We start from the raw sequence: 57,671 nt of genomic DNA on the forward strand, positions 1-57,671 counted from the left end.
GTTCCCATGCCGAACACGGAAGTTAAGCGTCTCAGCGCCGAAAGTAGTTGGGGGATCTCCCCCTGTGAGGATAGGACGTTGCCAGGCAAACGGTGGTTCTGGAGCATTCGCTCAAGGGCCGCCGTTTTTTCTTATCATCGATTTAGTCTAGTGGAAGAGAGGACGTAAGAAATGGCTAAGAAGATCAAAGTATATGTCGAACCAAATGAAACGGTCAGCGAATGTTTAGATCGGATCAATGAAATGGGTTATCGTCCTATACGCCGCATTGAAAAGCCCGTCTTTGAGCAAACGGGAGCCAAAGATGAACCTGTCCATTCCCATCAATCGATTTTATTTGAATGCGTCTCTAAAGAATCCTAAAGAATCCTAATGCCAAGCCGTCACACTATCTGTGTGACGGCTTTTTTATATCTTAAAATGAATGCTTGCGTTCAAAGCATCGGTCTCCAAGCGCATCCAATAAAGTTTGAGCGCGTTTCTCTATCTTTTTAGGAAGGTTCTCTTTACTAAAGTATTCAAGAGCCAGGCTTTCACCGTCTTCCATCAGAAGCTCTCCATGTACTCCTTTTGCCTGATATAAATGGATGACACCGTATGTTTCATCGCCGTTCGGATATTTAAAGTAACCATCCGGTCCGGAAAAGACTTGAATGAATTCAAATTGCTTAGCGAAAAGTCCAGTTTCTTCTTTTAATTCTCGTGCAGCGACTTCTTCCAACGTTTCTCCGAGCTCCATCGATCCTCCTGGTAAACCCCAGTCAAGTGTATCCGATCGGAATTGCATCAGTACCTCTTGTTTTTGGTTGATGACCAAAATGGTCGCTCCAACGCTGATGATTGGACGGTTGCCAATCACTTCCCGAAGACTCGATATGTAATTCATCTAACTCCCCCTTTTATAATAGAATACAGGATACATAGAGAAGATTCTTCTTATATCCAAAAAGCGAACGATAAATATTCAGAAAATTAAAATGTTCGCAGTTTATTGACATGTTTTCAAAGAACAAGGTACGATAGGCGTGTGAGATAGGAAAAATAAATAGTGCTCCATATAATCGCAAGGAAATGGCTTGCAAGTTTCTACCTGATCACCGATTCTGATCAGACTATGGGGTGTAGCTGACGTGTATTTGTCATGCCTATACCCTAAACTGATTGCTCGGTTTAGGGATTTCTTTTTGTAAGGGGGACATTTGGAATGAACGTAGTAGTTGCAGTAATCATGGGTAGTTCATCTGACTGGGAGACGATGAAACATACATGTGACATGTTAGATGAGTTACAGATTCCATATGAAAAACAAGTCGTATCAGCTCACCGTACACCAGACCTTATGTTCGAATATGCTGAAGAGGCACGAGGCAGAGGCATTCAAGTAATCATTGCGGGTGCTGGTGGAGCAGCCCACCTCCCTGGAATGGTAGCTGCGAAAACGACACTTCCTGTCATCGGTGTCCCAGTTCAGTCTAAAGCTCTCAATGGAATGGATTCGCTACTCTCGATTGTTCAGATGCCTGCAGGAGTTCCAGTAGCAACTGTTGCGATTGGTAAAGCGGGAGCAACGAATGCGGGATTACTTGCTGCTCAAATTCTTAGCATTCACTCCACAGACATTACAAATCGACTTGATGCATTTCGGGAGAAGAAACAAGAGATGGCGATGCGAGGAACGGAGGAGTTGGTCTGATGAGAATCGGAATTTTAGGTGGAGGACAACTTGGACGGATGATGTCTCTTAGTGCGAGTGCAATGGGGTATACGACACTTTGTCTCGATCCAAACCCACATGCACCGACTGCTCAAGTGGCAGATTCAATTGTTGCCTCATTTGATGATGTCGACGCCGCAAAGAAACTCGCCGACCGTTCTGACATCGTGACATACGAATTTGAGAATATCGACACAGAGATGATTGCTGCGATTGAAGAAAAATGTCCACAAGGAATGGATGTATTGAAAGCGACGCAACATCGCATCTTAGAAAAACAAATGATTGAATCTGCGGGACTACGAGTCGCACCTTATGTTTCAGTCCGTACCGTTCGAGATGTTCGGGAGGCGAAAGAGAAGCTTGGATTGCCATTTGTCGTCAAAACGTGTCGCTTCGGCTATGACGGAAAAGGCCAAACAGTCATTCGGACGGAACAGGATGTTCAGGCATTCATTGAACAGTTCACGGAACAAGAATATGTCGCTGAAGCTTGGTTGCCGTTTGAAAAAGAGATCTCGGTCATTGTGACACGTGGAGAAGAAGAAACGTCGACGTTCCCAATCAGTGAAAATATTCATCATAACAACATTCTACATCTATCCATCGTACCGGCTCGTGTCATTGATGAGATTCAAGAAGATGCGAGACATCTCGCACTTCAACTCGCAGACCACATCGGGTTGATGGGAACACTCGCTGTCGAGTTGTTTGTCATGCCAGATGGTCGCCTTTACGTAAACGAACTCGCACCACGTCCACATAATTCTGGACATTACACGATTGATGCATGTGAGACCTCACAATTTGAACAACACATTCGAGCCGTGACGGGGATGCGTCTCGGACGAACGACACTGACCACTCCGGTCGTCATGGTCAATCTTCTCGGCGAACATATGCAACGACTCAATGTCAAAGCATTGCCATCGAATGTTAAACTACATCTGTATGGAAAAGATGAAGCGAAGACGGGCCGCAAGATGGGACACTTGAATGTTCTCGGTGACACAGTCGAGGATGCGCTTCATACCATCGAACAACTGGCAATTTGGAAGGAGACCGTTTTATGATTTCACGCTACACCCGCCCAGAGATGGCGAACATTTGGACTGATCAAAATAAGTTCGAGGCTTGGTTAAAAGTTGAGCTTTACGCGTGTGAGGCTTGGAGTGAACTTGGGATTATCCCGAAAGAAGATGTACAAGTCCTTTGGGACAAAGCATCGTTTGATGTTGATCGTATTTTAGAAATTGAACAAGAGACGCGTCACGATGTGATTGCGTTCACGCGTGCGGTCTCAGAGACACTCGGGGAAGAGAAGAAATGGGTACACTACGGATTGACGTCGACGGATGTCGTCGATACGGCGCTCTCGTACTTAATCAAGCAAGCAAATGACATCTTAGAAGCCGATTTAGATCGCTTCATCGGCATTCTTGCAGAAAAAGCGAAAGCGCATAAATATGACATCATGATGGGACGGACACACGGTGTGCACGCAGAGCCGACAACGTTCGGTTTGAAGCTCGCCCTCTGGTATGAAGAAATGAAGCGAAACAAGAAACGCTTCATGGCAGCACGCGAAACGATTGAGTTTGGGAAAATGAGTGGAGCCGTCGGGACGTTTGCGAATATCGACCCGTTCATCGAGTCATATGTGTGTGACAAGCTCGGCATCCAAGCCGCACCGATCTCGACACAGACGCTCCAACGTGACCGTCATGCCGAGTATATGTCGACGCTCGCATTGATCGCGACATCGATTGAAAAGATGGCTACCGAGATTCGCGGTCTTCAAAAGACAGAGACACGTGAAGTGGAAGAGTTCTTCGCAAAAGGGCAAAAAGGATCGTCGGCGATGCCGCATAAACGAAACCCAATCGGTTCTGAAAACATGACGGGTCTTGCGCGTGTCATTCGCGGTCATATGATGACGGCTTACGAAAACGTTCCGCTTTGGCATGAACGTGACATCTCGCACTCGTCAGCAGAACGCATCATTATTCCGGATGCGACGATTCTTCTCAACTATATGTTGAATCGCTTCGGCAATATCGTGAAGAACTTGACGGTCTTCCCAGATAACATGCGTCGCAACATGGACCGTACGTTTGGGATTATCTTCTCGCAACGTATTCTACTCGGTCTCATCGAGAAAGGCTGGTCGCGTGAAGCTGCATATGACGCGGTTCAACCGAAGGCGATGCAAGCGTGGGAAGAAGAGACGATGTTCCGAACATTGATTGAAGAGGACAAAGAAATGGGCGCACTCTTTACGAGTGAAGAGCTCGATGAATTGTTCGATCCGCGTTATCACGTACGCCGTGTCGATACAATTTTTGAACGCTGTGGTTTGTAATCGTTGAGGGGCGATATGCCCCTCTCACTTTTAAGGGGGACGGTTCAGATGAAAGCAATTTATGAAGGCAAGGCGAAAGCGTTATTTGAGACAGAAGAAGCGGGTGTGCTTCGCGTGTATTACAAAGATGATGCGACAGCATTCAATGGAGAGAAGAAAGAGTCAATAGATGGGAAGGGGATCCTGAACAACGCCATCACGACACAGCTGTTCGAATTGATGCATGACAACAAGATTCCGACGCACTTTATCAAACGAATCTCAGAGCGAGAACAGTTGGTACGCCGTGTCGACATCATTCCGTTAGAAGTGGTAGTCCGAAACGTAGCGGCTGGAAGCCTGGCGAAACGACTCGGTTGGGAAGAAGGGACACCGCTCCTTGCACCGATTGTCGAGTTCTACTATAAGGATGATGCTCTTGGGGATCCACTCCTCACAGAAGACCATATCCGTTTGTTGCAAGTCGCTACACATAAAGAAGTCGAAACATTGCGACAACTTGGCCTTTGGGTAAACGATGTATTACTCGATTTCTTCGGTCAACATGGCATTGACGTGATTGATTTCAAACTAGAATTCGGGAAAGTGGACGGAACCATCATCTTAGCGGATGAGATTTCACCAGACACGTGCCGACTGTGGGACAAAGAGACGAAACAAAAGTTGGATAAGGACGTATTCCGTCGCGATTTAGGTTCTTTGACTGAGACGTATGGACAATTGTTAACACGCATAGGGGGAAATGGACAATGAAAAAAGTAAACGTGTATGTGACATTACGTGAAAGTGTACTCGACCCACAAGGAGTAGCTGTGAAAGGCGGACTTGAGCATCTTGGATTCGCTGGAATTGAATCGGTCCGCATCGGGAAAGTCATCGAGCTTCAGGTCGCTGACGAAACGACAGAAGGCATGGTCAAAGAGATGTGTGAGAAATTACTCGTCAACACGGTTATTGAGAATTATGAAATCGAGATGGGGGTACTTGCATGAAGTTCGCGGTCATCGTCTTTCCAGGATCAAACTGTGACCTCGACATGTATCACGCGGTAAAAGACGTGCTCGGGGAAGAAGCGGAATACGTGTTCCATACAGAAACCTCACTTGAAGGGTTCGATGGGGTGCTCTTACCAGGTGGCTTCTCATATGGAGATTACTTGCGTTGCGGGTCAATCGCCCAATTTTCACCGATTATGGCGGAGGTAAAACGTTTCGCAGAAGAAGGACGTCCGGTGCTTGGGGTATGTAACGGATTCCAAGTACTTGTCGAAGCGGGACTCCTCCCAGGCGTGTTGATGCGAAATCGTGATTTGAAATTCATGTGTAAGACTGTCGAACTCGTCGTTGAAAATAACGAGACGATGTTCACAAGTGACTATGCGGCACAGGAAACGATTCGCGTGCCAATCGCACACGGTGAGGGCAACTACTACTGTGACGAGGCGACACTCGAGACATTGAAGGCAAATGGTCAGATTGCGTTCACCTATAAAGAGAACCCGAACGGATCGGTCGAAAATATCGCCGGCATCACGAACGAAGCAGGAAACGTACTCGGCATGATGCCACACCCAGAGCGTGCGGTCGAAGCATTGCTCGGTGGGGAAGACGGTAAACGGTTATTCACGTCAATTGTAAAATGGGGGGCACGACATGTTACTTACAACTGAACCGACAGCTACGCAAATCCGCGATGAAAAGATTTATGCCACGATGGGATTATCGGACGACGAATACGCACTCGTCGTCTCACTGCTTGGCCGGGAACCAAACTATACAGAAATCGGTCTCTTCTCGGTCATGTGGTCTGAACACTGTTCGTACAAAAACTCGAAACCTGTGCTCCGGAAGTTTCCTACAACCGGAAAGCACGTCTTACAAGGACCAGGAGAAGGGGCGGGAATCGTCGATATCGGAGACGGTCAAGCTGTCGCCTTTAAAATCGAGAGTCATAACCACCCGTCAGCGATTGAACCTTATCAAGGGGCGGCGACTGGGGTGGGCGGAATCATCCGTGACATCTTCTCGATGGGTGCCCGTCCGATTGCATTATTGAACTCACTCCGTTTCGGAGATTTGAACGAATCACGTGTGAAACATTTATTCGGTCATGTCGTGTCAGGCATTGCCGGTTACGGAAACTGTGTCGGTATCCCGACTGTCGGTGGCGAAGTCGCCTTTGACCCGGCTTACTCTGGAAATCCACTCGTCAATGCGATGTGTGTCGGTTTTATCCGTCATGAAGACATTCAAAAAGGAATCGCAGAAGGTGTCGGAAACTCGGTCATGTATGTCGGAGCGACGACAGGACGCGATGGAATCCATGGTGCCACATTTGCCTCTGAAGAACTCGGGGAAGACGCGGACGAAAAGCGTCCAGCCGTACAAGTCGGAGACCCGTTCATGGAGAAGCTATTGATTGAAGCGTGTCTCGAAGTCATCAAACACCCGGCGCTCGTCGGGATTCAAGACATGGGGGCAGCTGGATTGACATCTTCTTCAGCGGAGATGGCCTCAAAAGCCGGCATGGGGATCGAGATGAACTTAGACCTCGTCCCGCAACGTGAGACAGGCATGACGCCTTACGAGATGATGCTATCGGAATCACAAGAGCGGATGCTTCTCGTTGTCAAAGCTGGACATGAAGACGAGATTGAAGCGATCGTGACGAAGTGGGGACTTCACGCGATCAAAGTCGGCGAGGTCATCGAAGAGAAAGTGCTTCGCCTCGTTCACCAAGGAGAAGTTGCAGCCGAAGTACCGGTCGACGCGCTCGCAGAAGACGCTCCTGTCTATCATAAACCTTCAAAAGTACCAGCCTACTACGAAGCTTTCCAAGCCATGAGTCCTGTTACACCAATCGTCGAAGATGTGATGGCAACGTGGAAAGACGTCCTTGCGATGCCAAGTATCGCTTCGAAACGTTGGGTGTATGAGCAATACGACCATATGGTTCAAACATCGACAGTCGTCGCACCGGGCAGTGATGCCGCAGTCATCCGCATTCGTGAGACGGAGAAGTCGCTCGCGATGACGACCGACTGTAACGCGAAATACGTCTATCTCGACCCGCGTGTCGGTGGGGCAATCGCTGTCGCTGAAGCGGCACGTAACATCGTCGCAAGTGGTGCAGAGCCTCTTGCTTTGACGGACTGTCTCAACTTCGGCAGCCCGGATAAACCGGAAGGGTTCTGGCAACTCGACCAAGCCGTTGAAGGAATGGCGGAAGCGTGCCGGACGCTCGATACACCTGTCATTGGTGGAAACGTATCGTTGTACAACGAATCGAACGGACAAGCCATTTATCCGACACCGGTCGTTGGAATGGTCGGTCTCATTGAGAAGCCAGAGCATATTACGACATCGTTTGCGAAACAAGCCGGAGACGTCGTCTTCTTACTCGGAGAGACAAAAGCAGAATTTGGTGGCAGTGCCCTTCAAATGCTCCAAGACGGAAAAGTGAGCGGACATGCGCCGACACTCGACCTTCAGGAAGAGCGTCAGACACAGAAAGCATTACTTCAAGCGATTCGTGAAGGTCTTGTCACGGCGGCACACGATGTGTCAGAAGGTGGTCTTGCGGCAGCGTTACCAGAACTTGTTTTCGGAACAGGGTTTGGTGTCGACGTCACAATCGATACAGAACTCGTCACTGCGTTATTTAGTGAATCCCAGTCACGCTTCCTCGTGACAGTCGACCAAACAAAAGCAGAGGCATTCGCGAGCATGACGAACGGAACGGCAATCGGTACGGTCACAGAAGCGGCAACTGTTGTTGTTCGAGCGAGCGATCGCTTGATTGAAATGGATGTGCAAGAGTTGGAACGTGTATGGGAAGGAGCTATTCCATGTTATATGACATCCGAGGCATGAACGAGGAATGTGGCGTCTTCGGTGTGTTCGGTCACATCGAAGCGTCACACCTTGCCTACTACGGACTTCACAGTTTGCAGCACCGTGGCCAAGAAGGAACGGGAATCGTAACGGCAGACGGAGAGCGTCTCCACGCGAAACGTGGACTTGGACTCGTCACCGAAGTATTTGACGAAACGTCTCTTGACGCACTCACCGGGAATCATGCGATCGGTCACGTACGCTACTCGACAGCGGGCGGCAACACGCTCGAGAACGTTCAACCGCTCCATTTCAAATCGTTGACAGGTGATTTGGCGATGGCGCATAACGGAAACCTTGTGAATGCGACTGAGTTGAAACATATGCTCGAAGCGGAAGGTGCGATTTTCCAGACGACGTCCGACACGGAAGTCGTGGCCCATCTCATTAAGCGGAGTCGCGGTAATTCATTGAAAGAACGCATTGCAGATAGTTTGGCTCGTCTCGTTGGAGCATTCGCCTTCTTATTTTTGACGGAAGATGCCCTGTACGTCGGAGTCGACGTTCATGGGTTACGTCCTTTGTCACTCGGGCAGACGGAAGACGGTGCGTACGTTTTCGCATCAGAGACATGTGCGTTTGACGTCGTAGGAGCGACGTATGTCCGAGATGTTGAACCAGGTGAGTTACTCATGATTACGAATGAAGGCATCACATCTGAACGCTTCAGTGAAGCGGCAGTTCGAGCGATGTGTTCGATGGAATACATCTACTTCTCACGTCCGGACTCGATCATCGATGGAATCAACGTGCATACGGCGCGTAAAGCCATGGGGAAAAAGATGTTCGAAGAAGCACCGGTCGAAGCGGATGTCGTGACGGGGGTGCCGGACTCGAGTATTTCCGCGGCAATCGGTTATGCCGAAGCAAGTGGAATCCCATACGAGATGGGACTTATTAAGAACCGTTATGTCGGACGGACATTCATTCAACCTTCTCAGGAATTACGGGAGCGCGGCGTGAAGATGAAACTGTCGGCGTTACGCGGTGTCGTGAATGGGAAGCGGGTCATCATGGTCGATGATTCCATCGTCCGAGGAACGACGAGCCGTCGAATCGTCACTTTGCTTCGAGAGGCAGGCGCGACGGAAGTGCATGTGCGCATCACGTCACCGCCAATCAAGCATCCATGCTATTACGGAATCGATACATCAACGAAGGAAGAGTTAATTGCGGCAACCAAATCCATTGAAGAAATTAGAGAAGAGATTGGTGCCGATTCACTAGCGTTCCTCACATTAGATGGAACGGTCGAAGCCATCGATCGTCCATTCGAAGGAGCGTTACGCGGGCAGTGTGCTGCATGCTTCACGGGACTTTATCCGACTGAACTTGCAGAACTCGTGACAGAGACAAAGGCTTAAGGGGGAAAACCGATGAGCGTTCGATATGAACAAGCGGGTGTGAATTTAGAAGCAGGGTACGAGGCCGTATCCCGTATGAAACGTCATGTTGCCCGGACGATGCGTCCAGAAGTAATGACAGGACTCGGTAGTTTCGGGGCGATGATTGATCTCGGCTCGATGAACATGAAACATCCCATTCTCGTGAGTGGGACGGATGGGGTCGGGACGAAGCTGAAGTTGGCTTTCGCGCTCGACCAACATGACACGATTGGAATTGATTGCGTCGCGATGTGCGTCAACGATTGCCTCGTTCATGGAGCAGAACCGCTCTATTTTCTCGACTATATCGCGACAGGAAAAGCAGAGCCGGCTAAACTCGAGCGCATCGTCGCCGGGGTCGCTGAAGGATGTGTTCAAGCAGGTTGTGCCCTCGTCGGAGGAGAAACGGCTGAGATGCCTGGAATGTACCCGGATGGGGAGTATGACATTGCCGGGTTTGCGGTCGGGGTCGTTGAGAAAGAGCACTTACTCGACGGTTCGACGATTCAGGATGGAGATGTCGTTCTAGGGCTTGCTTCTTCAGGGGTTCATTCAAATGGTTTTTCTCTTGTACGTCATATCGTCGAAGCGCAAGGTCTTCACTATACGGATGAAATTGCGATGCTCGATACAACACTTGGGAACGCGTTGCTTCTTCCGACACGCATTTACGCTGAAGCGGCGAAAGCGGCGATTTCGACAGGTAAAGTACAAGGAATGGCACACATCACAGGTGGTGGCTTCTATGAGAATGTCCCTCGTATGTTACCGGAAGGACTCGGGATCACGTTCGATGCATCGAGTTGGCCAAGCCTTCCTGTCTTCGACTGGCTCGAACAAGTCGGAAACATCTCGAAACAGGAAATGTTCAACGTCTTCAACATGGGCATTGGTTATATGATTACGGTACGTCCTGAAGATGTGGAACTGGTCGAAGCGGCGCTCGAACGTGTCGGTGAAACAGCGCATCGAATCGGGAAAGTCGAGAGTCGTCCAGGAATCCGAATCTCAGGAGTGGACCAATGAAACGATTTGCCATCTTTGCATCAGGGTCGGGGAGTAACGCAGAAGCCATTTGGCAGGCGATTGCCGATGGACAATTATCAGCGGAATGCGTGCTACTCGTCACGGACAAGCCAGAAGCGACGGTTCTCGACCGTGCGGAGCGTTATGAGATTCCAAGTTTTTCCTTCACACCGAAAACGTATGCGTCTAAAGAGGAGTTCGAGGAAGAAATCCTCGTCCTTCTCGATTCGCTTCGAGTGGACTATATTGTGTTGGCAGGGTATATGCGCTTGATTGGAAATGTGTTACTATCCGCATATCCGAACCGAATCATAAACATTCATCCTTCACTCTTGCCCGCCTTTCCGGGGAAAGACGCGATTGGTCAGGCGCTTGACACAAACGTGTCGACGAGTGGCGTGACGGTTCATTATGTGGATGCGGGGATGGACACGGGTCCGATCATCGCGCAAGCGTCAGTCGAGATTGAAGGATGCGATCGTGCCGAGGCAACACGACGTATTCAAGCGATTGAACATCAACTGTATCCGCGCGTATTACAACAAGTGTTGAATCAACAGGAGGTTTTCAAGTGAGAGCATTATTAAGTGTTTCTGATAAAACAGGAATTGTGGAACTAGCAACTGTCCTACATGAGGCGGGCATCGAACTCATCTCGACAGGAGGGACCGAGTCGGCACTCCAACAAGCCGGTTTACCGGTCAAAAACATCTCTGAGGTGACATCGTTCCCAGAAATGTTAGATGGTCGTGTCAAGACGTTACACCCACTCGTTCACGGCGGATTACTCGGACGTCGCGACCTCGATACACATGTCGCTCAAATGAAAGACCATGATATCGAACCAATCGATTACGTGGTCGTCAATCTTTATCCGTTTAAAGAGACAATCGCAAAAGAAAATACGACGTATGAAGAAGCGATTGAAAATATCGATATCGGTGGACCGAGCATGTTGCGTTCGGCTGCGAAAAACCATGCGAGCGTAACAGTCGTCGTCGACCCAAGTGACTATACACTTGTTGCAGATGAGGTACGTGGAGGCGGTACATCATTTGAGACACGTCAACGTCTCGCAACGAAAGCGTTCCGTCATACGGCTGCTTATGACGCATTGATTGCCGATTATTTAGGGCGTCAAATCGGGGAACCCTTCCCAGAACAGTTGACGGTCACGTATGAAAAAGTTCAAGACCTTCGTTATGGAGAAAACCCGCACCAACAAGCAGCGTTCTATAAGACGCCATTGTATGATGGGATGACACTTGCGAATGCGACACAACTTCACGGGAAAGAGCTTTCGTATAACAACATTCAGGATACGAACGCGGCGCTTGAAGCACTCAGCGAATTGAACGAACCGGCTGCTGTCGTCGTCAAACATATGAACCCATGTGGTGTCGCAGTAGGACGGACGATTTCTCAGGCGTTCGAGCGTGCACATGCGGCTGACCCGGTCTCTATTTTTGGTGGGATCGTTGCCTTGAACCGCGAAGTCGATGTAGAAACGGCAGATGCCCTTCGTAACATCTTTTTAGAGATCATCATTGCTCCATCCTTTAGTGAAGCAGCACTTGAACGATTGAAAGAGAAAAAGAATCTTCGTCTATTAACGTTGGATATGGGTCAAATGACAGGGATGCGCTTAACAGCTGTCGCTGGAGGATTACTCGTACAAGATGGGGACGACATGACACTCGATGATGCAGCTTGCCAAATCGTGACGGACCGTCGCCCGACAGCATCCGAATGGGAAGATTTGAAACTCGCATGGCGCGTCGTCAAACACGTGAAATCAAACGCCATTGTCGTAGCGAAAGATGAGACGACGATTGGAATCGGAGCGGGACAGATGAACCGCGTCGGAGCTGCAAAAATCGCTTTCGAACAAGCAGGTGAACGTGCGACTGGCGCAGCGCTTGGAAGTGACGCGTTCTTCCCAATGGCAGACACGGTCGAAGCGGCAGCAGCGGCAGGCATTACAGCCATCATCCAACCAGGTGGGTCGATCCGCGATGCCGAATCGATTGAAGCGGCAAACCGTCACGGTATTACAATGGTGTTCACATCGGTCAGACATTTCAAACACTGAGAGGGGTTCGCGTCATGAACGTAATGGTCATCGGTCGAGGAGGACGCGAGCATGCGCTCGCATGGAAATTAAAACAAGACGGACATCACGTTTTCGTTGCACCAGGTAACGCCTTCATGGAAGGTATGACATGTGTATCGATCAATGAGACAGACGTCGAGGCACTTGTACAGTTCGCAGAAGAAACGAACATCGAATGGACGATTGTCGGACCGGAGTCTTCTTTGATGGCAGGGGTCGTCGATACGTTCCGTGCTAAAGGACTAAACATCTTTGGACCGACAAAAGCAGCGGCCTTGCTCGAGGGAAGCAAGGCGTTCGCAAAAGAGGTCATGATGGAGGCAGGGATTCCGACAGCAGCGTACGAAGCGTTCACTGACGCAGAATCGGCGCTCTCCTATATTCAGAAACTTAGAGCACCGCTCGTCGTTAAAGCCGACGGTCTTGCTGCTGGTAAAGGTGTCACGGTCGCGTTCACAGTGGAAGAGGCAGAAGCTGCGGTACGTGATATTTTCACTACGGATAAATTCGGTCAACAGTCACAGGTCGTCATCGAAGAGTTCCTTGAGGGGGAGGAGTTTTCACTCATGGCGTTCGTCTCGGGAGAGCGTGTCATTCCGATGATTACGTCTCAAGATCATAAACGTGCCTATGACGGTGACAAGGGACCGAACACAGGTGGTATGGGCGCCTACAGTCCGATGCCACACTTGTCAGAAGACGTGTATGACGAAGCGGTGAAGACGGTTCTCGAACCGCTCGCTCAAACGATGGTCAAACGAGGAACTCCGTTTGAAGGATTCTTATACGCCGGACTGATCTTGACATCGAGCGGACCAAAAGTGATTGAATTTAATGCTCGCTTTGGTGACCCGGAAACAGAAGTTATTTTGCCGAATTTGAAATCACCGCTCCTCGACGTGATTCAAACGGTCATCCGCAAAGAGCCATATTCGATTGAATGGGTCGACGGCTATTCAATGGGTGTCGTCATCGCAGCGAAAGGTTATCCGGACCGACCTGTCACCGGGCAAGTACTGTCTGGTTTTGATGCGCTCCCGCCGGACGTTCTCGTCTTCCATGCTGGAACTGCACAGCAAGACGGTCAAATCGTTGGAAGCGGTGGTCGCTTGCTCGTTGTCACCGCGACGAAACCGACGCTACTTGAAGCGAAGACAGCCGTTTATGAAGCCATCGCACAACTCGATTTGCCGGATACGTTCCACCGGACAGATATCGGGTCGCGAGCGTTCACACAGATTATTTGAAGGATGGGTCAACCCATCCTTTTTTTCATGCGAAAAAAAGGGAATCTCGATATCCTGTTCTACAATAATAAAGTAGCTTGAGGAAAGAGGGTGGTCGACCTGCGTGTTCAAACAAAACTATTCATTGCGATTGCCGTTAACATCGTACTCTTCATTGGCGTCATTCTATTTGTCATCAAACCGTATTTCGTAGAGAAGAGCATTGAACAGGACAAGGCGATGACCCACAATCAAATCGAGAGCGTGACAGAAGTGTTCGCCAATCATCGAAGCATGCTCGAGCGCATCCTTGTCGATTGGTCGGTCTGGACAAACGCCTACGATTTCGTTCAAAACAAAAATGAGTCGTTTATTGAAAACAATATGGGAAAAGAAACGCTCGACAATCTTGGGGTCGGGGCGATGATTTTCCTCAATGACAATCGAGAAGTCGTCTACTCCGAATTCAATCAATTTTATGAGTTGGACAGTAAGAATGAAATGAATGATTTCATAAATGAACTGGTGCGTTACGTCAACTCGTCTGGAGTCACACAAAGTGCGGTATACGGTACAGACTTCGGCCCCGTCGTGTTCATGAGCCATCCGATCGTAAAGAGTGATGGAACTGGGGAACCTGGGGGTACGCTTGTCCTCATTCAAAAAATTGGTCCAGACTTCATGGCGGCGATGAGCGTACAGGCAAAAACGAAACTTTCTATCAGTCCACTCTCGCATCAACGATTGACGATTGAGCAAGACAATCAGTTTGCCCGTGTCTCGTTACCACTGCAGTCGGTCTATCAAGATGCGAACTGGGAAGTCAATTTTTCGGTGAAGCGTACGTATTATTCAAACACACAGACGATGTTAGAAACGGGTATGCTTGGACTTCTCGTTCTCGGTCTCGGACTATTGTTGACCTTGTTTTGGACAGTGAATCAAATCGTCACGAAACGGTTAATGGACATCGTTAAAGAATTGAAGTGGATCACGAAAGAGCGAAACAGTCGCTTACGAATTCGTTTAAATCCACATCAGCAGGATGAAATCGAAGAGATGGCAGTCAGTATAAATGAAGTATTAGATGCGCTTGAACAGACACAGAAAGAATCATTGACGCGTGCCTTTCGAGATTCTCTGACACGTCTTCCGAACCGCTTGGCCGTTGAAGACATGTTCATGAACTTGCCGAACACGTCCTACTCGATCGGTGTGATGGGAATTGACCTCGACAACTTCCGACGAATCAACGACCAGTTCGGTCAACGGACGGGTGATGCGATGTTAACCTTCTTTGCGTCCCGATTGATGTTTTACAAAGAGGATGGTTTTGTTGCCCGAATCGGAGCTGATGAATTCATCATGATTCACCCTGGATGGGCGACCGAAGAGTTAGTGATCGTTGCGAATCAATTGGTGAAAGATTTAAGAGAGTGGGGCTTAAAGCAAGGCATGAATCATCTGACGTTAAGTATCGGAATTGATGAGTTGGAACCTTCCCATCATTCCTATGAGGTCATGATGGCACGTCTCGATGTCGTCTTACACGAAGTTAAAGCATCAGGGAAGGACAAGATCCTCTCTTATCAGGACATCGAAGACGGGAGCCATTACTTGCAGGCGCTCGAGATGGAAAGAGATTTGCGATATGCGCTGCGTCACGACGAATTCGAATTGTATTATCAACCAATCGTCTCACCAAAACCGTTTCAAGTGAGAGGAGTAGAAGCGTTAATTCGTTGGCATCATCCTCAAAAAGGATTCGTCTCCCCAGGTGTCTTCATTCCTGTTGCCGAACAACTTGGGCTCATTTCGGATGTGGGAAGATGGGTACTTGTAAAAGCCATCACGGAGATTCAAGACTATGCGGAACGCTTTGATTTATTTTTGTCTGTCAATGTGTCGAAACGCCAGATTTTAGATGGGTCATTTTTAGAGGCACTAGAAGAAACGCTCACCAAAACGAGCTTCCCACCTCATCGATTGCATGTAGAAATCACAGAAAGCGAGGTCGGTGGGAATGTATATGAACTCCAACAGTTCATTCAAGCGTTGAAGACGATCGGTGTCAAAATATCACTCGATGATTTTGGCGTCGGCACGTCATCGCTATCTTACCTTCAATCGCTACGTCTTGATATCATTAAAATTGACCAGAATTTCGTCAAGGGGATTCCCGAGAACAAATTTGATCGAGCGTTATTAGAAGGATTGTATCAAACGTTCCACACACTCGGCCTCGATATCGTCACGGAAGGGGTCGAACGACCGGAACAACTGGCTTTCGTATTAGAATATAGTGGTTCACTCATCCAGGGATATCATTACAGTAAACCGATTCCGGTGGAACAGCTGCATCACTATTTACGCAAAACGGTCATGACTCAAATTTGATGTAGGCGACTCTTCATGCGGAGAGCCGCCTTTTTTGTGAAAAATATATGTGAAATTTGTTACAATAGGGAACATAACTTGCGACCCTTTCAGAGAAAAGGTAAACTTGAAACAGGGGAAGAAAACGCTTTCAAAACTATTTCTTAATAGCATTGAAAGGGAAAAGGGAGGATTGGGTTCGATGCCAACAAAAAGAACGGCGCGGGCACCGTGGTCGAAAGTGATGATTCGCTCGCAACTTGAAGTCGTAGATCGAGTACGACCACCTTCGCTCGTTTTACAGAACGCGACGTATTTGAACGTATATGTGAAACAATGGAAAACAGCGAACATTTGGATTGAGGGAGACCGAATTGTCTATGTCGGTCCAGATCTACCAGAATCGGCGGTCGAAACGGTTGATGTGTCAGGGAAATATATTGTGCCTGGTTATATCGAACCACACGCTCACCCATTTCAATTGTACAATCCGGCGACGTTGTCTAAGTATGCAGGAGAGCGCGGAACGACGACGCTCGTCAATGACAACATGCTCCTTTTTTTACAAGAAAAAGGGCAAGCGTTTGCGCAGCTTGAAGCGATTCAACAGTTGCCGACGAGCACGTATTGGTGGGCACGACTCGACACGCAGACCGAGCTCGACCGAGAGAGTGTTGCCGTCGATTCAGAACGAATTCATGAATGGTTCAATCATCCGGACGTCGTGATGGCGGGTGAACTGACGGCATGGCCGCGCGCCTTGAAGGGCGATGATGAGATGCTCCAGTGGATGCTTGACGCAGAGACGTGCGGTCTACCGGTCGAAGGGCACTTTCCAGGTGCCTCACCAAAGACATTGACTAAAATGGCGTTGATGGGTGTACACAGCGACCATGAGGCGATGACAGCGGAAGAGGCGCTCAACCGACTCGAATTAGGCTACACGACGACGCTTCGTCATTCCTCGATTCGACCAGACTTACCAGGGATGATTCGTGATCTGCTTGCGAACGGATTAACCGCGTTCGATCATCTCATGGTGACAACGGACGGTTCGACTCCCGGCTTTTATGAAGACGGGATGCAGGACGCTCTCGTTCGCATCTTAATAGAAGAAGGGTTACCGGCAATCGAAGCGTATCGCATTGTGTCGCACAACGTGGCGCGTCATTTCGATCTCGATCATATTCTCGGTTCGATTGCACCAGGACGCATCGCACACTTGAATATTCTTGACTCAATCGAAGAACCTCGCCCGTCGGCTGTCATCGCGAAAGGACAATGGATTTACCGAGATGGTGTGTCCTTGTTCCCGAACGAATTGGTGGAAGCGGTACTCGATAAGATGCCGTCGACTGACGTCTCGATTGAATTGACACCACAAGACTTGTCATTTAGCATGCCCGTCGGTCTCGACATGGTCAACTCGGTCATCATGAAACTGTTTAAAATCAAGCACGATACAGGGCAGGACGAATTGCCACGCGATGAGGACGAGTCGTTTTTGATGTTGCTTGATAAGGAAGGAAAATGGCGACTAAACACGGTGCTGAAAGGATTTGCGAAAGACTTTGGCGGTCTCGTTAGTTCGTATTCGATCAGTGGGGACTATTTGATTTTAGGAAAATGTAAACAGGATATGCTACTGGCATTCGAGCGGATGAATGAACTCGGGGGAGGCATCGTCCTTGTCGACAGAGGAGAAATCGTTGCCGAAATCCCATTACCGCTCTGTGGCATGACGTCGACAGAGCCGCTTGAGACGCTCATCGGTCAAGAGAAACAACTGCGTGATGAGCTTGTGGCACGAGGATATCAGTTCGAGGATCCGATTTACACGTTACTGTTTTTAGCATCCACACACTTGCCGTATGTTCGGGCGACTCCACTCGGCATTTATGAAGTCATGAAAAAACAAGTACTATTTCCTGCGATTTTGCGATGAATAGTTGAGTCCGAGCCGCCCCTGCTTTAGAATGATAAAGAAGTATGAGTAGAGAGGATGCTTGCGGATGCAACTCGATAAATTACGAGGTCGAGAGCTTGATCAATTGTTTGAGGCAATTTTGAAGCTCGATACGCTCGAAGACTGTTATCAATTATTCGAAGATTTAGCGACTGTTAATGAAATTCAAGCACTTGCACAACGACTAGAAGTGGCACGTCAAATACGTGAAGGCAATACGTATCACAAAATTGAGGACGCAACGGGTGCCTCAACGGCTACGATTTCTCGTGTGAAACGTTGCTTGAACTATGGGACAGGCGGATATGATCTCGCTCTTGAACGTCTACAACAAACAAAAGGTGACTCGTAAGAGTCATCTTGTTTTTGATGGAGGGGAGGGGCGAGATGCAACAAAAATTCATGAAGCGGAACTTACAATTGTTCTTTCGAAATTTAACACCAGTCCAAACACTCGTGTTGATTTATAGCGCGGCAGCCGTTTTATCCGTGTTGCTCCTCGCCTTACCGATTGCCCACAAACCAGGTGTGACGATTACATTTACGGACCTCGTCTTCTTTGCGGTGAGCTGTGTCAGTGTTACCGGCCTTACACCGATCGTGGTCACCGATACATTTTCAACGTTTGGTTTGTTTATCATCTTGTTCATCGTTCAGGTGAGCGGTGTCGGGTTGATCAGTTTGCATGTAATCATGTGGATTTTGCTTGGGAAACGGATTGGATTTCGGGAACGACAACTGATTTTACGTGACCAAAACCAGACATCGATGTCGGGTATTGTCAAATACATCACGGAAATCGTCATCACCGTGATCGCCATCGAGGCGGTTGGTGCCGTCTTGCTCGGTGTCCATTACTTAAATTATTTTGATACCGCCGGAGAAGCCTTCTTACAAGGCTTGTTCGGGTCGGTCAGTGCGACGACGAACGCCGGTTTTGATATTACCGGAAGCTCGCTCGCGCCATTCCGAGAAGATCCATTTGTCATCTTCACGCAAATCGCGCTCATGACCGGTGGTGCCATCGGATTCCCGGTTCTTGTGGAGATTCGGACTTACTTGGTGAGTCGTATTACACGGAAACGTCACACGTTCCCAAGTCGATTCTCTTTGTTCACGAAGTTGACAGTCTCGACATTCTTTATTTTGATTGCTGTCGGAACAGTCGGTTTATTCATTTTTGAGTACAACAATGCCTTCAAAGATTTGCCGCTCTGGCTGTCTCTTTCGGACTCGCTATTCCAGTCCGTGACGACACGTAACGGTGGATTATCGACAGTCGATGTCAACTTGTTCTCGGAAGCGAGCATGTTGCTCTTATCGATCCTCATGTTCATCGGGGCCTCTCCATCGTCTGTCGGTGGGGGGATTCGGACGACGACGTTTGCCGTCGCCGTTCTTGGTGTCGTCGCGTTCATCCGCGGAGACTCATCGATCAAGATTTTCGGGCGTGAGATTGTTCTCGAGGATATTTGGAAAGCGTTCGTCATCATTACGGTGTCGCTTGCCGTCTTATTATCTGGGGTCATGGTCATGGCTTACTTCGAAGATGCCTCATTGACACGAATCTTATTTGAGGCTTGTTCCGCGTTCGGGACGACCGGACTATCTGTCGGTCTATCTTCCGAATTCAGTAACGTCGGAAAATGGGTGCTGACGATTCTCATGTTCATCGGTCGAATCGGAGTCATCGCCTTCATTCTCATCTTGCAACGGAGACAACCGAAGCGGATGTATAACTATCCGAAAGAATCAATCATCTTAGGATAAGGAGATTGTCATATGAAAGCCTTTTGGATTAATTTTGGATACGTCTTTATCGTTCCTGTCTTGCCGTTCATCGCGGTCGTCAATGGGACAGCGCTCTGTTCGCCAGACTCGCCATTACTTGATATTCCAGTGCTCGGATTCTTTTTAGCGAATCCGCTCTGGTTTGTCCCAGTATATGCGCTATTCGCATTGCTTGTTGCGAAATGGTTGACGGAACGGGAACGGAATCGTACGGCACGTTCGTGACTTGCTTCGGCAAGTCTTTTTTATTGGAGAGATGCACGTCACGTAAAAAATCGATACACTAGAGAAGGATTCGATGGGAGGGGAAGAATTGAAATTTCAGTCATGGCGGCACGTATTTAAACTAGATCCGAATAAATATCTCGACGAGGATTCGCTCCAGGCGCTTATCCACTCCGGCACTGATGCCTTTCTGATAGGCGGGACGGACGGTGTTGATGCAGAAAATACATTTGCGCTTTTCGCGAGAGTCCGAGATGCCGGGTTACCGGTCGCACTTGAAATCAGTCAACCGAGCCAGGTCATCGATGGATTCGATCACTATTTTGTACCGACCGTGCTGAACGCCGGAACGCCGGAATGGATTGTGGGACATCATGCACGCGCATTCGAGCGTTACGGACACTTCTTTGATTCCCGTCATATCACGGCACAAGGCTACCTCGTCTTAAATCCAGACGCAAAAGTGGCGCACGTGACGGAGTCAACATGCGACTTATCGTTAGAACAAGCCGTGGCGTATGCCGAGGTCGGGCATCATTTGTTCCGTCTCCCTTCCCTCTATATTGAATATAGTGGACGACTTGGCAATGTCGACGTCGTGAAAGAAATTCGATTGGCGCTACCGGACGCACACCTCTTTTATGGTGGTGGCATCGATGGGGCAGAGTCGGCTCGGTTGATGGGAGTGTACGCCGATACGATTGTCGTTGGCAATATCATTTATGAAGACTTAGCAGGGGCACTTGCGACTGTGCAAGCACTCCGATAAAATAAGAACAAACGTTTGGAATAAGGAAGGAAACGATTATGTATAATCTTAGCGAAGAATTAGTCAAAGGTATGAACCCGGAACAAGCAGAAGCGGTCAAACATACGGATGGTCCTTTGTTGATCATGGCGGGTGCGGGGTCTGGTAAAACGCGTGTCTTGACGCACCGCGTTGCCTATTTGATGGCGGCGAAGCAAGTGGCACCGTGGAACATTTTAGCGATCACATTCACGAATAAGGCGGCACGGGAGATGAAAGACCGGATTGCACACCTCGTCGGTGGGGTCGCCGAAGACATTTGGATTTCCACGTTCCACTCGATGTGTGTCCGTATTTTACGACGCGATATCGATCGTATCCGATACGACCGGAGCTTTTCGATTTTAGATGCCTCGGACCAATTGACGGCCATCAAACAAGTGTTGAAAGAGTTGAATCTCGACCCGAAAAAGTATGAACCGCGTACACTTCTCGGGATGATTTCGAACCATAAGAACGAATTGCGAACGGCAAAGGACGCAGCAGCTCTTGTCGGCAACAATCCATATGAACGAATCATCTCTGACGTCTACACGGCATACGAGAAAAAATTGAAACAAAATAACGTGCTCGACTTCGATGATTTGATCATGAAGACGATTCACTTATTCCAAGAAGCGCCGGACGTGTTGGCGTTTTATCAAAAGAAATTCAAATACATTCACGTTGATGAGTATCAAGATACGAACCGTGCCCAGTACACGCTCGTCAAACTTCTGGCGCAGGCGCATGAAAACCTATGTGTCGTCGGGGACTCGGATCAGTCGATTTATCGTTGGCGCGGTGCCGATATCGCCAACATCTTGACGTTCGAGAAAGACTACCCGAGCGCCCATGTCATCTTGCTCGAACAAAACTATCGCTCGACGAAGCGGATTTTAGAAGCGGCGAACGGCGTGATCAAAAACAACGCTTCCCGTAAAGATAAAAACTTATGGACTGAAAATGCTGAAGGAGAGAAGCTGTTGCTTCACGTCGCATCCGATGACCGTGACGAGGCATTCTTCATCATGAACCAGATGAAGGAACTGAAGATGGAAGGGATGGACTACGGTCAAATGGCGGTCCTGTACCGGACGAACGCCCAGTCACGTGGTCTCGAGGAAATGCTCCTCAAATCGAACATCCCGTATAAGATGGTCGGCGGGACAAAGTTCTATGAGCGAAAAGAAATCAAGGACGTCTTGGCATACTTGCGCTTGATCGCGAACCCAGACGAGGACATCTCATTCGTTCGTGTCGTCAATGAGCCGAAGCGAGGCATCGGTGCCGCGACGATTGATAAATTAGGCGACTTTGCGGATATGCAGGGCGTCTCGCTCATGGATGCGATTCGTGACATCGAACTGTCGGGGATTGCTCCACGTACGGCGACGAAACTTGCAGATTTCCGTCAGATGATGATGGACCTGCGACAAATGGCAGACTATCTCTCGATTTCAGAACTCGTCGAAGAAGTATTGAAGAAGACAGGGTATGAGGAAATGCTCAAAATCGAGAAAACACTCGAAGCAGAAAGTCGACTCGAGAACTTGCAAGAATTCCTGTCGGTCGCCCAAAACTTTGAGAAAGAAAGTGATGAACAGACACTCGTCGCTTTCCTTACTGATTTGACGCTCGTATCTGATCTAGATTCGCTTGATGAAGTCGACGAGTCGCATCAAGTCACATTGATGACGTTGCACTCGGCCAAAGGTCTCGAATTCCCGGTCGTCTTCTTGATTGGAATGGAAGAAGGTCTCTTCCCGCATAGCCGAGCGTTGAACGATGAGGAAGAGATGGAAGAAGAACGTCGTCTCGCATACGTCGGGATCACACGTGCCGAGAAGCGTCTGTATTTGACGCGTGCCCAGTCACGGATGTTGTACGGTCGTTTCCAAAACAATCCGGAATCAAGGTTCTTGCACGAATTACCGGAAACATTGTTGGAGCGGTCCGGAAAAGCGAGAAAGCCGATGCCATGGAACCCTGTCGAGTCACCAGGGAAGTTGCCGGTGAACGGCTTCAGTTCAAAACCGAAACCGAAACTTGCGCAATCATCTGGTGCCGAAACAGTCGGCTGGAACGTCGGCGATAAAGCGAATCATAAAAAATGGGGACAAGGCACGGTGGTGCAAACGCGTGGAGAAGGCGACCAACTCGAAGTGGATATCGCATTCCCGGAAGTCGGGATCAAGCGTTTATTGGCCAAGTTTGCCCCAATCGAAAAAGAATGAGGTGAAGAGATGGAGATGGCAGAACGTGTAGAAGAACTACGCAAAACGTTAAATCAATATGGATATGAATATTATGTGCTTGACCGTCCGAGTGTACCGGACTCAGAGTACGACCGTTTGATGAACGAGTTGATTCAAATCGAAACAGAATATCCAGAACTTCGGACTCCGGACTCTCCAACGCAACGTGTTGGAGGAGCCCCACTTGACGCGTTCGTCAAAGTGACCCATGACACACCGATGCTTTCGCTAGGTAATGTCTTCTCGAAAGAAGAACTGGTAGAATGGGTGGAACGGATCGAGAAAGACCTGGGCTACACACCTACATTTGTGGCTGAACTCAAATTTGATGGGCTTGCCGTCTCTTTGAAATATGAGGACGGTCGTCTCGTACGTGGTGCGACACGTGGAGACGGTACGACGGGTGAAGACATCACCCAAAACTTGAAAACGATTCGTGCCATCCCCCTTCGTCTACAGGAGGACGTGACGTTTGAAGTACGGGGCGAGGCATATATGCCGAAGCGTTCATTCGAACAGCTGAATGACGAACGGGAGCGAGTCGGTGAACCATTGTTCGCCAACCCGAGAAACGCAGCGGCCGGGTCACTTCGACAGCTCGACTCCAAAATTGCCGCATCGAGAAACTTGGCATTTTTTGCTTACGGTTTAGTGTCGCAAGACGATCTCGTCGCCTCACACGATGAGTCACTCGATTATTTGAAGCGACTCGGCGTCGCTGTAAGTGGAGACTATACGACGTGCAAGACGGCAGATGAACTATGGGACTACATCGAAACATACGTGACGAAGCGCAGCGAACTCCCGTATGAAATCGATGGGATTGTCATCAAAGTGGCAGGGTACGAAGAACAAGAACAACTCGGCTTTACAGCGAAAAGTCCGCGCTGGGCTGTCGCGTATAAGTTCCCGGCAGAAGAAGTCGTGACGACAATCGAGGACGTCGACTTTAGTGTCGGTCGCACCGGAAAAGTCACACCGCGGGCGCGATTTGCCCCAGTTTCTGTGGCGGGGTCTACGGTGACGTATGCGACGCTTCACAATGAAGATTTTATAAAAGAAAAAGACCTTCATATCGGTGACCGCGTCGTGATCAAAAAAGCAGGGGATGTCATCCCAGCGGTCGTCTCGGCGCTCGCGAGTGAACGCAGCGGGGAAGAACGGGCAATCGAGTTCCCGACCCACTGCCCAGCGTGCGGTTCTGAATTGATTCGATTAGAAGGCGAGGCCGATCATCGCTGTGTCAACCCAGAGTGTCCGGCCCAATTGCTCGAAGGACTGATTCATTTCGTCTCACGGCAAGCGATGAACATTGACGGACTTGGTGAGAAGGTGATCACGCAACTCCATGAAGCGGGACTCGTCCATAACGTGGCCGACTTGTATCGCCTGAACCGAGACGATTTACTTGGACTCGAACGTATGGGCGAGACGTCGGTGACAAACTTGCTTTCGGCGATTGAACAGTCGAAGCAAAATTCGCTCGAACGCGTGCTATTCGCCCTAGGGATCCGCCTTGTCGGGCAAAAGGCCGCCTCCTTGATTGCGGAGCGTTTTGAGACGATGGAAGCCATCATCGAGGCGACGGTGGAAGAGTTGACGTCGATTGATGGCATCGGAACGAAGATGGCCGAGTCGATCGTCCTTTACTTCGAAAAACCGGAAGCACGTGAACTCGTCAAAGAACTTTCGGAATCGGGAGTAAATCTTTCCTTCAAAGGAACGAAACGACCAACGACGGAAGGGGCACCGCTCTCTGGTAAAACGGTCGTATTGACTGGGAAATTACATGAGATGTCCCGCGGTGAGGCCGGGAAACAACTTGAACTCCTTGGTGCAAGTGTGACGGGGAGTGTAAGTAAAAACACAGACTTACTTGTGGCCGGTGAAAAGGCTGGTTCGAAACTGACGAAAGCCGAATCGTTAGGCATCGAAGTATGGGATGAGGCGAAGCTTCTCGATTTTTTAAGTGAACATGCATAAGACGTTTCGCTACGGCGAACGTCTTTTTTTGTCGTGTCGTATTGTAATAAATTATGAGATTGAACAGGTTCGCACAAGCGTTCGAAGGGTATAGAGTAACTAAATCAAAATGCTAATATATTTTTGCGGGAGAACCCTTTGACACCATGACTTTCATACACACATCCCTCTCATTCCTCTACGTGGTGAAATTCGTCATCGGGCCGACATCGATGCGTACGCTTATTGCTCACCTTAGAGGAGGGATCGACATCATGATACACAACATCCAACGCTTCCTTGCGCTATTCACCATCCTCATGCTCCTATCCACACTGATGCCCACCAATCTCGCACATGCAGATACGACCACGTTCCGATATATTCAACTGAACCTGACGGACGAAGAAGTCGAAACACTATATGAAGCAAGTCTCGTTTACGAAGACATCACATATTATGGGGTACGTGAATCTGCTGACATTTGGCGCTTTATGATTGATGCAGAAACGGTCGATGACTCATTAATTGACTTGGTCACCCTTTACAATGCTGAAGGTGTTCCGTACACGTTTATCCCGAATACCATCACGGAAGCGTATCCTGTAGAAGTGGAGGAACCACCTGTTGTGACTGAACCAGATGAACCAGAAGAGGTAACACCCCCAGTGGAAACAGAACCAGAGCCGGTCGTGGAAGAACCGATGACTGAACCGATGTTGCCGGTGCTCGCTTTAGAAGCACAGAACATCGCCGGGGTCGACAAGGCCGTTGTCGGAGGAGAAATATCGTATACGTTCATTGTAGAGAATACAGGAGACACGCCGATGACGGTGACAGAACTTTCTCATAAGTATGTGAGCGGAGACATCGATCATCAATCAATCGAATCGTTCAATCAACGCGTATTTGATCGTTTGCATGAATTAATAGGAGAAGACGGTCTCTTGCCGGGAGAACGGGTGGAAGTGACAGCAATCTTGTCCGTTCCGTCTGATTATTCAATCCACACACACCCTGAGATCGGCAGTCTGTTTCGTGTGACGGGAGTGGACGAATATGACCGTGTCGTCACAGCAGAAAGTCAACAAATCGTGCTCTTGCAACAACCTGATTTTACAGTGTCAGGAATGAGCGAGTTGACGACCGTTCAGCCTGGGGAACCTGTCCGATACACATATACAGTGACGAACACCTCTAACGTCACCTTGTTCTTGTCTGATGTGACACTCACATGGCCGAGCGGCGCCTTGACATATGAGGAACAACAGATGGCAAATGAACGATTCATGAAGCAGGTTCAATCGATTCCTGCATTCATCAACGGATTTGGACCGGAAGAAGTCGTCACGTTTTCATTTGAACTCCCGCTTCTCCCGTCCTATGACGTCCGAGCTGGAGCGGAATTGGTTCAACAGGCAACATTTACGCTCTATGTGAACGAAGGGGTGACCGTCACTCGCTCTGTCGATGTGCCGGTTGCAGTAAAACAACCTGTTCCAATCAAAGAGGACGAACCGAAACAAGTTCCTGAGAAAGAAGCGAAAATCGAAACACCAGTCGTGAAGGTTGTCGTGAAAGAGCGAGAGACTCCCCCGGTGCAACTCGAAGATGAAGTTGACACGTATTCGCAAGATGTGCTCCCGATGACAGGAGAGACGAACGAAACGTGGCATGCGATGCTTGGACTCCTCTTGTTTGCATCTGGACTCCTCTTGATGATTCGTCGGAAGCACCCATCCACCAAATAACGATTGTGTATCCCTCCTTGTCTAATTCAGGAGGGATTTCTTCTGATTCCGCTTCGATACTTTTTTCGTGGAACGATTTTGTTATAATGAACAAAGTGAAATAGGAAACGATGTTCAAAGGAGCTAGACATAGATGAAATGGAAACAACTCGTCATCCCGACAATGGCCTCTGCGCTTTTGTTAAGCGGATGTTCAATGAAAATCCCGATGGGTGAAGAAGAAGCGACACCGACCGGCGAAGAAACAGCGGCAGAAGGTGTCACGCAAACGATCGAAGCACGTGACTCTTATTATCAAATGGTCATTCCGTTCAAAGCGGCAGCGGCGCGAGGACTTGCCCAGCGCCAAGTGAGCTCGTCGTTAGAGCTTGAAGAGGTCGAACTCGGTCTCATGCGCCACTCGACAGACGCGTTTGACCCAGACAAATTCGCCTATCAGGAAGGACAGCTTCTGAATGCGGAAGATGTCTCTACTTTACTTGGACGTAAAGGTGGTAGTGACGAAGGATTAACGCCATTAAACCCGGCGTATGCGGACGGGAAGGCAGAAGTTGAGGACGACAAGTTTGTCGATGCGAACAAGAAGTCACCTCTTTATTTGGCGTCAATCGTAGAACAGAACTATATGACGAAAGCGGATAGCGGATATCAGCTTGGCGGTGTGTCGTTCGCACTCATTTTGAATCGTGAGTATGTCTTCCAGGCACCGAACTACGGACCGACCTACACGGTGAAACTCGACCAGAAGAAAGTAATCGCAGAAGGTGAACGAATGGCGAACGAACTTGTCGCCCAGTTACGGAAGCGAGAAGATTTTAAGGATTTGGATATAAACGTCGCACTCTATATGAAGTCGACCCAAGGTTCACCGACTCCGGGGAACTATATCAAATCAGCCTTTGTCGGAACGGATGATCAGGTCGCAACCGGTGACTGGAAAGCCATCGATGAGAAGTACTACTACTTCCCATCTGCGACAGCAACGAACGATGTCCGTGAGGACGCTCAGAAATTCACGCTGTTCAGTGACCGAATTGCCGACCTCTTCCCAGACTATAGCGGGATGATCGGAAAAGGCTTTTATCAAAACGGTGACTTGTCACGACTGGAAATCGATATCCCGATCCAATTCTATAGTCGCGCCGAGCTCGTCGGATTCACACAACACGTCGTCGGCTTGCTCGAAAACCGCTGGGAATATAGCCGGAACGTGCCGGTTCGTATCAACGTGACGTCACTTGGCGGAGACCCTGAAGTGACGATTGTGTTTGAGGACGGCATGGATAGCCCGAAAGTATACTTCTAATCGAGAAGAGGTTCGTTTTTTGAAACGAATCTCTTCTTTTTTTCGTATGAAAAGTAAAAGGATTATCTTTGACCTTATTTGACCAATTGAGTAGAATAGAGTTAACAGAAACGGGAAAGGGATAGGTGAGGTGAATCCATATGGCTAAAAACTATTACGACGAGCTCGGTGTCTCAAAAGGAGCAACCGAACAAGAGATTAAACGTGCATACCGGAAATTGGCGAAACAGTACCATCCGGACGTCAATAAAGACCCTGGCGCACAAGAACGATTCAAGTCGGTCCAGGAAGCGTTCGACGTATTGAGCGACCCAGAGAAAAAGGCGAATTATGATCGATACGGTAGCCCGGATGGACCGTCGTTCGGACAAGGATTCGGTGGCGGTGGAGAGACTTACGGGGAAGGCTCGTCACAATTCGAAGATCTATTCCGACAATTCGGAGGCGGGTCGCGTACGACCTCGCGGACTTTCGGATTTGAAGATATGTTCGGAAGTTTCTTTGACCAAGCAGTTGAAGAAGACTTGGATGAGACCGTACGTGTCAACATCCCGCTCAGTCAATTGACGAAAGAGTCAAAAGTGAGCCTTCGACTTCAGACTGGCACGGTGAACGTCAAGATTCCACAAGGTGCCTATGAAGGTCAAAAGTTGCGGTTAAAAGGAAAAGGAAGTCGCGTCGGACAATCGGGGAACCGAGGAGATGTATACGTCGAGCTTCACTTTGCGGATGACGATACGTATCGTCGTGAAGGAGAGCATATCGTGACAGTGAAACGATTGCGTCCGCTCGACTTTTTGGACGGAGCGAGCGTCATCATTGCCACGCTCGACGGAGGACGCGTGAAGTTGAAAGTGAAACCGGGAAGCCGTCCGGGACAACGGATGCGGATTCCGGGTCGCGGTGTCATGACCGGCTCGAAGGTGCGGTCGGACTTATTCGTCCAACTCGAGGTCGACCTGCCACTTGATGAGACGTACCGTTCTGTTTATGAGCAAATCGAACGTTAATGGATAAGGAGGAATCGTGATGGACTTTAATCGTTTTACAGATAAAGCACATGAATGCATTGTCAGTTCACAGGCGTTAGCGAAACAATATCATCATAGTGAAATCAATGAGTGGCACGTCTTGGCGTCCATGATTTCACAGACGGATGGGATCGCACCGTTGCTGTTTCAAAAAATGGAAATCAACGTGTCTGAGATTGAAGGCGAAGTCGCGCTTTCTTTAAGAAATGCACCAAAACTTCAAAACCCGACGACACCGATGATTTCGGCTTCTTTGCTGAACGTTCTAACGACTGCGGAGCGGGAAGCGACAGGGATGAATGATGAATACGTATCGGTCGAACATATTTTACTCGGCATCTTGTTGAACAGTAGTCAAGCACAGGTGATGCTTGAGCGAAAAGGGGTAACAGAAGACCGACTCCGTGAGGCGCTCGTCGCCGTACGAGGTAATCGTCGGATCACGTCGAAGTCGCCTGAAGCGACGTATGACGTCTTGACGAAATACGGACGAGACCTCATTCAAGAAGTGAAGACTGGGAAAATCGATCCGGTCATCGGACGCGATAGCGAGATTCGTCGTGTCATTCGGATTTTGAGTCGGAAAACGAAAAACAACCCGGTCCTCATCGGGGAACCGGGTGTCGGGAAGACGGCAATCGTCGAGGGACTCGCTCAGCGAATCGTCCGCGGTGACGTACCGGAGAGCTTGAAAGACAAAACGATTTTCAGTCTCGATATGAGCTCGCTTGTCGCCGGTGCGAAATACCGTGGTGAGTTTGAAGAACGTCTTCAAGCTGTCTTATCTGAAGTGAAAGAGGCGGAAGGTACAATCATCCTCTTCATCGATGAATTGCATACAATTGTCGGGGCAGGAAAATCGGAAGGTTCGATGGATGCCGGGAACATGTTAAAGCCGATGCTCGCCCGAGGCGAACTGCACTGTATTGGTGCGACAACGCTGGATGAGTATCGCCAATATATCGAAAAAGATCCTGCTCTTGAGCGACGTTTCCAACAAGTGCTCGTCGCTGAACCGGACGTTGAGGATACGGTCTCAATCTTGCGTGGCTTAAAAGAACGCTTCGAGATTCACCACGGGGTACGCATCCACGATAACGCCCTCGTCGCAGCGGCTGTCTTGTCAAATCGTTATATCACAGACCGCTTCATGCCGGACAAGGCGATTGACCTCGTCGACGAGTCGTGTGCGATGATTCGGACAGAGATGGAATCGATGCCGGCTGAACTCGATGAGTTGGTTCGTCGGGTCATGCAACTTGAAATCGAAGAGGCGGCGCTTAAAAAAGAGAGCGATGCAGCTTCCATGAAACGACTCGAAGCACTCCAACAAGAATTGGCATCGCTCCGTGAACAGTCTGACTCGTTACGTCTCCGCTGGGAGAATGAGAAAGAGTCGACGCACCGCGTTCAGCAAATCCGTGGAGACCTCGAAAAGGTACGCCTCGAGTTACAAGAAGCAGAAAGTCGTTATGACCTGAACCGGGCCTCAGAGTTGAAATATGGACGAATCCCAGAGCTCGAGCGCGAACTAGAAGAAGCGGAACAGTTGGCGAGTTCAGTGACACGCGAACTCGTGCGGGAAGAAGTGACGGAAGAAGAAATCGCTGAGGTCGTCTCAAAATGGACCGGCATCCCGGTGACGAAACTGACAGAAGGAGAACGGGATAAACTGCTCAACTTAGAAGCGGTTTTACACAAGCGTGTCTTCGGTCAAGATGACGCGATTCGTTTAGTCAGTGACGCGGTCATTCGTGCTCGCGCCGGAATCAAAGATCCGAACCGTCCAATCGGTTCCTTCCTCTTCCTTGGGCCGACTGGGGTCGGGAAGACGGAACTCGGGAAGGCGCTCGCAGAAGCGATGTTTGATTCGGAAGACCATATCGTTCGACTCGATATGAGTGAATATATGGAGAAGCATGCCGTATCACGACTGGTCGGTGCACCTCCTGGCTATATCGGGTATGAGGAAGGCGGACAGTTGACGGAAGCGGTTCGCCGTAACCCGTACTCGGTTCTTTTACTCGATGAGGTCGAGAAGGCACATCCGGACGTCTTCAACATCTTGTTGCAACTGCTCGATGATGGTCGATTGACCGATTCGCACGGTCGCATCGTCGATTTTAAAAATACAATCGTCATCATGACGTCGAACATTGGGGCAGACATTTTGCTCGAGGCAGCGAGAGACGGTGTGATTGATGAAGACGAGGAGCGCCAAGTACTTGAGAAGCTCCGCCGCCATTTCCGTCCTGAATTCTTGAACCGGGTCGATGAAACGATTCTGTTCCATCCGCTCACGAAGGATCAAATCGGTCAAATCGTCGAGAAGGCGGTCGGACGAATGAGTGAACGACTCACGACGCGCTCGATTCATATCGAGATCACAGACGCAGCGAAAACGTTCGTCGCCGACGAGGCGTACGAACCTCAATTCGGTGCCCGGCCAATCAACCGTTACGTGCAACGAACGATCGAGACGAAACTTGCCCGAAGCATCTTAGCTGGGGATGTCGAAGATGGTCAAACGGTCGTCATCGATGTCGAGAACGGGGAATTGACGTTACGTCCATCGACGGTCAATGCATAAGGAAAGAGGAATCCAAAATCGGATTCCTCTTTTATGTACGTTGATGTTTTCGTCGCAAAAGCAGAAAACTGACACCTATAAAAATGAGATAGAGTACCGTTCCGAAAAATAAGTTGAGTACCCACGGGATTGTTCCCATAAATGTGGCGCGGGTTGCTTCCTGAAACCAGAGCAGTAGCCAAAAAAATAGGCCAAGACTCGTTGCGAGTAGCGTATAAAACCCCAACAAGCCTTGTTTCGTCCATCGCTTCATCCCAAATCCGAATAACGCCGTAACGATAAAAATCGTACCAAGCCCGATATAAAACAATCCATCAATCGGTAATGACTGCACCTACATGACTCCCTTCTCACAATCAGATTCATTTAGTCTCATCTTACACTGTGAGGAAATAAATGGGAATCTTTATTGTGAAACGAGAGGACGTTCCGGCTGATAGATGCAGTACGGTTCTGCCTCCTTATAATCACCAGTAACCGCATAAGCCCTTGCCCGCGAACCACCACATAGATAACGATATTCGCAATACCCGCATTTTCCGTGATGACTATCCGGATCACGCAACGCTTTGAAGATCGGATGATGACGATAAATGTCGGCGAGTGGTGTCGTTCTGACGTTCCCACAAAGAATCGGTAAAAATCCAGAAGGTTGGACGTCACCTGTGTGCGAGATAAAGACAAATCCGTTCCCGTCATTCGTTCCGCGAGGGGCCTTCGCCAAATCATCATGGGGATGTCCGATGGGAGGAAGTCCTTCTGCTTTTCGCCGCTGATTTTCTTGTCGTGCCACCCGTCGATAAAACTGGGCTTCCGTCGTCGAGATGATAAACGGCGCCGTCTCTTGTAACGAGAACGCCCACTTCAGCACCTCTTCATGTCGCTCGGGAGAGATGGGTTGTAACAGGGATCCTCGTCCGGTCGGTACAAGGAAAAAGAGCGTCCAGACCGATACGCCGAGGGACTCTACGAGTTTTGCCATCTCAGGTAAGCGATCGACGTTATATTCGGTCACCGTCGTGTTGATTTGGAACGACATGCCTTCTTCTCGGAAGTAAGAGATTCCTCGGATGGTACGGTCGAAACTGCCGCGTGTTCCTCTAAAGTAATCGTGTGTCTGTGCATCCGGACCATCGATCGAAAACGCCCAACGTGACAACCCGGCAGCTTTTGCCCGTTTCACAGCGTCACGGGTAACGCGGGGTGTGGCAGAGGGTGTCATCGAGACACGCATCCCGAGAGATGAGGCGTACGCGGTCAATTCAAACAAATCTTCGCGCATGAGGGGGTCCCCGCCTGTGAAGACGAGAATTGGATTGTCCATCGCGTGAATATCGCGAATGAGTGCCTTCCCTTCTTCTGTATCGAGTTCATTTTCGTATCGGTGAAACTGAGCCTCGGCCCGGCAATGGACACAGGAGAGGGCGCAAGCACGTGTCACTTCCCAAATGACGATAAACGGGTTCTCGTTATAGTCGATGTGCTTCATACTGTCACCAACTGCTTCAATTTCAGGTTGTCGACCGCTTGTTTTGCAGAATCAACACAGTCTGGTAAACCAACCCCATGGAGAATGGCGCCACACGCCTCGACTCCGTCCCACTTCGCGAGCGCTTTTTCAAAGGCGTGGACATCTTGTTTATGTCCGACCTCATATTGGGGCATCGTCTGAACATGGCGTTCGACTTTCGTGAAGAGTGGTGTCCCGACTTTTTGAATGCGACGGAGCTCGTGCAAAGCGAATGTCGCGATCGTATCATCCTCTTCGTGCAACAAGGACGAGACATAATCAGAACCGATGTACATCCGAATCAACGCTTTCCCTTCAGGTGCCATATGTGGCCACTTCTTATGCATCCAACTGCAAGCGGTCAAAGCGTTACCTTCCGACTTGGCGATGACGTAACCTGTCCCGTCTAGCGCCTCGACCTCTGATTCGTCGAATGCGGCAAGAACGGTCATCGAGGACGTTCGCTTACGAGTCGACAAACGCTCGGCTTCCGGAAAACCGAGCAGCGGCCCGAGCATGTTTGGGGAAGTCGCAAGAATGATCCCGTCAAACTGCTCGACCGTTCCATCCGCCAATGTGATTTCATGCGGTCTTACGGACTTGACGATGGTATTCAATACGAGACGGTCAATGGAAGGACGGAGTGCTTCGACGAGTACACCGAGTCCTTGATCGAGTGATAAAAACTTTCCGGTCTCTGACGGCTTCACCCCAGCCTGAGAAGGCGGTGTGAGTGCTTTCATCCCGAGAATCAGACTGCGAGTTTTTTGTTCAATCGTGATAAACTGAGGGAAAGTAGACTCGATACTCATATCGTCGAGCGTTCCGTTATAAATCCCGGACAGAAGGGGCTCGATCATCGTGTCGACGACTTCTGATCCGAGTCTCGTCCGAAAGAAGCGGTCGAGCGAGATGTCCTCTCCTTCATACACGCGCGGAATGACAAGGTCGAGTCCGGCACGAAATTTCCCTCTCCACGTAAAGAGATCCGTTTTTACCATCGGCCAAAACTTGGTCGGAATACCCATGACCGATCCAGCTGGCATCTGTCTCAGTTGTTGACGTACGTAAATATAAGAGGTCCCGGTTTTAGAACGAACGAGTTGGTCCTCAAGGCCGAGATCGGTAATGAGAGACGTCAAGGTCGGCTTACGCGCCATATAACCGTCCGGACCGGTCTCTAACGTAAATCCATCTCGATAGATGGTTTTGATTTTTCCACCGAGACGGTCTTGTGCCTCGAACAGTGTGACGTGTGCACCGGCTTCTTTAGCATAATGCGCTGCGGCCAGCCCGGCGATGCCACCTCCGATAATTGCGATCTGATTCAATCGATTCACCCATTTCTATAAAGTTCTTGTCGTATTAACGGTACCGAGAATATAGACGCAGACATAGGATAAGTGTCACGGAGTTCTAGACAAATTTGTCACGAATTCGAAAGGGGAAGATGAAATGATGGCTTTCATCATTGTCGCGACGGTCATCGTGTCAGGTGTGGTTGGTTTTATTGTGACGATGAATCGGCATGGAGAAAAGTTGGTCGGGGACGAAGAAAGTCCACCGATGATTTGGGCGGACGAAGAGTGGTATAAAGAAGATGGACCGCCAGACGGGTAATATGATAAGATGACCCGGTTGAAATTTGATGGAACATGAGGTGATCGAATGAATGTACTCGAACAACAATTGAACCACTTGATTGATGAGTGTCGTCCGTATACGGCTCAGGGAAAAGTGGCGGACTACATCCCAGAACTGGCGCATGTGAAAAACGATTTACTCGGGGTGGCGATTTGTTTGCCGGACGGTACGTATATTCACGCTGGGGACGTTCATCACAAGTTTACGATTCAAAGTGTATCGAAGGCGCTGACGCTTTGTTATGTGCTGATGGAATTTGGGGAAGACTATGTGTTTTCAAAAGTGGGGATGGAACCGACGGGTGATGCGTTCAACTCGATTGCGAAACTCGAGGAAACGGTCCCGTCAAAACCACTGAATCCGATGATCAATGCAGGGGCGTTAGCGGTGACGAGTATGATTTTAGGGGAGACGGCGGACTTAAAGATTTATCAGTTCCGCCAATTTTTAGCGACTCTATTAAATCGACCGGTGGAGGAGATTACGTACGATGAAAAAGTCGCTCGCTCTGAATACGAGACGACCGACTTGAATCGCGCACTCCTCTATTTCATGCGTCATCATGGAATTGTAGAAGGAGACGTCGATGAGATTATCGACGTATATACGAAACAGTGTGCCATTGAAATCGATTGTTTTGACTTGGCGCGAATCGGACGTGTCTTCGCAGGGAACGGGGAAGACCCGGAGACAGGTGAAGAATTGATTCCACGTCGAGTCGTCCGGATCGTCAAAGCCATCATGACGACATGTGGCATGTACGATGCATCAGGCGAGTTCGCCGTCCGTGTCGGTCTTCCCGGAAAGAGTGGAGTGTCGGGTGCGATTTTAGCAGTCGGGAACCACGAACTGGATTTGAATAACGTTGGGTTTGGCATCTTCGGTCCGGCGCTTGATTCAAAAGGGAATTCGATCGCGGGGATGAAGTTGCTTGAACTATTGATTGAACGGTATACATCGCGTTAAATTGATAGGTGCTCCACGGATTCATCAAGTTCCTGCTGTAAGACATCAACTTTTTTGTCATATGGGGATTGCAGGTCGGTAGGAGGGGTGAAGGCCAGCCAACGCTTCAACAGTTGATCATGGTCATTCATCTCACCGAGTTCGGTTTGCATCTTTTTTAACGTACGGACGGTGTCGATTGACGCGTCCGACTCGTAGTTTAACAAATATTCATGCAAGTATCGTTCACGTTTCACGGCTAAGCGAACCTTATGGAGCGCTTCGATTTGTTCTTTTCCACTCGATTGTTCATGATAGATGCGAATTCGTTGTTTGCGTTCGCTTTTCGCCTTTTCTAACATCGGAGAGGCGTTCGTTTTTTTAAACGCACGAAACAACGGTCCGCCGATGAAACGACGAATTTGTTGGTCGAGTGAGGGGGTCATCTTTTCACTGACTCGTGTCGAGAGAATGGTTCGTTCGATGGCCCGTTGCTTTTCCATGGTTTGTAGAAATGCTTCATCAAGCTCAGTTTTTACATCAAACTGTTCGATGAGGACATCGAGGTCACGCACATGACCGAGTGCTTCCATCAATTGTTTGAGTTGCCGGAACGTCGCCGGCTTTGTCTCAAAGATCTGCATGAACGTGATCAGCTTTCGTAAATGAACGCGGGCGCGATGAATGTCCTCGGAATTGTTGAACGAGAGGGCCTCGGTCACGTAGTGGTTAAATGTATTCCACGTTTCTAACAGCTCAAATTTAAGTTTTTCTGCATGCCGTTGATTCATGATATTGTTTCCTTTCTGAATAAGAGATGAGGGTTGTCCATGTACCAAACACATTCATTAAACGAAAAAATCAAACTGTTCTTTACGATTTTTTTTCCAATCCTAGTCACGCAAGTGTCTTTTTATTTGATTAGCTTTTTTGATACCGTCATGTCCGGACGCGCAGGCGCCGTCGATTTGGCCGGTGTCGGTGTCGGTTCGAGTCTTTGGATGCCCGTTTACACCGGGCTTAGCGGAATCTTGTTGGCAGTTGCCCCGATTGTGTCGCAAGCGCTCGGCGCGCGGGACCGTCAACAAATTCAACGTACGTTATTTCAAGGCATCTACTTAGCCATCATGCTCAGTGTGATCACGCTGACATTAGGGTCTTTCCTCGTGCCACTCGCAATCGAAGGGATGGGGCTTAGTACGGAAGGGAAGCGAATCGCGACCCAATACTTACTTGCGCTTGGTTTCGGTGTCTTACCGATGTTCTTGTTCAACGTGCTTCGCACGCTCATGGATGCGCTTGGCAAGACGAGGGTCTCGATGATCCTCATACTATTAGGGTTACCCATTAATGTCGGATTAAATTACATCTTCATCTTTGGAAAACTCGGGATTCCGGCGTACGGTGGCGTCGGAGCAGGAATCGCCTCGAGCATCACCTATTGGTTGCTCTTTTTCATGGCATTCTTCTTCGTCCGAAACGGAAAACCGTTCCGCGAGTACAAGTTCTTACGGACATCGGAGCGAATCGTCTGGCTCAGACAAAAAGAGTTGTTACAACTCGGGACACCAATCGGGTTAGCGATCTTCGCCGAGGTCAGCATCTTTGCGGCAGTCACACTACTGCTCAGCTCATACGGTGACCAAATCGTCGCGGCACACCAAGCGGCCATTAACTTTGCGTCGTTCGTGTACATGCTCCCGTTGTCGGCATCGAGCGCGTTGACGATTGTCGTCGGGTATGAACTTGGTGCGAAACGACTACAGGACGCCGTTCGATATGCGAAGATTGGGATTTCGCTTTGTCTAGGTGTCTCCATCTTCTCGGGTGCTTTCTTGTTTTGGCAAAATGAACGGGTCGCAGCCATTTATACGAATGACCCGACAGTCGTGGACCTTGCGGCACACTTCATGATTTTCGCCGTGTTCTTCCAGTTGTCAGATGCTGTCGCTGCACCGATTCAAGGAATTTTACGAGGGTTCAAAGACGTCAACATTACGTTGGTCCTCTCTCTCGTCGCCTATTGGGTCATCGGCTTACCACTCGGTTATGTGTTGGCGGAGCATGCTGGATTTGGACCGGATGGCTACTGGATTGGATTGATTGCCGGACTGGCTGCCGGAGCGGTCTTATTATTCCTTCGACTAGTGTGGATTGTCCGTCGCTTCGGGACGCTTCAATCGACGTCATAACCCAAAGATTGTTCACAAGTGTGAACAATCTTTTATTTATCCAAAATTGGTCTATACAACTATACTTTTATTCGGTATGATAACATGGAAGAAAACAAAAGAAGGAGTGGTGAAGCGATGGGGACATTGATCAATGCTCATATCGTGTCAGCGGAACAAACGTGGGAGCGTGGGTACATCAGATGGAGTGACCAATCGATTGAAGAGATCGGATCGATGGAACAGTTTAAGCAACGAGATAAGAGCGTGATTGATGTTTCGGGTGCGCTCGTCACGCCTGGCCTTATCGATGTCCATATACACGGGGGATATGAAGTCGACACGATGGACGCGGACGAGTCACGGCTTCGTCAATTAAGTGAAGACATGCTTCAAGAGGGCGTCACGTCATTCTTTGCGACCACGATCACCCAGTCGAAAGAAGCGATTGAACGTGCGTTGACAGCAGTTCGGAACGTCATTGAAGCAGAGAATACGACCATCGTCGGGATTCATTTGGAAGGACCATTCGTCAATGTGGAGATGGCGGGTGCGCAACCAGCAGAACATATCATTGACCCAGATGCGGAACAATTCCGAAAGTGGCAACAGCTTGCCGGGGGTCATATCCGACTCGTCACGTATGCACCGGAACGACCGGGAGCCCGAGCATTTGAAGCAGCCCTTCGTGAATCGGGTGCGATCGGTTCAGCGGGACACACGAGTGCGACGTTTGAAGAGAACAAGCAGGCGGGCGTCAAACATGGAACACACCTATATAACCAAATGCGTGGCTTGCATCATCGGGAACCGGGAACGGTCGGATATTGTCTCTTAGAGAAAGGTGTCATGGCCGAAATCATTCCAGACGGGATTCACAGTCGTCCGGAGATGGTCGATTTTGCTTACCGCTTAAAAGGAGCGGATGAACTCGTTGTCATCACGGATGCGATGCGGGCGAAGGGGCTGCCTGACGGACAGTATGAACTTGGGGGACAACCCGTCATCGTAGAAGGAGGCGCTGCCCGTCTTGAAGCAGGGAATCTCGCCGGGAGTGTCTTGACGATGGATACGGCATTCCGAAATATTCAAGCGTATACGGGATGTACGCTGGAAGAAGCGGTCAAGATGACTTCGACGAATGCGGCAAAAGAGTTCGGATTGACGACAAAAGGAGACATCAAAACGGGGTTTGATGCGGACCTTGTCGTTTGGGATGACAGTGCACATGTTCAAATGACAATCGTCAAAGGAAACATTGCATATGAACGGGAGGAACAACGATGAACGTATTAGTCGCAAAGACAGCGAATGACGCGGAACGTATCGCCTATTCGCTCATTAAAGAACGGATTTCAGGGAAACATGACTTCGTACTCGGTCTCGCGACAGGCAGCACGCCGGTCGGGATGTATCAAATGTTTAAACAAGACGCGCTCGATTGTAGCCATGTGACAAGCGTCAATTTAGATGAATACATCGGTCTATCACCAGAGCATCCACAAAGTTACAACCGCTTTATGAAAGATCGCTTGTTTGACGAAGTGCCGTTCAAACAAAGCCATCTTCCTCAAGGCGATGCGCCAGACCCTGAAGCGGAGGCGGCACGCTACGAAGGTCTCGTTCGGAAACTTGGTGTCGACTTACAACTTCTTGGTATCGGGGAAAATGGACACATCGCATTTAATGAACCAGGTACAGCGCTTGATGCGAAGACACATGTGACTGAACTCACCGAATCCACACGAGAAGCAAACCGTCGCTTTTTTGACCGATTGGAAGACGTCCCGACGCATGCGATCACAATGGGACTCGATACAATCATGAATGCGCGTGAGATTGTCCTTGTGGCAACAGGCGAGCGAAAGGCAGAGGCCGTACAACATATGATTGAAAGTGTACCGACGGTCGACTGGCCAGCGACGATCCTTCAAGCGCATCCAGGTGTGACGATCGTACTCGACGAAGCGGCCGCATCGCGCTGTGCGGAAGCCCTTCAAGCACGAGGACAAGAAGCAGCAACTCGATTCTTCACTATTCGGGCTTAATCAACCTGCGGAGACATCTCCGTGGGTTTTTCTGTTTTCAACTATGGGAAAATGTAAAGAAATGAATTTGTCATCAAAACGTTTTCGACAAATTTCACACTTTCCTCTATAATGAGTGAAGCTTATTACTTTGACTCGAAGGAGACCATTATGAATTCTAGAACACATACTCGTAGACAGCGCAAAGGTCCGTCTGCGTTTTATAAAGTCTTTAGTGCCCTTGTGCTGATTGCGATTATTGCTGGGTCTAGCATTTACGGTACCGCATTTTATAAAGCCCACAACATGTTGTCCGGCACTCAAGTCACGCTAGAGGACGACCCGACGGTTGAACCGACTCGCTTTGACAAAGAAGATACGGAGTCATTTTTGATTTTAGGGACAGACCTTTCTCCACAAAAGAAAGCACGTGGAGAGTATGGACGCTCGGATGTCATGATCGTCGTCATTCTGAACAAGAAAGAAAAGCAGACGACGATGCTCAGTATCCCGCGTGACTCGTACGTCAATATCGATTACACAGGATACAATATCCCTTATGGAAAGACGGGTCTTGATCAAGATAAGATCACACATGCCTACTATTTCGGTTCCATGGATGAATCGAACCCGAACAACGGGATGCGTATGGCAACAAACACGATTGAGGACTTGGTCGGTGTTGAAATCGACCATGTCGTCTCGCTCAACTTCCAAGGATTTGTGGATTTCATTGATGCAGTCGGTGGTGTTGAGATCGACGTTCCATTCTCATCACAACAAAACAGCTATGACGCCTCACGTGAGACCGTACAAATCGAAGAAGGACTTCAGCAACTTTCTGGTGAAGAGGCACTCGCCTATGTCCGTAACCGATATGATGACCCACGTGGAGACATCGGGCGTGGACAACGCCAGATGGAAGTCATTAATGCCGTGCTCGAACAGTCACTTGGCACGTCACTCATCAATAACTATGATAAGGTCTTGAAAGCCGTGGGCGACAACATGCAGACGACGCTCGGACCGAATGACTATATGCGTTTGATTGAAGATGTCGGTGCACTACACAATACGGTGCAATATCAATTGACAGGTGAAGGCGCCCGTGCAGATGACGGCCACTTCTACTATTTCTTGAATGAACCGCTTCTTGAAGAAGTGCGCTACCGTGTGCAACAAGCGGACGCAGGCAATCCTGTGGAGCCGATGACGGATACGGAATTAGAGTCTTACACGTTAGACCCGAGTGGGGTAACGTACGAAGCGCAATAAAAAAAGTTTGCCCCAGGGCAAACTTTTTTTATATGCGCTCCATCGCAACGGTCAAGGAATACGAGTCTCCACGAAAGAGCGAGCGACTATATTCAAACATGTCTCCGTTCTCGAGATAGGTACGTTGATCGATCAGCAATACCGGTGCGTTTGGAGAGATAGTCAGCAGTTTCGCTTCCTCGGGACCGGCGCTGCGGGCTTCGAGTGTCTGTGTTGCATTTTTCAAACGTAAACCGTGCTGTTCGGCGTATGCATAAATGGAACCGGTCGCGTCTTCTTTCGTCAGGTCAGGCAATAAACGGACAGGAATGTAGGCGGTCTCGAGCGCGAGCGGATGGTCGTCTGCGAGTCGGAGCCGCTTCATTTCGTATACCGGTGTTTGATTCGGGATGCTCAGTTGTTGGGCGATTCGATCCGTTGCCGGGATGATCTCATAGGACAAAAGACGACTGAGTGGTCGCATGCCACGATGTTTGATTTCTTCAGAAAAACTGGTCAGTCCGGACAACGTCATGGCAATCTTTTGGCTCGCGACGAATGTCCCTCGTCCTTTTTGACGGCTCAAATAACCGGCGTTGACGAGGTTCATGATTGCTTGACGAATCGTCATGCGACTGACATGAAACTGTTCGGAGAATTCACGTTCTGAAGGTAGCGTGTCTCCTGGCTTTAACAATCCGTCATCAATTTGTTGCTTTAAGTACGCTTCAATTTGATAATAAATAGGTAACGGAGATTGTTTATCGATTTCTAACATATCATTTCGCTCCTGACTGAGAAGATGTATGTTTCATTATAGACGAAATTAGACTAGTTGTCTGAACAGATTTATAGAGAGAAGGTGGAGGACAAGATGAATCAACATACAGTCAATACAATCGTGACCTCAGTAAGCGAGGATGGAAAAGGTCATTGGCACACGCTCGAGAACAGTCCTTTCTATCCCGAAGGTGGTGGGCAACCGGCAGACCGAGGATGGATTGATTCGCATGACGTATTAGACGTGCAAATCAAGGACGGTGAAGTGTGGCATCTCTTGTCAGAAGCATTGCCTACCGGAACACCTATAGCGGCTCGAATCGATGAAGAGGTGAGACGAGACCATTCCATCCAGCATACCGCCCAACACTTGTTAACGGCGATTTTGGAAGATCGTCATGGCATTCGTACGCTCAGTTTTGGAATTGGCGAAGAAGATTCGTCCATTGAGATTGAGACGGCAGGGATGGACTGGGCTCAAGTTGAAGCTCTTGAGCAAGAGATGCAGCAACTCATCTTTGAGAATTATCCGATTCATGTGTATGAAATCGCAGAAGAAAAAGTGGACCGGACGCGCTTACGGAAAGCGACCGATCGAACAGGGATGATTCGAATCGTCGAAATCGAAGGGCTTGATTATAACGCGTGCGGTGGGACACACGTGGAAACGACAGGGCAACTTGGTACGATTCACGTGACGACGCTCAAAAAAGTGAGAGGAAACATCCGCTTGACGTATGTAGCCGGTAATCGGGCGTTGAAAGCGACACAACGAGCACGGGAAGCGTTACGGACAATCCACCACACGTTCTCGACAACGAATGAATCGGTGGCAGCACGTGTGATTGAAGAGCACACGATTCGTCTTGAACGTGAAAAAGAAATCAAGACGCTCGAAGAACGGATTGCGAAAGCGAAAGTGGAGGCAGTCTTACAAGAGGACAATTATGTGGCGTTACACGTGGGACGGACCGAAGCGGAAACATTGACGACCGCAATTATTGAACGAATCGCAGCGACCGGACGAATCGCTGTCGGAGCCAACTATAGTACGCAAAAATTATTTGTCATGCATGATGGGACTCATGATATCGCGGTCGGAACATTCCTCCGAGCAACGCTTCAAGAGATGAAGATTGGTCGCGGTGGTGGGAATCATAAGCAGGCACAAGCACGATTCACTTCGGTCACGGAACTTGAACGAGGGATGGAAGAAATCGTGAGACGATTACAAGAGGGGGTCTTACCATGTTGACGATTCAATCGGGAAAAGAAGCTGAGTTAATCGAGCAGGCCAAGCAAGTACGGGAAATCGTATTCGTTCAGGAACAAGGAATCGATGCGAGTCTCGAATACGATAATTTAGATGATGTTTGTACGCACGTGGTCGGTCTCCTTGATGCGCAACCGGTGACGACAGCACGTCTTCGCCCGGTAGACTCGACTGTCGGGAAAGTGGAGCGGGTGGCGACGATTCAGACGGCCCGAGGTCATGGATATGGAAAAGAAATCATGGACGAAGTCGAACGTGTCGCAAAACAGCAAGGATTAAGTGAACTGCGCCTAGGTGCACAGTTAACGGCGCTTCCGTTCTATGAAAAACTCGGGTACGAGGCGTTCGGAGATGAATTTTTAGATGCCAATATCCCACACCGTATGATGCGGAAAACGTGGTAACTCTTTTTTGAAATATCCCATTTTTCTAAAAAAAGGTTGGCAAGAAGATTTCGTTTTGTTATAACTAATACTAACAACTGACAGATAGAGGTTGCGAATGACATGAGTAAGCTTGGTTGAAACGGACGCACTCCGGACCGAGCCGAAAGGGGAAATTCGCCGAAGTCGACGTTCACGTGCGTGTGAACGAAGGCTGGGGTAGTCGTGAATAACGCCTACACTGCCATGGTCAACTACCATGGAGCGCTATCTACGGAACGATTCTTTAATCGTTTTTCAACTGCGCGTACAAGCGGCAGGCCGTAGGGAAAGTGCTTCCTACCGGTCTGCCGCTTTTTCTGTTGGTGGACATCTTGAAAGTGGGGAACTTGATGACAACCGTACTGAAATTTGGAGGCAGCTCTGTTGCTACAATCGAACAAATACAAGCCATTTCAGACTATTTACAAACACGTGTGGCGACCGGTGAAAAATTGGTCGTCGTCGTATCAGCAATGGGCAAGACGACGGACTCGCTCCTGTCGCTCGCTAAACAAATCACGGAGCGCCCGATGATTCGTGAACTCGATCGGCTACTCGCCGTCGGGGAAGAACAGACGATTAGTCTACTCAGTATCGCCTTGAACTCGCGAGGCGTACCTGCCATTTCACTCACCGGACAACAAGCCGGAATTGATACGATGGGCATCCATACGAAGAGCAAAATCAAAGCGATTCGTAAAGAAGTATTGCATGAGAAGTTGCGTCAATATGACGTCTTGATTGTCGCTGGTTTCCAAGGTGTGAATGAAGTGGGAGACGTTACGACACTCGGGCGTGGCGGTTCGGATACGACAGCAGTCGCACTTGCGGCCGTCCTCAGTCAACGTTGTGAAATTTATACGGATGTGGCTGGGGTGTATACGACGGACCCGCGGATTCATCCGACGGCGAAGCGCCTCGACACCGTCTCTTACGATGAAATGATGGAGATGAGTGCACTCGGCTCTAAAGTCATGGAAATGCGAAGCGTCGAGCTCGCGAAAAAGTATGACGTGAATATTTTTGTTGGAAAGACGCTCTCGAGCGAAGGAGGAACATGGATCATGGATACGACGCAAGCAATGGAACAGAAAGCAGTCACGAGTGTGAGTGTCGTCAAAAACGTACTCAGTGTCTCAATTAAACACATCCCGCACACGGCAGCCGGAGTCGCGGACATCTTTGAACGATTGTCTGAACGTCACGTCAATATCGATATGATTTCACAGACGGCGTTCGATGGCGAAGTGTTCCTTTCGTTCACATGTCCACTCGACGAAGAGGCGTTCTTAGAAGAGGCACTCGCAGAATTAACAGCGACCTTGCCACAAATCAAAATCGATCGTCATACGGAACACGCAAAAATTTCGGTCGTCGGAATTGGCATGCGAGACGCGACCGGCGTCGCATCAGAACTCTTCGCAACATTCCGCGAGATGGGGATTCCGTTCTATCAAGTCACGACATCTGAGATTAGCATTTCCTACACGATTCAAGAACAAGACGTGGAAGCGGCAGTCGCAGCCATTGCGGCTCGCTTCAACTTATAAGGGGGTAGCACGATGTATAACGTAGCTGTCGTCGGCGCAACGGGCGCCGTCGGACAAAAAATGATTGACGTCTTAATCGAATACGAATTTCCAATCAGTGAACTGAGACTATACGCTTCGGCACGGTCGGCAGGGAAGACAGTCGAAGTGAACGGACAATCGATTGTGATTCGTGAATTGAACGATTCGATTTATGCGGACCCAATCGATATCGCCTTGTTCTCTGCCGGTGGAAGTATCAGCGAACAGTATGCGCCATGCTTAAGTGAACAAGGGGTCATCGTCATCGACAACTCAAGCGCATTCCGAATGCAAGAAGGAATTCCGCTCATCGTACCGGAAGTGAATCGAGTCGAACTCAGCCCGGAGAAGACACTCATTGCGAACCCGAACTGTTCAACGATTCAATCAGTCGTCGCGCTCGCGCCGCTATCGGAAGTATATGGATTGACGCGAGTCGCCTATACGTCTTATCAAGCCGTATCCGGTTCGGGTCAAAAAGGGATTGATGACCTCGAACGCGGTGCTCGCGGTGAGGATCCGACGAATTATCCGTATCCGATTTATGATAATGTATTGCCGCAAATCGATGTCTTCTTAGAAAATGGCTATACGAAAGAAGAACAAAAAATGATTGAAGAGACGCGTAAAATTTTGAACGCGCCGAACCTTGGCGTAACGGCCACTTGTGTCCGAGTGCCAGTACGAAACAGTCATGCGGTATCCATCACGGTGACGCTCGAACGGGATGCGACAGTCGCAGAAGTCAAAGCTGTACTCGCAGATGCGCCAGGTGTCGTGGTTATGGACAACCCAGCCGAACTTTCATATCCGACACCACTCGATGCAAACGGAACCGATGAGGTGTATGTCGGTCGGATTCGCCGGGATGACTCACAGCCGAATACATTCCATTTGTGGTGCGTCGCGGATAATGTTCGAAAAGGGGCAGCGGCAAATGCGGTTCAAATCGCACAATGCATGATCAGTCAAACAGCGACAAAATAAGGAGGAGATGACATGTTCACAGGAGTTGCGACAGCACTAGCGACACCGTTTCAAGAAGATGGACAGTTAAACTTAGAGGCATGGACAGCATTAATTGAAGACCAAATTCAAGAGGGAGTAAGTGGACTCGTCATCGGTGGAACGACCGGCGAAGGAATGACACTGACGAATGAGGAGTTCGAGACTTTGCTTGTTCGAGCAGTAGAGGTCGCAAACGGTCGAGCGGTGATCATCGCGGGAACGGGATCAAACAACACGGCTGTCAGTATCGAAAAAACGAAGCGCGCCGCAGAACTTGGAGCGGAAATGGCGATGGTCGTTACCCCATACTATAACAAGTCGACACAAGCAGGACTCCTTGCTCACTTTACAGCGATTGCGGATGCGTCACCGATTCCGCTCATGCTCTACAACGTCCCGTCACGGACTGGCGTCGCGTTGGCGCCTGAAACGGTCGGTGAGCTCGCAGAACATCCGCGCATCACGGCCTTAAAAGAAGCGAGTGGAGATATCTCGGTCATGGCACAGATGATGGCTCACCTTCCAGAAGGATTTACCGTTTATTGCGGGAATGACGATCAAATCTTGCCATATATGGCGTGGGGTGCTCAAGGTGTCGTTTCAGTCTTATCAAACGTTTACCCGGGTGCGACCGTCGCATTGGCAGAAGCACTTTTAGCAGGTGATCTTCAGACGGCGCGTGCATGGCAATTACGCCTCCTCCCCGTGATCGACGAACTTTTCGCAGAAGTGAATCCGATTCCTGTGAAGGCTGCTCTTCAAGCGAGAGGATTTGAATTTGGTGCACCACGTCTTCCGCTCGTCCCGATGAGCGCGACAGCTGAAGCGAAATTGCTATCGGCGATGGAGCAGTTTAACGAGGTGAGACAATGAATGTACTCATCCATGGATTCGGTGCGATGGGACGAATCGTCGAAGAAGTCGCCAACACGCAAGGCGTGAACGTCTCGGCTATTGTTTCACCTGGGAGTGACGAGCATCTGGCATCATTAGACGAGGTGGATGCACAAGTCGATGTCGTCATTGATTTTTCAAATCCGGCATTACTTCCTGACTTGCTTGCATTCGGACGGTCACGCAACATTCCGCTCGTCATCGCGACGACAGGATTCACACCTGAGGAACTTGCAGCGATTGAAGAAGCATCATCAGACATCCCGATTTTTCAGTCGTATAACACATCGTATGGGATTGCTCTGTTGAAGCAGTTACTCGATCAACTCGTTCCGCTCACGCTCGGCTATGATATCGAGGTCATCGAGGCGCACCACCGAAAGAAAGTGGACGCACCAAGTGGCACTGCGGAGCTGTTGGCCCGCGCCATCGAAGCGAAGCGAGATGTGACACCGATTTACGAACGAACATCACGCCGGGAAGCGCGTGGCGCCGAAGAGTTAGGGATGCACTCGATTCGTGGGGGCACAATCTTCGGGGAGCATACGGTGCTTTTCGCTGGAGATGATGAAATGATTGAATTGAAACATACCGCGTTATCCAAACGCGTGTTTGCAAACGGGGCCCTCGCTGCAGCAGCAACGATTATCGATCGCCCAGCAGGACTTTATAATCTATCGAACTTATACGAGGAGGCTACTCATGTTACTCACAAACGCTTATGAAATCGCACAATATATTAAAGATGCTAAAAAGGAAACACCGGTAAAACTTTACGTCAACGGCCAATTGGCAGGTCTTGAAATCGAAGAAGCGAAAGCATTCGGTACAGACGAGTCGAAACTGTTCTTGACGACGGCGGAGCGCGCGGCAGCTTTCTTAGAAGCGAATGCGTCAGTCATCACCGATTCACACCTTGAATATGATCGTCGCAACAGTGCCGTTCCGATGCTCGATACGACACAACTCAACGCACGAATTGAACCAGGTTCGTTTATCCGTGACCACGTTCAAATCGGAAACAACGCTGTCGTCATGATGGGGGCTGTCGTCAACATCGGGGCAGTCATCGGAGACGGTTCGATGGTCGACATGAACGCCGTCATCGGAGCACGCGGAACGCTCGGGAAAAACGTTCACCTCGGAGCAGGTGCCGTGGTCGCCGGTGTCCTTGAGCCACCTTCAAAAGATCCAGTCATCATTGAAGATGGTGTCATGATTGGAGCGAACGCTGTCATCTTGGAAGGGGTTCGCGTCGGCGAAAATGCGGTAGTCGCAGCTGGAAGTGTCGTCACGCAAGATGTGCCTCCAGGTGTGGTCGTCGCAGGTACACCGGCACGAGTCATCAAGCAGAAAGATGAAAAAACTTCTGAAAAAACGCAACTTGTTGATGACTTACGCTCTCTCTAACGTATAATAGACAGAAAATATAAACAATGAGGAATGGGAGAGTTGCATTATGGAACAGTATGGACAATGGATGTGGAAAGACGGGGCTTGGATTGAGCCGACTGACGCAAACACGAGTATCATGACACACGCGATTCACTACGGAAGCGGGTTCTTTGAAGGGATTCGCGCGTATCACACGGAAGAAGGCCCAGCCATCTTCCGCTTACGTGAACACTTGGAGCGACTCGTTCGCTCGTGTGCATACTACCACGTCACGCTACCTTACACGGTGGACGAACTCGAACAAGCGACGATGGAATTGATTGAACGAAATGGATTTGAAGCATGTTATATCCGCCCGTTCGTCTTCCTCGGGACACCTTGGCAAGCACTTATGCCGACAGCGGAGACGAAGGTACATGTTGCCATCTCGTGTTGGCCGCTCGGCGAATATTTCAGCAAAACAGTCGGGATTCGGGCGAAAGTAGCCTCGTATCGTCGCGTATCTTCTACGATGATGCCGATGCAAGCGAAAGCCGCATCGAACTATATGAACTCTCAGTTGTTAAAAGGAGAAGCGCTTCGTGACGGATTTGATGAAGCGATCGCCCTCGATATGAACGGAAACGTCAGTGAGGCGAGCGTCGCGAACATCTTCCTCGTTAAAGGGAAGACAATCACGACACCGTCGCTCGATTGCTCCGTACTCGATGGCATCACGCGTCAGACGGTCATGCAACTTGCGCGTGATGCAGGTTACGAAGTCGTGGAACGTCACATCGGGCGCGATGAGTTATATGTAGCCGATGAGATCTTCTTGACGGGAACGGCAGCCGAGGTGACGAGCGTCATCGAGGTTGATCACATCTCAATCGGTGGCGGCGTCCAGTCGGTCGCAACAGAAATGTTGACACGCTATCGTGAAGCCGTGACAGGACAACTTCCGGAACACCGTGATTGGGTTACGTTTGTAAAATCAGCAGTTAAAGAGTAAAGGAGTTTTGAACGATGGGAGTCACAATTGACTTGAATGCGATTCGCGAGAACAAACGTCGGATTGAAGCGCTCGGGCGCCCCGTGTTTGCGGTCGTGAAAAACAACGCCTATAACCTAGGGATGGAGCCAGTTGTGACGACTTTGTATGATGAAGGGGTCCGTCACTTCATGGTGACAACAATCGAAGAAGCAATCGAAGTTCGAACGCATGCAGAAGCGGCTCGTGTCCTCGTCATGAATCCGGTCTATAAGTGGCAACACGTGCATGCCCATGACTTTGATGTCGCCATCGGGTCATATGAATGGCTCGTCTCACAGCGAGAACATCTCGATGGAGTTCGCCTACACTTGAAACTAGATGTCGGGATGAACCGATTCGGTGCCAAAACGTTTGAAGAAGCGCTACAAATCGTCGCCTTCTGTCAAAATGAAGGACTGGACCTCGTCGGATTATGTACGCACTTCCCGCTCGCGGATGCAGATAACGCGGAAGTCGAGCATAGCGTGCAAGTCGAACGTTTTGCCGACTGGTCGACGCGTTTGATGGAACGTCATACGTTTGAATTGATCCATGCGGCAAATAGTGCAGCCACGCTTCAAGATGACGCGCGCTTGCATCATTGCACACATGTGCGTGTCGGAATTTTCTTATATGGCTATTCATCGGTCGAACCCGTTGAATGGTTGGTTCCCGCTTTCTATTGGGAGACAGAAGTGGTCGCGGTCCATGACATTGAAGCAGGCGCTCACGTCGGATATGGGACGGGATACACGGCCGAAACGAAGGAACGCATCGCCGTTCTTCCTGTCGGATACGGAGATGGGTTAATGCGAGCGAGACGTCACTTGCCTGTTCATATTGAAGGGAAAGCCTATCCGTTCGTCAGCAATATCTTTATGAGTCATAGCTTCATCAAAGTGGACGACGACGTACAAATCGGCGATCGGGTCACACTGTATGGGGTAGAAACGAAAATCGATGACGTGACACGTGTTGGTTACGCCAACAATTCAGAACAGCTCTGTGCTCGTTCATGGCGTGTCCCCCATCGCTTTGAAGGAGGAATTGTATGTACACCACCAATCAATCAGAATGTTTGATCGAAGGTGTGTCCGTCCGTGAACTTCAAGCGACGTACGGGACACCTTTATACATCATGAGTGAGCCAGAACTAGAGCGTCGCCTTGGGATTGTCCAGGATGCGTTCCTAGACAAGTATCCGAATACGTATGCGTTGTACGCGTCAAAAGCGTTATCGATTGCGGCCGTGTATGAAAAAGTAATGGCGGCAGGTTTAAGTGTCGACGTCGTCTCGAGGGGTGAGATGTACGTGGCACTGCATGCCGGTGTACCGGCAGAGCGCATTCACGTCCACGGGTCGAACAAAACGATTTTGGATATCACGTTCGCACTCGAACAGGGGATTACACACTTTACCATTGACAACATGCGTGAAATCAGCCTCTTGTCAGGACTTGCGGCTGAATATAATCGTGAAGTCGATGTTCTTCTCCGCATCGTGCCTCAAGTCGTTGGAGGTGCCCATGCGGCGATTCAAACGGGTGGGGTTGATACAAAATTCGGTTTTCCGACGCATGACGATACGTATTTGGATGCTGTTCGTGCGACGTTGGAAGCGGAACATTTACAGTTGAAGGGCATTCACTGTCACGTCGGTTCTCAAATTCAAGATCCGACCCTCTTCATCAACACGGTGAAGACGATGGTGCGCTTCATGGATACGATTCGTCAAGAGACCGGCTATACGACGGATGTGTTAAACATTGGTGGTGGCTTCGGTGTCGCTTACTTGGATGAAGACGAGCGTCTCGACTTCGCACAAACGATGGAGCGTGTGATGGAGACGTTGGTCGAGGAAGTCGAGGCACGTGAATTGCCACTTCCGAAAATCGGGATTGAACCTGGTCGTTGGCTCGTCGCCAATGCAGGCGCCACGCTTTATGAGGTGGGAACCGTCAAAGAAGTGAGTGGCGTACGCACGTTTGTGTCCGTCGATGGTGGGATGACAGATAACATTCGTCCGGCGCTATATGACGCAGAATATGAAGTCGTGGCAGCGACTCGGATGAATGAAGAGAAGACGCTCGAGGCAAAAATTGTCGGAGCGTGTTGCGAGTCGGGAGATATCATCTCGAACCGCTCCTTGATCCCTCCTGTCACACCGGGTGATTTGCTACTCGTCAAAGCAACGGGAGCGTATAACTTCTCGATGGCGAGCAACTATAACCAAATGCTTCGTCCTGCCGTTGTGTTCGTCAAGGATGGGCGTCATCGCCTCGTCGTACGTCGCCAAACGTTTGAAGACTTGGTGGCATGCGAGGTCATTGGCCAATCGATTTAAGGCTACAGAGCAATCTGTAGTCTTTTTTTGATTTTGAAATGAGAACGTTTTTCAATTATGATAGAGAAGAGAAAAAAAGGGGAAGTGATGGTCATGACAAAGACAGCAGCACAACAGTTAATTGAAGACAGACGTACGGTTCGGATTTTCAAGGAAGAGCCGATTGATACGAAGGTGCTCTATGAGGTGTTGCAATCGGCACACCACGCACCGTTTCATAATAAAGTCGAGCCATGGAACGTGTATGTGTTCAATGGGGATGGGAAACAAGTACTACTCGATGCGCTCGAGCCCGCCTTCTCGGAGGCATCAGAAGGACAGCGTGAAAAAGTGACAGGACGCATCTTGAATGCAGCGACGTGTATGTATGTGACGGCAAAGCGATTTGAGACGGAAAAAGGGAATCGTGATGCGTTGCTCGCGACGGCGACATTTATTCAAAATGTTCAACTCTTGTTCAGTGAACGTGAAATCGGAATGGTCTGGCGTACGGGTGGACTATTTGACGATGCGCGTTTGAAAGAAATGATTGGAGCGGAAGGCGAGACGTTTATCGGTCTTCTGCAAATCGGGAAATATGACACAGCAGATATTCCTGCACCGAAAGCACGACAGCCAATTGATGCACACCTGACCATTTTTGAATAAAAAAGCGAGCGAAGGATTCTTCCTTCGCTCGCTGTCTATATAAATCCGTTATCGTTTTAATTTAGTTGCGAGCCAATCTTGAATCACAGGTGTTGGAATCATCCAGCCGTTCCTCCATTTTTAGAATCTTCTTCTCTACTATTATCCAAATGCATACGTTCCCAAACCTCACGATGTGCACCATGGAGCGTGTCATCGAAAGAATCATCGATATGAAGGCCATAACTTGGGTTGATCGATGAGGCGTACAAATCTAACATGAGTTGATCGTGGTTCGGATACATAGAGTGGGCTCCTTTCAATACGTCAGCTTGGCTACATCTTTAGTATACAAAGGAACTGTTTAGAAAATTCGAGAGAAACGTTAACATTTTATGAATCTTGTAAACGCTTTCACAAACTATGCGTTTCGCTTATGGGTACGCACGACTGTTGGTACTGCTCAGCACGTTTCGCATACTTCTTAACCGTTCTCTCCATGATGAAGCGGTCTTCGTCGTTCAGAGGACGGACGACTTTTGCTGGTACGCCCATCACCATCACCCCTTCAGGGACTTGCATATTCGGTGTCACAAGCGCACCCGCAGCCACGAATGACCCTTTCCCGATTTTTGCACCATCGAGCACGGTAGCGTGCATCCCGATCAAGCAATCCTCTTCAATCTCGCACCCGTGAATCATCGCCATATGACCAATCGAGACACGGTCATGGATAATGGTCGGTGAACCCTCATATTGATGGATCATCGAACCATCCTGAATATTGACATAAGAACCGATTCGAATCGGACCCTCGTCTCCACGGATGACGGTGTTGAACCATACTCCTGAGTGTGCCCCGATTGTCACATCGCCAATGACATGTGATCCTGGTGCAAGATAAGTCGTCGAATCGACGTGTGGTGTCAGTTCTCCTAGTTTGTATTGCATCGTTGTAACCCCTTTCAGATCGATATGCTATCATTGTCGCACAACTTGAAAAAGAAATTGCAACGAAAAGAATATTCTTGGTAAGATAGTTAAAATACGTTGAATAAGGAGATCAAAAGATGGAGAAACAACATTTGATTGACATCGCCGCAAAGAAAAAGAAAGCGGCCGTCGTCTTTAAAGACGTCGCTGTGATTGACGTGTACAGTCGTGAGACGATTCGTACGGACGTCGCCATCGATGCCGGGTATATCGTGGCAATTGGGGAAGGATACGATGGAGAGGTCGAATATCATGACCCGACTTGGACGCTTGCCCCGTCCTTTATCGATTCGCACGTCCATATCGAGTCGTCGATGGTCCCACCTCATGAGTTTGCGAAAGCGGTCTTGCCACTCGGGGTCACGACGGTTATTGCGGACCCGCATGAGATTGCGAACGTGAACGGGGCGCTTGGGATTGAATATATGTTAGCGGATGCAAAAGGGCTACCGCTTGACGTCCGCATGATGTTACCGAGCTGTGTGCCGGCGACACCATTCGAACATGCAGGTGCAAAGTTGTACGCAGAGGACTTGGCACCGTTTTTAGGAGACCCTGGTGTACATGGATTAGGTGAAGTCATGGACTATCCATCGGTTGAAGCAGGAAGCGAGGATATGCTTCAAAAGATTGCGCAGACGGAACAAGTGGGCAAAGTCGTGGATGGCCATGCTTCAGGTCTCAACCCCAATCAATTGAATGTATATCGTTCAGCAGGAATCATGACGGACCACGAATGTACGACGGCCGAAGAGGCGATTGAACGGGTACGACGTGGATTCTACGTTCAAATTCGGGAAGGTTCCGTTGCACGAAATGTAGAGAAGGTCAGTTTGGCCGTGACAGAAAGCAATGCCCATCGTTTCCTTTTCTGTACAGACGATAAACATTTGGATGACTTGGTCGCAGAAGGTGGAATTGACTACAACATTCGTACAGCGATCAAGCAAGGCGTCAAGCTAGAGACGGCCTATGCGATGGCGAGCTTACATGCGGCAGAAGCCTACGGGTTAAAAGAAATCGGGGCCATCGCACCTGGGAAGAAAGCAAACTTCGTTATCTTGTCAGACGTCGAATCGGTAAAAATCGAGCAAGTGTACGTCAATGGTACGCTCGTCGCCGAAGCAGGGAATGCGACATTTAACGCTGAGGGGATTGAAGTGCCAAAACCGATGAAAGGTGAACTAGCATTACCTGAATTGACTGCTGACTCGTTCCGACTTGCCCCGAGCGAGGAAGAAGTGGATGTCATTCAAGTGCTTCCGAACAGCTTGTTGACAAAACGACAACGTCTCACGTTCCAACCAGATGCGTCAGGGGCAGATTTATCACAGGATATCGCCACGCTCGCCGTCATCGAACGTCATTATGGGACAGGTCACATGGCGCTAGCTCCCGTCACAGGATTCGGATTAAAACGAGGTGCACTTGCAGCTACTGTTGCCCATGACAGCCACAATTTGGTCATCGCTGGAGTCAGCCCGGAAGATATGTTACTCGCAGCGAGAACACTCGAAAAAGTAGGCGGAGGGGTCGTTGCCGTATCGGAAGGGGAAGTGCTCGCCGTGCTCCCGCTTGAAATCGGTGGTCTCATGACAAAACGTCCTTACCGTGAAGTCGCAGATATTCTCGAACAGTTAAATGATGCGCTCGACGTTGTCGGTGCACACCGTCACTTTAATCCATACTTGACGATGTCATTCCTTGCCTTACCGGTTATTCCAGATTTGAAATTGACCGACATGGGATTGTTCGACGTGACCACTTTCTCATTCATCAACGATTGACTCGGTCTAACGTATGATTTTTGTTAAGAACGGTCGATAACGATTGAATGACTGACAGGAAGTTGGTATAGTTACGACAAGTTTCATCGGGTCAAATTTGAAAGGGGGGATATTACAGATGGAACAAGTTGCTTACAATCGGTCGTATGATGAACATGAGGAATTGATCAATTCTGTATATCGTGCTTTCAAGGACCGATGCGAAGAACTGCCAGAAGAAACACAGACGAAACGCCGTTTACGGCGACTCATCTTTTCTACGATTAAAGAACAGACGAAGTCTCACGCTGACCGATTCGTGTTATACCACTTCTTCAACGATTTCTTTAAAGCAGTAGAGACGAATGACCAAGAAGCGCTTGCTGTTTTGAAGAGAATCATTCGTGATGAAAAAAACTATTGATATGTGACGTCAACTTGTGATAATTTAGACGTAACTTTAAATGAATATTCGTGCTATCGATGAGGTAGAGGTGCGATGCTGATGAGTAAGTAGTCGGAGGATGACAACGATGAGGACTACAAAAAGGCAGGATCGCCGAAGTGCAACACCATGTCCGTGGGGTTGTGCTGGGCTGACGGGAAATACCCGTCGGACTGCCATACATATTTACGTATGGAGCGCTCCAAGTCGGCTAAGAAAGACGGAACATCCAGCGAGGGTGTCGGCTTTGTTGCCGATGCCCTCGCTTTGCGTTTTTTTAAGCATAGGGGGGCCTCATCCTAATAAAAAAGGAGGAATTCAGCATGGTAGATTATTCAACTTCGGTACTTTCACTTGTACCGGCATTACTCGCAATTATTATGGCAATCACAACAAGAAAGGTCATCCCATCACTCGGTGTCGGGATTATCGCAGGGGTGCTTCTCTTGCATAGTTTCAATCCGCTCGATTCGATTCAATACTTGTGGTCGAACATCATTGCCCTATTCTGGTCGGATGGAGCCATTAACGAATGGAACGTATTGTTGATTGCGTTCTTGCTCCTTCTCGGAATTTTATCGTCAATCATTCAAACGTCAGGTGGCGCACGCGCATTCGGTGAATGGGCTGCTGCAAACGTCAAGACGGCACGCGGAGCGCGTCTCGTATCGTTTGGTCTTGGTATTTTGATCTTTATCGATGACTACTTTAACAGTTTGGCGGTCGGGAACATCAGTCGTCCACTCACAGACCGTAAAAACATCTCACGCGCGAAACTTGCGTACACGATTGACTCAACAGCAGCACCTGTCTGTGTCATCAGCCCGCTTTCAAGTTGGGGTGCGTACATCATCGCCATCATCGCTGGAATTTTGACAAAATATTCGATTGATAGCTACTCATCATTCTCTGCGTTCATTCAAATCATTCCGATGAACTTCTATGCCGTCTTCGCACTCTTGTTGACAGCGTATGTGGCCTTTACTGGACTTGCCATCGGACCGATGCGTACGCATGAACTTCGTGCCCTTCAAGGTGAATTGTATGATTCAGCAAAAGGAAAGCCAATGGGAATGAGCGAAGATTTGCATGAACACGAAGGTGGGAAAGTTCGCGACTTGATCGTTCCGATCATCACACTTATCATTGCGACTGTTTCGGCAATGCTCTATACAGGTGGACAAGCACTTGCAGCAGATGGTCAGAACTTCTCATTGATCGGGGCGTTCGAATCGACAGACGTGACACGTTCGCTCGTCGCAGGTGTCGTCATCAGTTTGATTGTCGCACTCCTTCTTCTTGTCGGCCGTAAAATCCCGGCGCGTGACTATGGAAAAGCGGCATGGGAAGGCGTCCGTGCGATGTGGCCAGCCGTCCTCATCCTCTTGTTTGCTTGGACAATCATTGCAGTTATCAGTGACATGAAGACAGGGGAATACTTGGCGAGCTTCGTCACGGATACAATTGCTGCTTCGTACTTGCCACTTCTTCTCTTCTTGATTGCCGGAATTATGGCATTCTCGACAGGGACGAGCTGGGGAACGTTTGGTTTGATGCTTCCGATCGGGGCGGACTTGATCATGGCAGTCGAACCAGAGCTTCTTCTCGCATCACTCGCTGCTGTATTGGCAGGTGCGGTGTTCGGTGACCACTGTTCACCAATTTCGGATACAACGATTCTCAGTTCAACAGGAGCTGGCTCACACCATATCGATCACGTGTTGACGCAATTACCATATGCGATCCTTGCAGCAATCGTATCAGCGATTGGATACTTGGTACTCGGAATCACAGCATCGATTTGGATCGGGTTCTTTGCGGCATT

Annotated in this window: 53 protein-coding genes, 1 rRNA gene and 3 riboswitches (1 of these 57 running past the window's edge); of the genes, 46 read left to right on the forward strand and 8 right to left on the reverse strand. The window is 49.2% G+C overall.

All coding sequences use genetic code 11. The features are described 5' to 3' along the window. Together rrf and KNO86_RS12450 are read left to right on the forward strand one after the other, a co-directional pair. Window positions 1-87, forward strand: a 5S ribosomal RNA gene (gene rrf, locus KNO86_RS12445); the annotation flags it as partial. An 84-nt stretch (window positions 88-171) separates the two neighbouring features. Then, window positions 172-363 carry an NETI motif-containing protein gene (locus tag KNO86_RS12450; protein WP_015880702.1) on the forward strand — a complete coding sequence of 64 codons (192 nt, stop codon included), beginning with the start codon at window positions 172-174 and terminating at the stop codon, window positions 361-363. Window positions 364-415: 52 nt separating this feature from the next. Here the strand turns inward: KNO86_RS12450 and KNO86_RS12455 are convergent, their stop codons facing one another. Next, on the reverse strand, window positions 416-886 hold the full coding sequence (locus KNO86_RS12455; protein ID WP_214696694.1) for an NUDIX hydrolase: 471 nt from the start codon (window positions 884-886) through the stop codon (window positions 416-418). A 147-nt stretch (window positions 887-1,033) separates the two neighbouring features. Further along, window positions 1,034-1,135, forward strand: a riboswitch (purine riboswitch). A gap of 69 nt (window positions 1,136-1,204) precedes the next feature. Between KNO86_RS12455 and purE the strand changes: the two genes are divergently transcribed. The 24 genes from purE (at window position 1,205) to clpB (ending at window position 31,762) form a co-directional block, all read left to right on the forward strand. Then, window positions 1,205-1,693, forward strand: coding sequence for a 5-(carboxyamino)imidazole ribonucleotide mutase (gene purE, locus KNO86_RS12460; protein WP_214696696.1), 489 nt, complete (start codon window positions 1,205-1,207; stop codon window positions 1,691-1,693). Further along, window positions 1,693-2,787 carry a 5-(carboxyamino)imidazole ribonucleotide synthase gene (gene purK, locus KNO86_RS12465; protein ID WP_214696698.1) on the forward strand — a complete coding sequence of 365 codons (1,095 nt, stop codon included), beginning with the start codon at window positions 1,693-1,695 and terminating at the stop codon, window positions 2,785-2,787. Before purE ends, purK begins: the two co-directional genes overlap by 1 nt. After that, complete coding sequence (gene purB, locus KNO86_RS12470; protein ID WP_214696700.1) at window positions 2,784-4,076, forward strand: adenylosuccinate lyase; 1,293 nt, start codon at window positions 2,784-2,786, stop codon at window positions 4,074-4,076. The genes purK and purB overlap by 4 nt, the downstream gene beginning before the upstream one ends. A gap of 48 nt (window positions 4,077-4,124) precedes the next feature. Continuing rightward, window positions 4,125-4,829 carry a phosphoribosylaminoimidazolesuccinocarboxamide synthase gene (purC, locus tag KNO86_RS12475; RefSeq protein WP_147536348.1) on the forward strand — a complete coding sequence of 235 codons (705 nt, stop codon included), beginning with the start codon at window positions 4,125-4,127 and terminating at the stop codon, window positions 4,827-4,829. Further along, window positions 4,826-5,068 (forward strand): phosphoribosylformylglycinamidine synthase subunit PurS, encoded by a 243-nt coding sequence (gene purS / locus KNO86_RS12480; RefSeq protein ID WP_214696714.1) that lies wholly within the window; start codon window positions 4,826-4,828, stop codon window positions 5,066-5,068. Before purC ends, purS begins: the two co-directional genes overlap by 4 nt. After that, window positions 5,065-5,745: a phosphoribosylformylglycinamidine synthase subunit PurQ gene (gene purQ / locus KNO86_RS12485; protein WP_214696716.1), complete on the forward strand. Its 681-nt coding sequence runs from the start codon at window positions 5,065-5,067 to the stop codon at window positions 5,743-5,745. Before purS ends, purQ begins: the two co-directional genes overlap by 4 nt. After that, window positions 5,729-7,948, forward strand: coding sequence for a phosphoribosylformylglycinamidine synthase subunit PurL (gene purL / locus KNO86_RS12490; RefSeq protein ID WP_214696718.1), 2,220 nt, complete (start codon window positions 5,729-5,731; stop codon window positions 7,946-7,948). The genes purQ and purL overlap by 17 nt, the downstream gene beginning before the upstream one ends. Further along, window positions 7,924-9,333 carry an amidophosphoribosyltransferase gene (purF, locus tag KNO86_RS12495; RefSeq protein ID WP_214685454.1) on the forward strand — a complete coding sequence of 470 codons (1,410 nt, stop codon included), beginning with the start codon at window positions 7,924-7,926 and terminating at the stop codon, window positions 9,331-9,333. The genes purL and purF overlap by 25 nt, the downstream gene beginning before the upstream one ends. Window positions 9,334-9,345: 12 nt before the next feature. After that, window positions 9,346-10,380, forward strand: a complete 1,035-nt coding sequence (gene purM, locus KNO86_RS12500; RefSeq protein ID WP_214696720.1) for a phosphoribosylformylglycinamidine cyclo-ligase — start codon at window positions 9,346-9,348, stop codon at window positions 10,378-10,380. After that, a complete protein-coding gene (purN, locus tag KNO86_RS12505; protein ID WP_214696722.1) occupies window positions 10,377-10,955 on the forward strand; it encodes a phosphoribosylglycinamide formyltransferase in 579 nt (192 codons plus the stop codon). The genes purM and purN overlap by 4 nt, the downstream gene beginning before the upstream one ends. Further along, entirely contained in the window at window positions 10,952-12,472 is a 1,521-nt protein-coding gene (gene purH / locus KNO86_RS12510; protein WP_214696724.1) for a bifunctional phosphoribosylaminoimidazolecarboxamide formyltransferase/IMP cyclohydrolase, read from the forward strand. The genes purN and purH overlap by 4 nt, the downstream gene beginning before the upstream one ends. 14 nt (window positions 12,473-12,486) lie before the next feature. Further along, on the forward strand, window positions 12,487-13,740 hold the full coding sequence (purD, locus tag KNO86_RS12515) for a phosphoribosylamine--glycine ligase (protein ID WP_214696726.1): 1,254 nt from the start codon (window positions 12,487-12,489) through the stop codon (window positions 13,738-13,740). Window positions 13,741-13,830: 90 nt separating this feature from the next. Then, complete coding sequence (locus tag KNO86_RS12520; protein WP_214696728.1) at window positions 13,831-16,116, forward strand: bifunctional diguanylate cyclase/phosphodiesterase; 2,286 nt, start codon at window positions 13,831-13,833, stop codon at window positions 16,114-16,116. 181 nt (window positions 16,117-16,297) lie between these two features. Continuing rightward, complete coding sequence (locus KNO86_RS12525) at window positions 16,298-18,040, forward strand: adenine deaminase C-terminal domain-containing protein (RefSeq protein ID WP_214696730.1); 1,743 nt, start codon at window positions 16,298-16,300, stop codon at window positions 18,038-18,040. Window positions 18,041-18,107: 67 nt separating this feature from the next. After that, window positions 18,108-18,413: a YerC/YecD family TrpR-related protein gene (locus KNO86_RS12530; RefSeq protein WP_026826878.1), complete on the forward strand. Its 306-nt coding sequence runs from the start codon at window positions 18,108-18,110 to the stop codon at window positions 18,411-18,413. Window positions 18,414-18,448: 35 nt separating this feature from the next. After that, the gene (locus tag KNO86_RS12535) at window positions 18,449-19,831 is read left to right on the forward strand and encodes a TrkH family potassium uptake protein (RefSeq protein WP_214696732.1); all 1,383 of its coding nucleotides are present in this window, start codon (window positions 18,449-18,451) and stop codon (window positions 19,829-19,831) included. 12 nt (window positions 19,832-19,843) lie between these two features. Then, on the forward strand, window positions 19,844-20,077 hold the full coding sequence (locus KNO86_RS12540; protein ID WP_214696733.1) for a hypothetical protein: 234 nt from the start codon (window positions 19,844-19,846) through the stop codon (window positions 20,075-20,077). An 88-nt stretch (window positions 20,078-20,165) separates the two neighbouring features. Beyond that, window positions 20,166-20,846 carry a heptaprenylglyceryl phosphate synthase gene (pcrB, locus tag KNO86_RS12545; RefSeq protein WP_214696735.1) on the forward strand — a complete coding sequence of 227 codons (681 nt, stop codon included), beginning with the start codon at window positions 20,166-20,168 and terminating at the stop codon, window positions 20,844-20,846. Between the two features lie 38 nt (window positions 20,847-20,884). Then, window positions 20,885-23,101, forward strand: a complete 2,217-nt coding sequence (gene pcrA, locus KNO86_RS12550; protein WP_214696737.1) for a DNA helicase PcrA — start codon at window positions 20,885-20,887, stop codon at window positions 23,099-23,101. Between the two features lie 9 nt (window positions 23,102-23,110). Beyond that, window positions 23,111-25,105, forward strand: coding sequence for an NAD-dependent DNA ligase LigA (ligA, locus tag KNO86_RS12555; RefSeq protein WP_214696739.1), 1,995 nt, complete (start codon window positions 23,111-23,113; stop codon window positions 25,103-25,105). Between the two features lie 254 nt (window positions 25,106-25,359). Next, window positions 25,360-26,835: an LPXTG cell wall anchor domain-containing protein gene (locus tag KNO86_RS12560; RefSeq protein WP_214696741.1), complete on the forward strand. Its 1,476-nt coding sequence runs from the start codon at window positions 25,360-25,362 to the stop codon at window positions 26,833-26,835. A 133-nt stretch (window positions 26,836-26,968) separates the two neighbouring features. Next, window positions 26,969-28,141, forward strand: a complete 1,173-nt coding sequence (locus KNO86_RS12565; protein ID WP_214696743.1) for a CamS family sex pheromone protein — start codon at window positions 26,969-26,971, stop codon at window positions 28,139-28,141. A gap of 140 nt (window positions 28,142-28,281) precedes the next feature. After that, a complete protein-coding gene (locus KNO86_RS12570; protein ID WP_214696751.1) occupies window positions 28,282-29,151 on the forward strand; it encodes a DnaJ C-terminal domain-containing protein in 870 nt (289 codons plus the stop codon). Window positions 29,152-29,170: 19 nt separating this feature from the next. Beyond that, complete coding sequence (clpB, locus tag KNO86_RS12575) at window positions 29,171-31,762, forward strand: ATP-dependent chaperone ClpB (protein ID WP_214696753.1); 2,592 nt, start codon at window positions 29,171-29,173, stop codon at window positions 31,760-31,762. A 31-nt stretch (window positions 31,763-31,793) separates the two neighbouring features. Here clpB and KNO86_RS12580 read toward each other — a convergent pair whose 3' ends face one another. From KNO86_RS12580 to hemG, 3 genes are all read right to left on the reverse strand, one after another. Further along, a complete protein-coding gene (locus KNO86_RS12580) occupies window positions 31,794-32,096 on the reverse strand; it encodes a hypothetical protein (protein WP_214696755.1) in 303 nt (100 codons plus the stop codon). Between the two features lie 72 nt (window positions 32,097-32,168). Next, the gene (locus KNO86_RS12585) at window positions 32,169-33,251 is read right to left on the reverse strand and encodes a TIGR04053 family radical SAM/SPASM domain-containing protein (protein ID WP_214696757.1); all 1,083 of its coding nucleotides are present in this window, start codon (window positions 33,249-33,251) and stop codon (window positions 32,169-32,171) included. Continuing rightward, the gene (gene hemG / locus KNO86_RS12590) at window positions 33,248-34,612 is read right to left on the reverse strand and encodes a protoporphyrinogen oxidase (RefSeq protein WP_214696759.1); all 1,365 of its coding nucleotides are present in this window, start codon (window positions 34,610-34,612) and stop codon (window positions 33,248-33,250) included. Before hemG ends, KNO86_RS12585 begins: the two co-directional genes overlap by 4 nt. Before the next feature lie 115 nt (window positions 34,613-34,727). Here hemG and KNO86_RS12595 point away from each other — a divergent pair, with 115 nt between their 5' ends. After that, complete coding sequence (locus KNO86_RS12595; RefSeq protein WP_214696761.1) at window positions 34,728-34,892, forward strand: hypothetical protein; 165 nt, start codon at window positions 34,728-34,730, stop codon at window positions 34,890-34,892. 48 nt (window positions 34,893-34,940) lie between these two features. After that, window positions 34,941-35,882 carry a glutaminase A gene (gene glsA / locus KNO86_RS12600; protein ID WP_074032972.1) on the forward strand — a complete coding sequence of 314 codons (942 nt, stop codon included), beginning with the start codon at window positions 34,941-34,943 and terminating at the stop codon, window positions 35,880-35,882. Here the strand turns inward: glsA and KNO86_RS12605 are convergent. Next, window positions 35,879-36,652, reverse strand: coding sequence for a CHAD domain-containing protein (locus tag KNO86_RS12605; RefSeq protein WP_214696763.1), 774 nt, complete (start codon window positions 36,650-36,652; stop codon window positions 35,879-35,881). The genes glsA and KNO86_RS12605 overlap by 4 nt on opposite strands. 39 nt (window positions 36,653-36,691) lie before the next feature. Between KNO86_RS12605 and KNO86_RS12610 the strand changes: the two genes are divergently transcribed. The 4 genes from KNO86_RS12610 (at window position 36,692) to KNO86_RS12625 (ending at window position 41,334) form a co-directional block, all read left to right on the forward strand. After that, a complete protein-coding gene (locus KNO86_RS12610) occupies window positions 36,692-38,053 on the forward strand; it encodes an MATE family efflux transporter (protein WP_214696765.1) in 1,362 nt (453 codons plus the stop codon). Between the two features lie 117 nt (window positions 38,054-38,170). Then, a complete protein-coding gene (nagA, locus tag KNO86_RS12615) occupies window positions 38,171-39,319 on the forward strand; it encodes an N-acetylglucosamine-6-phosphate deacetylase (RefSeq protein ID WP_214696767.1) in 1,149 nt (382 codons plus the stop codon). Further along, window positions 39,316-40,080, forward strand: coding sequence for a glucosamine-6-phosphate deaminase (gene nagB / locus KNO86_RS12620; protein ID WP_214696769.1), 765 nt, complete (start codon window positions 39,316-39,318; stop codon window positions 40,078-40,080). Before nagA ends, nagB begins: the two co-directional genes overlap by 4 nt. Window positions 40,081-40,230: 150 nt before the next feature. Next, window positions 40,231-41,334 (forward strand): LCP family protein, encoded by a 1,104-nt coding sequence (locus KNO86_RS12625; RefSeq protein ID WP_214696771.1) that lies wholly within the window; start codon window positions 40,231-40,233, stop codon window positions 41,332-41,334. A gap of 28 nt (window positions 41,335-41,362) precedes the next feature. On the opposite strand, the gene KNO86_RS12630 is transcribed toward KNO86_RS12625, so the two are convergent. Continuing rightward, the gene (locus KNO86_RS12630; RefSeq protein WP_214696773.1) at window positions 41,363-42,091 is read right to left on the reverse strand and encodes a GntR family transcriptional regulator; all 729 of its coding nucleotides are present in this window, start codon (window positions 42,089-42,091) and stop codon (window positions 41,363-41,365) included. Window positions 42,092-42,187: 96 nt separating this feature from the next. Between KNO86_RS12630 and KNO86_RS12635 the strand changes: the two genes are divergently transcribed. The 11 genes from KNO86_RS12635 (at window position 42,188) to KNO86_RS12685 (ending at window position 52,663) form a co-directional block, all read left to right on the forward strand. After that, window positions 42,188-43,348, forward strand: a complete 1,161-nt coding sequence (locus KNO86_RS12635) for an alanyl-tRNA editing protein (RefSeq protein WP_214696775.1) — start codon at window positions 42,188-42,190, stop codon at window positions 43,346-43,348. Then, window positions 43,342-43,770, forward strand: coding sequence for a GNAT family N-acetyltransferase (locus KNO86_RS12640; protein ID WP_214696777.1), 429 nt, complete (start codon window positions 43,342-43,344; stop codon window positions 43,768-43,770). Before KNO86_RS12635 ends, KNO86_RS12640 begins: the two co-directional genes overlap by 7 nt. A 77-nt stretch (window positions 43,771-43,847) precedes the next feature. Continuing rightward, window positions 43,848-44,027, forward strand: a riboswitch (Lysine riboswitch). A gap of 114 nt (window positions 44,028-44,141) precedes the next feature. Further along, on the forward strand, window positions 44,142-45,341 hold the full coding sequence (locus KNO86_RS12645) for an aspartate kinase (RefSeq protein ID WP_483297457.1): 1,200 nt from the start codon (window positions 44,142-44,144) through the stop codon (window positions 45,339-45,341). 12 nt (window positions 45,342-45,353) lie between these two features. Further along, the gene (locus KNO86_RS12650; RefSeq protein ID WP_214696786.1) at window positions 45,354-46,349 is read left to right on the forward strand and encodes an aspartate-semialdehyde dehydrogenase; all 996 of its coding nucleotides are present in this window, start codon (window positions 45,354-45,356) and stop codon (window positions 46,347-46,349) included. 12 nt (window positions 46,350-46,361) lie between these two features. Next, window positions 46,362-47,243 carry a 4-hydroxy-tetrahydrodipicolinate synthase gene (gene dapA / locus KNO86_RS12655; RefSeq protein ID WP_214696788.1) on the forward strand — a complete coding sequence of 294 codons (882 nt, stop codon included), beginning with the start codon at window positions 46,362-46,364 and terminating at the stop codon, window positions 47,241-47,243. Then, window positions 47,240-47,989: a 4-hydroxy-tetrahydrodipicolinate reductase gene (gene dapB / locus KNO86_RS12660; RefSeq protein ID WP_214696790.1), complete on the forward strand. Its 750-nt coding sequence runs from the start codon at window positions 47,240-47,242 to the stop codon at window positions 47,987-47,989. The genes dapA and dapB overlap by 4 nt, the downstream gene beginning before the upstream one ends. After that, the gene (gene dapD / locus KNO86_RS12665; RefSeq protein WP_074032983.1) at window positions 47,967-48,674 is read left to right on the forward strand and encodes a 2,3,4,5-tetrahydropyridine-2,6-dicarboxylate N-acetyltransferase; all 708 of its coding nucleotides are present in this window, start codon (window positions 47,967-47,969) and stop codon (window positions 48,672-48,674) included. The genes dapB and dapD overlap by 23 nt, the downstream gene beginning before the upstream one ends. A 49-nt stretch (window positions 48,675-48,723) precedes the next feature. Continuing rightward, complete coding sequence (locus tag KNO86_RS12670; protein ID WP_214696792.1) at window positions 48,724-49,650, forward strand: branched-chain amino acid transaminase; 927 nt, start codon at window positions 48,724-48,726, stop codon at window positions 49,648-49,650. A 14-nt stretch (window positions 49,651-49,664) separates the two neighbouring features. Continuing rightward, complete coding sequence (alr, locus tag KNO86_RS12675; RefSeq protein ID WP_214696794.1) at window positions 49,665-50,753, forward strand: alanine racemase; 1,089 nt, start codon at window positions 49,665-49,667, stop codon at window positions 50,751-50,753. Further along, complete coding sequence (lysA, locus tag KNO86_RS12680) at window positions 50,723-52,015, forward strand: diaminopimelate decarboxylase (protein WP_214696796.1); 1,293 nt, start codon at window positions 50,723-50,725, stop codon at window positions 52,013-52,015. The genes alr and lysA overlap by 31 nt, the downstream gene beginning before the upstream one ends. Before the next feature lie 93 nt (window positions 52,016-52,108). Then, on the forward strand, window positions 52,109-52,663 hold the full coding sequence (locus tag KNO86_RS12685) for a nitroreductase family protein (RefSeq protein ID WP_251127014.1): 555 nt from the start codon (window positions 52,109-52,111) through the stop codon (window positions 52,661-52,663). Between the two features lie 98 nt (window positions 52,664-52,761). On the opposite strand, the gene KNO86_RS12690 is transcribed toward KNO86_RS12685, so the two are convergent. After that, entirely contained in the window at window positions 52,762-52,947 is a 186-nt protein-coding gene (locus tag KNO86_RS12690; protein ID WP_214696806.1) for a hypothetical protein, read from the reverse strand. Window positions 52,948-53,056: 109 nt separating this feature from the next. Continuing rightward, entirely contained in the window at window positions 53,057-53,593 is a 537-nt protein-coding gene (locus KNO86_RS12695) for a gamma carbonic anhydrase family protein (protein WP_214696808.1), read from the reverse strand. Between the two features lie 119 nt (window positions 53,594-53,712). Between KNO86_RS12695 and ade the strand changes: the two genes are divergently transcribed. The 3 genes from ade to KNO86_RS12710 all read left to right on the forward strand — a co-directional run. Continuing rightward, a complete protein-coding gene (gene ade, locus KNO86_RS12700) occupies window positions 53,713-55,422 on the forward strand; it encodes an adenine deaminase (protein WP_214696810.1) in 1,710 nt (569 codons plus the stop codon). A 118-nt stretch (window positions 55,423-55,540) separates the two neighbouring features. Further along, window positions 55,541-55,825, forward strand: a complete 285-nt coding sequence (locus tag KNO86_RS12705) for a hypothetical protein (RefSeq protein WP_015880753.1) — start codon at window positions 55,541-55,543, stop codon at window positions 55,823-55,825. A 57-nt stretch (window positions 55,826-55,882) separates the two neighbouring features. Next, window positions 55,883-56,057: riboswitch (Lysine riboswitch) on the forward strand. 112 nt (window positions 56,058-56,169) lie between these two features. Further along, window positions 56,170-57,671, forward strand: partial view of a Na+/H+ antiporter NhaC family protein gene (locus tag KNO86_RS12710; protein ID WP_214696812.1) — the 5' portion only. Its footprint extends 91 nt past the window's final position; only the first 1,502 of its 1,593 coding nucleotides appear in the window; the start codon lies at window positions 56,170-56,172; the stop codon falls past the right edge of the window.

The sequence above is a fragment of the Exiguobacterium sp. s160 genome (genome assembly GCF_018617575.1).
Lineage (GTDB): Bacteria > Bacillota > Bacilli > Exiguobacteriales > Exiguobacteriaceae > Exiguobacterium > Exiguobacterium aestuarii_A.

Bases quoted from the DNA above. Each gene is read 5' to 3' on its own strand.
- KNO86_RS12455 (WP_214696694.1), bottom strand. From the start codon at position 886: ATGAATTACATATCGAGTCTTCGGGAAGTGATTGGCAACCGTCCAATC.
- purC (WP_147536348.1), top strand. From the start codon at position 4,125: ATGAAAGCAATTTATGAAGGCAAGGCGAAAGCGTTATTTGAGACAGAA.
- dapD (WP_074032983.1), top strand. From the start codon at position 47,967: ATGTTACTCACAAACGCTTATGAAATCGCACAATATATTAAAGATGCT.
- lysA (WP_214696796.1), top strand. From the start codon at position 50,723: ATGTACACCACCAATCAATCAGAATGTTTGATCGAAGGTGTGTCCGTC.
- clpB (WP_214696753.1), top strand. From the start codon at position 29,171: ATGGACTTTAATCGTTTTACAGATAAAGCACATGAATGCATTGTCAGT.
- KNO86_RS12635 (WP_214696775.1), top strand. From the start codon at position 42,188: ATGAATCAACATACAGTCAATACAATCGTGACCTCAGTAAGCGAGGAT.
- purL (WP_214696718.1), top strand. From the start codon at position 5,729: ATGTTACTTACAACTGAACCGACAGCTACGCAAATCCGCGATGAAAAG.
- KNO86_RS12690 (WP_214696806.1), bottom strand. From the start codon at position 52,947: ATGTATCCGAACCACGATCAACTCATGTTAGATTTGTACGCCTCATCG.
- dapA (WP_214696788.1), top strand. From the start codon at position 46,362: ATGTTCACAGGAGTTGCGACAGCACTAGCGACACCGTTTCAAGAAGAT.
- KNO86_RS12650 (WP_214696786.1), top strand. From the start codon at position 45,354: ATGTATAACGTAGCTGTCGTCGGCGCAACGGGCGCCGTCGGACAAAAA.
- nagB (WP_214696769.1), top strand. From the start codon at position 39,316: ATGAACGTATTAGTCGCAAAGACAGCGAATGACGCGGAACGTATCGCC.
- ade (WP_214696810.1), top strand. From the start codon at position 53,713: ATGGAGAAACAACATTTGATTGACATCGCCGCAAAGAAAAAGAAAGCG.
- KNO86_RS12645 (WP_483297457.1), top strand. From the start codon at position 44,142: ATGACAACCGTACTGAAATTTGGAGGCAGCTCTGTTGCTACAATCGAA.
- purE (WP_214696696.1), top strand. From the start codon at position 1,205: ATGAACGTAGTAGTTGCAGTAATCATGGGTAGTTCATCTGACTGGGAG.
- ligA (WP_214696739.1), top strand. From the start codon at position 23,111: ATGGAGATGGCAGAACGTGTAGAAGAACTACGCAAAACGTTAAATCAA.
- purQ (WP_214696716.1), top strand. From the start codon at position 5,065: ATGAAGTTCGCGGTCATCGTCTTTCCAGGATCAAACTGTGACCTCGAC.
- KNO86_RS12595 (WP_214696761.1), top strand. From the start codon at position 34,728: ATGATGGCTTTCATCATTGTCGCGACGGTCATCGTGTCAGGTGTGGTT.
- nagA (WP_214696767.1), top strand. From the start codon at position 38,171: ATGGGGACATTGATCAATGCTCATATCGTGTCAGCGGAACAAACGTGG.
- KNO86_RS12685 (WP_251127014.1), top strand. From the start codon at position 52,109: ATGACAAAGACAGCAGCACAACAGTTAATTGAAGACAGACGTACGGTT.
- KNO86_RS12640 (WP_214696777.1), top strand. From the start codon at position 43,342: ATGTTGACGATTCAATCGGGAAAAGAAGCTGAGTTAATCGAGCAGGCC.
- KNO86_RS12695 (WP_214696808.1), bottom strand. From the start codon at position 53,593: ATGCAATACAAACTAGGAGAACTGACACCACACGTCGATTCGACGACT.
- KNO86_RS12565 (WP_214696743.1), top strand. From the start codon at position 26,969: ATGAAATGGAAACAACTCGTCATCCCGACAATGGCCTCTGCGCTTTTG.
- KNO86_RS12625 (WP_214696771.1), top strand. From the start codon at position 40,231: ATGAATTCTAGAACACATACTCGTAGACAGCGCAAAGGTCCGTCTGCG.
- purK (WP_214696698.1), top strand. From the start codon at position 1,693: ATGAGAATCGGAATTTTAGGTGGAGGACAACTTGGACGGATGATGTCT.
- purD (WP_214696726.1), top strand. From the start codon at position 12,487: ATGAACGTAATGGTCATCGGTCGAGGAGGACGCGAGCATGCGCTCGCA.
- KNO86_RS12530 (WP_026826878.1), top strand. From the start codon at position 18,108: ATGCAACTCGATAAATTACGAGGTCGAGAGCTTGATCAATTGTTTGAG.
- dapB (WP_214696790.1), top strand. From the start codon at position 47,240: ATGAATGTACTCATCCATGGATTCGGTGCGATGGGACGAATCGTCGAA.
- KNO86_RS12525 (WP_214696730.1), top strand. From the start codon at position 16,298: ATGCCAACAAAAAGAACGGCGCGGGCACCGTGGTCGAAAGTGATGATT.
- KNO86_RS12540 (WP_214696733.1), top strand. From the start codon at position 19,844: ATGAAAGCCTTTTGGATTAATTTTGGATACGTCTTTATCGTTCCTGTC.
- KNO86_RS12630 (WP_214696773.1), bottom strand. From the start codon at position 42,091: ATGTTAGAAATCGATAAACAATCTCCGTTACCTATTTATTATCAAATT.
- purN (WP_214696722.1), top strand. From the start codon at position 10,377: ATGAAACGATTTGCCATCTTTGCATCAGGGTCGGGGAGTAACGCAGAA.
- KNO86_RS12560 (WP_214696741.1), top strand. From the start codon at position 25,360: ATGATACACAACATCCAACGCTTCCTTGCGCTATTCACCATCCTCATG.
- KNO86_RS12705 (WP_015880753.1), top strand. From the start codon at position 55,541: ATGGAACAAGTTGCTTACAATCGGTCGTATGATGAACATGAGGAATTG.
- purB (WP_214696700.1), top strand. From the start codon at position 2,784: ATGATTTCACGCTACACCCGCCCAGAGATGGCGAACATTTGGACTGAT.
- glsA (WP_074032972.1), top strand. From the start codon at position 34,941: ATGAATGTACTCGAACAACAATTGAACCACTTGATTGATGAGTGTCGT.
- purS (WP_214696714.1), top strand. From the start codon at position 4,826: ATGAAAAAAGTAAACGTGTATGTGACATTACGTGAAAGTGTACTCGAC.
- KNO86_RS12670 (WP_214696792.1), top strand. From the start codon at position 48,724: ATGGAACAGTATGGACAATGGATGTGGAAAGACGGGGCTTGGATTGAG.
- purM (WP_214696720.1), top strand. From the start codon at position 9,346: ATGAGCGTTCGATATGAACAAGCGGGTGTGAATTTAGAAGCAGGGTAC.
- KNO86_RS12535 (WP_214696732.1), top strand. From the start codon at position 18,449: ATGCAACAAAAATTCATGAAGCGGAACTTACAATTGTTCTTTCGAAAT.
- alr (WP_214696794.1), top strand. From the start codon at position 49,665: ATGGGAGTCACAATTGACTTGAATGCGATTCGCGAGAACAAACGTCGG.
- purF (WP_214685454.1), top strand. From the start codon at position 7,924: ATGTTATATGACATCCGAGGCATGAACGAGGAATGTGGCGTCTTCGGT.
- KNO86_RS12605 (WP_214696763.1), bottom strand. From the start codon at position 36,652: ATGAATCAACGGCATGCAGAAAAACTTAAATTTGAGCTGTTAGAAACG.
- KNO86_RS12610 (WP_214696765.1), top strand. From the start codon at position 36,692: ATGTACCAAACACATTCATTAAACGAAAAAATCAAACTGTTCTTTACG.
- KNO86_RS12585 (WP_214696757.1), bottom strand. From the start codon at position 33,251: ATGAAGCACATCGACTATAACGAGAACCCGTTTATCGTCATTTGGGAA.
- pcrA (WP_214696737.1), top strand. From the start codon at position 20,885: ATGTATAATCTTAGCGAAGAATTAGTCAAAGGTATGAACCCGGAACAA.
- KNO86_RS12450 (WP_015880702.1), top strand. From the start codon at position 172: ATGGCTAAGAAGATCAAAGTATATGTCGAACCAAATGAAACGGTCAGC.
- KNO86_RS12570 (WP_214696751.1), top strand. From the start codon at position 28,282: ATGGCTAAAAACTATTACGACGAGCTCGGTGTCTCAAAAGGAGCAACC.